Below are 55,007 nucleotides of genomic sequence, written 5' to 3'. Positions count from 1 at the left end.
GTGTTGGCCGCCACGCCACCCGCCCCCGGCGCCAAGACAAGCGCCGCGCCTGTGGACCTGAAGGAAGCCGTCGCCGAAATCGGCCGCCACAGCTTCAACGCCAACCCCGAGGGCGGCGAACTCGGCTCCAACGGCTGGGCCTTCGGGCGCAACGCCACGCCGGACGGCCGTGGCCTGCTGCTGGGCAACCCGCACTTTCCGTGGACCGGCACCAACCGTTTCTGGGAGATGCACCTCACCATCCCCGGCAAGCTCGACGTCATGGGCGCCACCGGCGGCCTGAGCCCGGTGGTGTCCATCGGCTTCAACAAGGACGTGGCCTGGACGCACACCGTGTCGACCGGCAAGCGCTTCACACTGTACGAGCTGAAGCTCGACCCCAATGACCCAACCGTCTACCTGGTCGACGGCCAGCCGAAGAAGATGGTTGCGCGCACCGTGGCACTGCCCGCCGCGGCAACGGGCAGCGGCACACCGCCGGTGCAGCACACCTTCTATTCGACCGACTGGGGCCCCGTGATCTCGCTGCCGCGCGCCGGCCTGGGCTGGACCGCGCAGAAGGCCTACGCCATCCGCGACGCCAACACGCTCAACGTGCGCTCGGCCGAGAGCTGGATGAAGATGGCGTTGGCCCGCAACGTGGCCGAACTGCGCGCCGCCATGGGCAACCAGGGCATGCCGTGGATCAACACCATCGCGGCCGACCGCGACGGCAACGCGATGTACGCCGACCTGTCGGTGGTGCCCGACGTGTCGGCCGACATGCTGAAGAGCTGCGCGCCCTCGCCCGCCGCCGCCGCGCTGCTCAACGCGGCCGGGCTGCCGGTGCTCGACGGCTCGCGCAGCGCCTGCGCGTGGAACCGCGACAGCGCGGCTGCCGCGCCCGGCATCATCGCGCCGGCGCGCATGCCGGTGCTCATCACGCCGGACTACGTGCAGAACAGCAACGACAGCTTCTGGCTCAGCAACCCCGACACCGCGCCTATGGCCGGCGTGTCGCCGTTGGTGGGCCCGGTCGGCGTGCCGCAGCGGCTGCGCACGCGCAGCGCGATCATGGAAATCCGCGGCCGGCTCGCGGGTGGCGACGGCCTGCCCGGCAACCGCATGGGCGCGGCCGAACTGCGCAGCGTGATCTTCCGCGACAGGAACCTCGCGGGCATGCTGGTGATGGACGACCTGCAGGCCGCCTGCAGCGCCGCCGGCAACACGCTCACCACCGACCAGGCGCTGGGCTGCCGCGTGCTGACCGCCTGGGACCGCACCAGCAACGCCGATTCGAAGGGCGCACCGCTGTTCCGCGAGTTCTGGCGCAAGACGAAGGATGTGCCGAAGGTCTGGCGCGTGCCGTTCGACCCCGCGCAGCCGGTGACCACGCCGGCCGGGCTCGACATGGCCACGCCGGCCACGCGCGAGGCCGTGTTCAAGGCGCTGGGCGACGCGGTCGGCATCCTGCGCACCGCCGGCTTCGCGGCCGACGTGCCGCTGGGCGTGCCGCAGTCGCGCCTGGTGCGCGGCCAGAAGATCGCGCTGCACGGCGGCGACGAATTCGAGGGCGTGCTCAACAAGCTGGAGTCGCAGGGCCAGTCGCTGATCGACCCGAAGGGCTACAACGTCAACTACGGCAGCAGCTACATGCAGGTCGTGACCTTCGACGCCAACGGCCCGGTCGCTCAAGGCCTGCTGACCTACGGCCAGAGCAGCGACCTGGCTTCTCCGCGCGCCTACGACCAGTTGCCGCTGTTCGCGGCCAAGCAGTGGCACCCGTTGCCGTTCCACCCCGCCGACGTGCGGGCACAGCGCGAAGGCACGCCGGTGCAGCTCGCGTACTGACACGAACTCATCCATGTCACAGCAGACCGCCTCTCCCCACACCGCCCACACCGCCCCGAGCGGGCTCGACGAACTGATCCGCATCGCCGGGGCGCAGCCGCTGTCGCCGGCTTGCGATCACTTCTACTTCCTGCGCCACGGGCAGACGGGCCGCAATGCGCTGCGCATCTTCCAGGCCGTGGACGAGCCCCTGAGCGAGCTCGGCCTGCAGCAGGCCGCACGTGCCGCCGGGCTGCTGGCAGGCGAGCCGATCAGCACCGTCGTGTGCAGCGATGCGCGGCGCGCGCACGACACCGCGTACACCGTGGCCACGACGCTGAAGCTCGTGCCGGCCGCACAGGCCGCGCTGCGCGAGCGCAACTTCGGCGCGCTGATCGGCACCTCGTCCGCCAACATCGACTGGGCCTGCGAGCCCGAGGGCGGCGAAACGCTCACGCAGTTCGTCGCACGCACGCGCGACGCGCTCGACACGGCCCTGCGGCTGCCCGCCCCGGTGCTGGTGGTGGCGCACGGCGGCACGCTCTACGCTCTGGCCGCCCTGCTGGGCGTACCCGTCGACGTCGGCCTGCTCGGCAATGCGCAGCCCTTGCGTTTCGAGCGCCGCGGCCCCACATGGGCCGTGACGCCGCTGCTGCGGCAAGCCGACGGCGACGCAGCCCTGGCCTAGCCGCCCCCGCTCCTCGGGCCTTGTTGCCGTCCACTCAACGAACCGCCACACACCATGGAATTCAAGGACTACTACAGCGCACTGGGCATCGATCGCACCGCGTCCGAAGACGAGGTGCGCAAGGCCTATCGCAAGCTCGCCCGCAAGTACCACCCCGACGTCAGCACCGAGCCCGACGCCGAGAAGCGGATGCGCGACATCAACGAGGCCAAGGACGTGCTTGGCGACAAGGAAAAGCGCGCCGCCTACGACGCGCTGGCCGACCGCGTCGCGCGCGGAGGCCACCCCGAGGGCGACTTCCAGCCGCCGCCGGGCTGGGACGAAGGCTTCGAGTTTCATCGCGGCCCGCGCCAGGGCCCGGCCGACCATGCCGACTTCAGCGAGTTCTTCTCGTCGCTGTTCGGCGAGGCCGAACGACGCGGCGCCACGCGGCAGAACTTTCGCGCGCGCGGCGAAGACCACCATGCAGCCATCGAGATCAGGCTCGAAGACGCGCTCAACGGCGCCGAGCGCGAGATCACGCTGCGCGCGCAGACCGTCGATGCGCAGGGCCACCCGCAGTGGGAGAACCGCACGCTCAGCGTGAAGATCCCGCCGGGCGTGCACCCGGGCCAGTTCATCCGCCTCGCGGGGCAAGGCATGCCCGGCCACGGCGGCGAGCCACCCGGCGACCTGTACCTCGAAGTGCGCATCGCGCCGCACAAGCTGTATCGCGTGGAAGAGCGCGACCTGTACATGACGCTGCCCATCACGCCTACCGAGGCCGCGCTGGGTGCACAGGTGCAGGTGCCAACACCCACCGGCGGCGTGGTCGAGGTGACCGTGCCGCGCAACGCGCGCAACGGCCTGAAGCTGCGGCTCAAGGGCCGGGGCTTCGCAGGCAAGACGCCCGGCGACCTGTACCTGCTGCTCGACATCGCGCTGCCGCCCGCCGACAGCGACGATGCGCGCAAAGCCTACGAACAGCTGGCGCAAGCCACGGCATCGTTCCACCCACGCCAGCATCTGGGAGTCTGAGCATGGTGAATTTCACTGTCACAACCGCCACTGCCGTCAGCGCCTCGCAGCCGCTCGCGGCGAGTGAACTGGCGCACGCCGTTGGCGCCGACACCGCCTGGGTCGTGCAACTGGTCGAGGTCGGCATCCTGCGGATCGAAACGACCGAGACCCAGCCCGAGCGCTGGCAGTTCTCCAGCGCCGACCTGCAGCACGCGCTCGAAGCGCGCCGGCTGGAGCGCGACTTCGGCGTGGGCCTTGATGCTGCCGCGCTGATCCTCGACCTGCAGCACGAGGTGCGCCGGCTCAAGGCAGTGCTGCAGGCGCGCGGCCTGCGCTGAGCTACTGCATCTGCTGCAGGTTGCCGATGCGCACCAGCATCTCGGTGAACATCTGCAGGTCGGCGTCGAGGTCGGGCACTTCCTTGTATTCCTTGGCGTTGTGCCCCGTGTACTTCTTGCCGGGCATGCCGGGGCCGAAGCTGATCGCGTTGGGCATCTGCTTGGCCGTGGTGGCGCCGGCCGCGGATACCGCCTTGGCCTCGAGGCCGGTGGTGTCGCCATAGATGTTGAGCAGTGTCGTCAGCCACTGGCCAGAAGGGTCGCGCGCCATCCAGTTGCCCTGGTCGTACTTGATCTCGACCGCTGCCTTGTTCGCGGCGGCCCAGTCGTTGATCTTCGCGGTGACTTGCGTCTTGAGTTCTTCGGGCGTGCGGCCGCGCGGCATGCGTGTGTTGACCGCCACCACCAGCCGGCCGTCGGCACCGGTGCGGATCAGGTTGGGAGAAAAGGTCAGCGGGCCCATGAAGTCGTCCCTGTAGCCCAGACCGATCTTCTCGCCGAGGTAGCCGGTGCCGTAGAGCGCGTCCACGTACTTCACCGCCTTCAGGAACTGGTTGTCGGCCAGGGTCACGCCGGACTCCAGCAGGAACAGGCCCAGCCGCGGCAGCGGATTCACGCCGTTCTGGGGCTCAGAGCCATGGGCCGACGTGCCCGTGACCTTGATGGCGATGCTGTCCCCCTCACGCGTGATGGCAATCGCAAACTTGCCGCCCTGCGGTTCGTACTTCTGCAGGAAGACCGGCTTCGCGGCTTCGAGTTTTGCGAGCACTGCCGCAAGGTCGCCGCCCTTGAGCGTGGCGGTGGCGGTCTGAGAAATCGCGTTGACCGCGGCGGCGGCGCCCATGTCGGTGATCGCAGTGACTGAGGCATCGGTTTTCTCCGCGGGGAAGAACACGCTCAGCGAGCCCGCGCCCTTCTCGGCCACGACCGCGGGGTAGCCGCTGTCGAGCACGATGTTGTAGGCCGGCAGCTGCACCTTGCCGCGGTAGTACTCCATGGCGTCGCCACCGGTTTCCTCGGTGGTCTCGATCATCAGGCGCATGGTGCGCTGGATCGGCAGGCCGCTTTCCTTCACCGTCTTCATTGCGTAGAGCACAGCAGCGATGGAACCCTTGTCGTCGATGGTGCCGCGGCCGTAGAGGCGGTCGCCCACGCGAACCATGGTGAATGGATCGAGCCGCGTGCCGTCGTCGAGCACCCACTCGGACAACACCGCGGGCACCACGTCGGAATGCGTGAGGATGCCGAACTCTTCAGTGCCCCTGCCCTTGAGGCTGACTTCGAAGATGCGGTTGTCGACGTTGCGGTACGCAAGCCCGAAGTCGCGCGCCATCTTCTCGACCAGCTTGCCGAAGTCGATGATCGTCGGGTTCTCGTGCGGCGGAATCTGCACATTGCGCGCTGTCGGCAACGCCACCATGGCACCGAGGCTCGCGATCACGGCCTTCTGGTTGTGCAGGCGGTTGTACAGGCCGAGCAGACGCGCGATGTTGGTGAGGTCGTCACCGGCCAGCGGAGCCTTCTTGCGATAGGCGGCCACAGCGGGCTTCAGCTCGGGGTTGGCCTTCTCTGCCTGGGCCAGGAAAGCATTGAAGCTGGGCGCAGGCTTGCCGCCTTGCCAGGCCGCGGCCAACTGATCGAGCGCGGGTTTCTTGAGCGTCTCTGCGAAGGCCGGTGCGGTGAGGCCAACTGCCATCAAGCCCATGGTGAGGGCCGGCAATAAGAAGCGAAATTGCTGCATGAACGTGACTCCCTGTTCACAAAAATGGAAGCCTTCGACGATACCCGAGCCAGGCGTTGCAACATGCCTCTGCGCACTACGAAGAAACGTTGCGGAATCAGCCCGGCAATACGGAGATGGTTCTCCAGGTGCTCAGCACGATAAGCGCGACCATCACCAGCGTTGCGATCGCCAGCCACTTGCTGCGCTGTCCCTTGACGATCTGCCAGGCGCCGTTGGCAATGCACAGGAAGCCGAACAGGATGACAACGCCGAAAAGGCCGAGGACCGTCCTCCCCTGCATCGCAGTCCCCGTGAAGCGCGCGCCTTGCGCATCGGCCACTCCGGGACTCAGCATGCTCGGCACCAACGCGTAAGCAATCGCGCCCATTCCCGCGGCAAGGAGAACCCCGAGCACCACCAGCACCCAGCCCAGTCGGCGGACCTGGCTTGCCGATCGCATGCGTGCGCCGCATTGCGGGCATCGGTCGACCGCTTCGCTAGTCACGAAGCCGCAGCGAAGCGCATAGCAACTGCTCTGTTCAGCCATGGATAAGCCCCTCGGTCATGCGATGCGTCCCGCTACTGCATCTGCTGCAGGTTGCCGATGCGCACCAGCATCTCGGTGAACATCTGCATGTCGGCGTCGAGATCGGGCACTTCCTTGTACTCCTTGGCGTTGTGCGCCGTGTATTTCTTGCCGGGCATCGCGGGGCCGAAGTTGATGGCGTTGGGCATCAGCTTCGCGGTGGTGCTGCCGGCTGTCGGCACAGGTTTGGCTTCGAGACCGGTGGTGTCGCCGTAGATGTTCAGGAGGGTCGAGAGCCACGCGCCCTTGGGGTCGCGCGCCATCCAGTTGCCCTGGTCGTAGGCGACCTCGAGCTTCACGTTGTTCGCGCTCGCCCACGCGTCGATCTTCGACGTGACTTGCGCCTTGAGTTCGTCGGGCGTGCGCCCGCGCGGCATGCGCGCATTGACGATGACTTCGAGCCTGCCATCGTTGCCCATGCGCACGAGGTTGGGCGAGAAGGTCAGCGGGCCCATGAAGTCGTCGGCATAGCCCAGGCCCATCTTCTCGCCGAGATAGCCGGTGCCGTAGAGCGCGTCGATGTACTTCACGGCCTTCAGGTAGTGGTTGGCGGCCAATGGCACGCCGGACTCCTGCAGGAACAGCGCGAGGCGGGGCAACGGGTTCACGCCTTCCTCGGGCCGCGAGCCGTGGGCCGAAACGCCCGTTACTTTCAACTCGATGCTGTCGGCGCCGCGCGCAATGTCGATGGCGAACTTGCCGCCCTGCCCTTCGTACTTCTGCAGGAAGGCAGGCTTCGCTGCTTCGAGCTTGGCGAGCACGGCAGCAAGGTCGCCGCCCTTGAGCGTGGCCATCGCCGTCTGCGAAATCGCGTTGGCCGATGCGGCACCGCTCATGGCCGTGATCGCGGTCGACGCGCCATCCACCTGCTCTGCCGGGAACAGCACCTTCAGCGCTCCCGAACCCTTCTCTGCCACCACGGCCGGGTACTTGCTGTCGAGCACGATGTTGTAGGCCGGCAGTTGCGTCTTGGTGCGGTAGTACTGCATCGCGTCGCCACCGGTTTCCTCGGTGGTCTCGATCATCAGGCGGATGCTGCGCTCGATGGGCAGGCCACTTTCCTTCACCGTCTTCATCGCGTAGAGCACTGCCGCGATCGAGCCCTTGTCGTCGATGGTGCCGCGGCCGTAGAGGAAGTCGCCCACGCGGGTCATCTTGAAGGGGTCGAGCCGCGTACCGTCGTCGAGCACCCATTCGGACAGCACCGCGGGCACCACGTCGGAATGCGTGAGGATGCCGAACTCTTCGGTGCCCTTGCCCTTCAGGCTGATTTCGAAGATGCGGTTGTCGACGTTGCGGTAGGCAAGCCCGAAATCGTTCGCCATCTTCTGCACGAGCTGTCCGAATTCGATGATCGGCGCGCTTTCGTGGGGCGGCACCTGCACGTTGCGCACCGTCGGAATCGCCACCATGGTGCCGATGCTCGCGATCACGGCCTGCTGGTTCTTCATGCGGTTGTAGAGGCCGAGCAGGCGCGCGATGTTGACGAGGTCGTCGCCGGCCAGCGAGGTCCTCTTTCTGCGGTAGGCATTCACGCTGCCCTGCAATGCGGGCTGGTTCCTTGCGGCCTGCGCAAGGAAGGCATTGAAGTCGGCGGCCGGCTTGCCGGCCAGCCACGCGATGGCGAGCTGGTCGAGCTCGGGCTTCTTGATCGTTTCGGCGTGCGCCTGCGCACCAAGGGCGAGCGCGACGCCCAACGAAAGCGCAGACAATGAAAATCGAAAATGCTGCATCAGGTCTCCCCCTCATTCTGAAAACATCCCCGACGATAGCCGAGCAAAGAAACGAACAATGAGCAACAGCACCGACAAGATCCGCTGCGCCTGGGCCCAGACCGACCCGCTGCTGGCCGCCTATCACGACGCCGAATGGGGCGTGCCCGAGCACGACAGCCGCGCGCTGTGGGAAAAGCTCATGCTCGACGGCTTCCAGGCCGGCCTCTCGTGGCTCACCATCCTGCGCAAGCGCGATGCGTTCCGCAAGGCCTTCAAGGGCTTCGTGCCGGAGAAGATCGTCAAATTCACCGAGGCCGATGTCGAGCGGCTGATGCAAGACGCCGGCATCGTGCGCTCGCGCTCGAAGATCGAGGCCACCATCGGCAATGCGCGCGCCTACCTCGCGATGCAGGCGGCGGGCGAAGATTTCTCCGAATTCATCTGGGGCATGGCGGGCGGCAAGCCCATCGTCAACCGCACCGGCAGCGTTCCGGTGAAGACGCCGCTGTCGGAAGAGATCTCGGCGGCTCTCAAGAAGCGCGGCTTCAAGTTCGTGGGCCCCGTCATCGTCTATGCGTGGATGCAGGCGACAGGCATCGTGGACGACCACGCGCACGACTGCCACCGGCACGGTGCCAAACACAAACCCAAGCCGCAATGAAAAAACCGGACGCTGCTTTCGCAGGTCCGGTTTTTTTGTTGACGTGTGACTGAAGCGGCTTGCGCCGCCTTCAATTACAGGCCGGCTTGACGCGTGAAGGTCAGGCCCTTCGCTTGCGAGGGGATCACGCTGCCAGCGAAGGTTTCGGGACGCAGGTTCTGACCCGGTGCGTGTGCAGCGGCAACAGCCTCGCTGCGAACGGTGGCGCGGTCGACCGAAGCGGCCAGGGCGGGCGTTGCGGTCGATGCAGCGCCTTCGTTGTCGCCATAAGCGTTGCCGGCACGGGCAGCTGCCACGGCTTGGGGCGCCACTTCGGCGCGGCTGTAGCCGGAGGTCAGGGGCTGAACGCCTTCGTAGGTTTCTGCATGGGCGCCAGCAGCGGCGAGCAGGGACAGAGCGGCGGCGGCGAGGATGTTCGAGGTCTTCATTTCAATTCCTTCTTCATTGGGCTTTTGGGTGTCCCAAGTGTGCACCGCGATTCCTAGGGTAAACCCCCTCTCAATCGAATCGCAGTGTTCATGAAATTGAAACAATGACGAGGAACTTTCTGACGAGGCTAACTCAAGTGCCCTTTTCGCCCTCAGAAACGCGGAGAGTTTGCGTACTTTTCCTCTAACCCGTCAAGCGACCGGTGTCCCGCGGCATGGTAGATGCACGTTGCATGCCAGCCCCGCGCCCTGCCAGTTCTCAGTCTTCCTTGGTGCCTGTGGCCTTCACGGCGCCACCGATAGGCTCGAAGCCCAGCGAGACTGACCTGTCCGCGAGCTTTGCACAATTCGCAACTCAAGAAAGATCGTGCCCATAATGAAGGCCTGATTGAGCAAATGATTGCGAACGGGCCTTGCTGTATTTGCGAATCTTGCGAATAACCGGATCGAACGATGAAGAAGACTTTCATGGGCGTGCGGCTGCGCAGCCTGCGCGAAGAGCGCGGCCTGAGCCAGCTCGCGCTCGCGCAGCAGCTGGGCCTGTCGCCCAGCTACCTGAACCAGATCGAGCAGAACCAGCGGCCGCTCACGGTGCCGGTGCTGCTGCGCCTGCATGCCACGCTGGGCGTCGATATCCAGGCCTTCTCCGAAGACGAAGAAGCCCGCCTTATCGCCAGCCTGCGCGAAGCGCTGGCCGACAACCCCGGCGGCGATGCAGTCGCGCTGGCCGAGTTGCGCGAAGTCGCCACCCAGATGCCTGCCGTGGGCCGCGCGCTGGTTGCGCTGCACCAGCGCCATCGCGATGCGATGGAACGGCTCGAAGCACTGGCCGGCGAGCTCGGTGACGGCCGCGGCGATCTCGCGCGACTGCCGCAGGCGCGGCCCATGCCCTTCGAGGAAGTGCGCGACTTCTTCTTTGCGCATCAGAACCACATCGCACCGCTCGATGAAGCCGCCGAAGCCCTCGCCGCGCAATGGCGCCTGCGAGAAGGCAACCCCGGCGACCGCCTCGCGCGCCAGTTGCTCGATGCGCATGGCGTGCGGGTGGTGCCCGCCGAAGACGGCGAGGCCGGCGCGCAGCGGCGCTACGACCCGGCCTCGCGCGTGCTGCGGCTCTCGCCCTACCTGGAGCCCGGGCAGCATGCATTCCAGCTCGCCACGCAGCTCGCCTTCTTCGAGGTGGGCGACATGCTCGACGAACTGGTTGCCGCCGCGCCGCTATCGAGCGACACGGCCCGCTCGCTGGCACGCATCGGCCTGGCCAACTACTTCGCCGCCGCACTGCTGCTGCCCTACGGCGAGTTCCTCGAAACTGCCGAGCAGCTGCGCTACGACATCGACCAGCTGGCGCGCCGCTTCGGCGTGGGCTTCGAGACCATCTGCCACCGCCTGAGCTCGCTGCAGCGGCCCGAGGCGCGCGGCGTGCCCTTCTTCCTGATCCGCGTCGATCGCGCGGGCAACATCTCGAAGCGGCAATCGGCCACGCACTTTCACTTCTCGAAGACTGGCGGCACCTGCCCGCTGTGGAATGTGTACGAGGCCTTCGCTCAGCCCGGCCGCGTGCTCACGCAGCTCGCTCGCATGCCCGACGGGCGCGCCTACCTCTGGATTGCGCGCACCGTGTCGCACGGCTACCGTGGCTATGGCTCGCCCAACAAGACCTTCTCGATCGGGCTGGGCTGCGACATCAGCCACGCCACGCGGCTGGTCTATTCAAAGGGCATGGATCTGCGCGACCCCGACGTGCCCACGCCCATCGGCGCGGGCTGCAAGGTGTGCGAACGCGAGGCCTGCCCGCAGCGCGCGTTTCCGTTCGTGGGCCGCCCGCTCGACGTGGACGAGAACCAGAGCCGCTTCATGCCCTATGCGGCAGCACCGTCCGGCAACAACGCGATCGTCAGGAGCGCGGCCAGGCGCGCACCAGTGTCCGCAGCGCGACCCCGCCGCTCCCCTTGACCTCGGCACGGTACGTGCCCACCAGCGCCTCGCGCTCGGCCGCGGCCTGCGGGTCGTTGCGCCATGCCAGCAAGACGGCCACGTCGGCATCGGGCAGCGCGGCGAGCAATGCCTGCGTTACCTGCTTTTCGAACTCACGCGCCACGATCATCAGGTTGCGCGGGCGCGTCGACGTCACGCCGCGCGACCACAGCGTGTCGAGTGCCATGTCGAGCGTGCGGTCCGACAGCGAGCTGAGTTGCCCGCCGTTGCCGCGCGCCAGTTGCTTGACCACTGCGCTCATCAGCAGTTGGCTCGAGAAGTCGATCTCGCGAACATCGGCCACGGCCATGCGTTCGAGCAGTTCGGTGCGCGCGGGATCGGCCGGCTTGGCGCGCTCGCGGTTGAAGAACTCGGCCCTGCCGGCCTCGCTCATGGCCGCGTAGTCGGTACGCAGCTTCACGAAGCGGGCCACGGCGGCCCGCAATTCAGGGCTGGGCGCCGCACCGCCGTTGCCCGCCGATGCCACTTCCTGCTGGATGGCGGACACCGAGGCGGCAGTGTTGAATGCGCGCGTGGCGGCCGTGTCCAGCGCCTTGAGCGCCTTGTCGGCGATGGCAAGGTCATCGGGGTCCAGCAGTTCCTTCGCACCGCGCGCGACGGCACCGGGCGCATAAGACGCCTGATAGCGCGCCTGCACACCTTCGAACTGCAGGAGTGCTTCCGCACGGCTCTGCGCCCAGCTCATCAATGGGGCCAGAAACAGCAAAAGCAACAGGGAGAAACGGAACGGGGAAAGACGGTTCGTAGAAAGCATGGTGCCATTATTGGCACACCTGCTCGTCCTCCACGTCGCGCGCCATCTTGCGAAGTAACGCGAAAGTTCAGGCTCGTCGCCATGGAAGTCGAAACGCGTCCGTTCGCAGCCAGGCAACTGGATGTGACTGGCCACGAGGCATATGATTCAACCGAGATATTTCGCAAATTCGATTGAATAATTTTCATGCTCCAGTCGATCCTCGAAATACGTCATCTGCGCACGCTCATCGCGCTTCGCGACACCGGCAGCCTGGTGCGCGCGGCGCAACTGCTCAACCTCACGCAATCGGCGTTGTCGCACCAGATCAAGCTGCTCGAAGACCGTTACGACGCGCAGTTGTTCGAGCGCAAGTCGGTGCCGCCGCAGTTCAGCACCACCGGCCTGCGTCTGCTGCAGCTGGCCGACACCGCGCTGCCGCTCATCGAGGAAGCAGAGCGCGACGTGGCGCGACTCGCGCTGGGGCGCAGCGGCCAGCTGCGCATCGTGGTCGAATGCCACGCCTGCTTCGACTGGCTCATGCCGGCAATGGATGCGTTCCGCCAGCGCTGGCCCGAGATCGAGCTCGACATCGTCTCCGGCCTTCACTCCAACCCGATCGCGCTGGTGACGCAGAACCGCGCCGAAGTGGCGATCGTATCCAGGGAAGGCCCCGACGAAGCGGTGGACTACCACGCGCTGTTCCGCTTCGAAATCATGGCCCTGCTGGCCAACGACCATCCGCTGACGGCCAAGGCCTACCTCACCGCGCGCCACTTCACCGACCAGACGCTCATCACCTACCCCGTGCCCGATGAAGTGATCGACATCGTGCGGCAGGTGCTGGCGCCTGCGGGCGCGGAGCCTGCGCACCGGCGCACGACCGAGCTCACGGTGGCAATGCTGCAGCTGGTGGCCAGCGGGCGTGGCGTGGCAACGCTGCCGCTGTGGGCGGTGCAGAACTACCTGGACCGCGGCTACGTCACAGCCCGGCGCGTAGGCAGCAAGGGGCTGACGGGGCGGCTCTACATGGCGTGCACACCGGGCACGTCGGAGCAGCCGTGGCTGGCGGACTTCGTGCGCGTCACGCGGGAAAACTGCTTCAAGAGCCTGTCGGGAATCGAGCTGCTCTGAGCTCTTTTCTTCTCTTCAGAACCGCGTGCCTACCGACAACCGCACCATGTCCTGCACGGTGAAGTTCACCTTCGGGTCGTAGGCCGCGCGAACGAACCAGCGCGGCCAGTCGTAGGTGACCGTCAGGCCCGCGCGGCGGATGAACCGGCCATCGACAGTGCCCTGCTTGGCCAGCAGGTCGACGGTCAGGCGTTGCCGCTCGGGCAGCGGCACGCGGTAGACCAGGTGCACGTCTTGCTGGTCGGGGTTCAGCCGGTTGTCGCCGATCAGCGAGAGCGACAGCGCCGTGCCGTCCGTCCACTTGTAGCCGCCATACACCGTGTACGAATCGTTGGGGTCGAAGTTCAGGTTCGCGTAGTTGCGCAGGTTGGTGCGGCCCAGCCCCGTGCCAACGAACCAGCTGTCGCCGGTCTCCACCGCCAGGCTGCCGCCCACGAACCCGCCCGAGGCGGCCTGCAGCGACGGCAGCACCCGCACCGACCCCAGCGTGAAGGTGTGGTCCCATCCCACGCGCGGCTGCGCGAAGTCGAGCACCGGCGAACGGAACCAGCCGATCCAGACATTGCCGTCGCCGTAGGTGTAGCGCAGGTTCATGTCCAGCCCTGGCCCTGCGGGCAGGCCGCCGCCTGAAACCCGGTAGGCGCCCACGGTGAGCTTGAACGGCAGCTCGGCCTGCGTGTCGTCGTCGGCCCATGCGGCCGGCGCGAGGCACAGCAGGACTGCGGCGGCGGCGAATCTTCGATGGCGTACCGATGTGCTCAAAACATGCTCGCGCCGATGTTGATGAGCAACGCGAGCACGGTCGTGTTGAAGAGGTAGGCCAGGATGCAATGCACCGAGCCGATGCGCCGCAGAGGCTTGGACACGAAGGACACGTCCGCCGTCTGCCCCGAAGTGCCGATCACCGCAGAGAAGTAGAAGAAGTCGCCATAGGTCGGCGGTTCGTCATCCGGAAACTGAAGGCCGGGTTTCCGCCCCTGGCCAGCGCCGGCGTAGTAGTCGTGCGCGTAGTGCAGCGTGAACATGATCTGCGTGAAGGCCCACGACGACATCACCGTGAGTCCGGCCAACGCAATGTGCGCGATCTTCTCCAGGCCGTGCATGTCCTTCACCACCGCGAGTTCGCCGCCGATGGCCGCCAGGCTCGCAATGGCAGACACCACCACCAGCACGAGGATGACGATCTGCCCATCGTCCTGCATCTGCGCGCGGTAGCGCATGTGCTGCTGCGACGAGCGGGTCATCATGACTGCGGCGAGCAGCACGTACAGGCAGGCCCCCGTGTTCCACGCGATCAACAAGCGCGTGACCAGGTGGGCTTCGACAGCCGAGGGTATGAGCACGCCGGTTGCAATGGCGATGGCCGTGGCAATGAAGAGTCGCGGCCGGGCGGCCATCTGGCGAAAGAATCGGTGTCGCTGGAGTTTCATCAAGGCTTGGGCACAGCACGCCGCCGGGGTGGCGGCGCTACGGCCTGACCTGCGACTGTCGACGATGCTCTCTTGCGGCTACCTGACGAAGCACTTTTCTGGCGCACCGCGCCGAGCAGCCAGTCACGGAAAGCCGCGACTTTCGGCCGGTCGCGACTGCCCTCCGGACACGCGAGGTAGTACGCGAAGTCTTCGAGCCACGTCACTTTCGAGAGCTGGACGAGCCGGCCTTGCTCGATCTCGGGAGCCATCATGGCCGCGGGAAGCAGGGCCGCACCCTGCCCCGCGAGCACCGCCTGCAGCAACAGGCCGGCGTCGTCGAAAGAAGGCCCGCGCGCCGGGCCGGCGTCTTCTATGCCCTGCGCCTCGAACCACAGGCGCCAGCCCTTGCGATCGGCATCGTTCACGCGTGGCCACCGCAGCAGGTCGGCCGGCTTCTTCGGCTTGCCGTGCTCGGCGACCAGCGCGGGCGCGGCGACCGGCACCATCTCGACCGTGAGCACGCGCTGGCTGGCAAGCCCGGGGTACTGGCCCATGCCGTGGCGGATGGCGACGTCCACGCCGTCGCGCGAGAAATCGGCCAGCGCATTGCTGGTCAGCACCTGCAGGTCGATGTCGGGATGCGCGTCCTGGAAAGACTTGAGGCGCGGCACGAGCCACGCTGAAGCGAAGAACGGTGTGGCGCTCACGGTGAGCAGGCCGGTCTCCGCGGGAACGGCGATCTTTTGCGTGGCATCGCTGATCTGCCTGAAGGCATTGCGCACGGGCGGCAGATAGGCCTGACCCGCGTCGGTCAGGAAGACGCCGCGATTGACGCGGCGGAACAGCTGCACGCCGAGATGCAGCTCCAGCGTCTTGACGAGCTGGCTCACGGCGCCGGGCGTCACGCACAGTTCGTCCGCCGCGTTCTTCACCGAGAGATGGCGCGCCGTGGCTTCGAAGGCGCGGAGTGCGTTGAGTGGCGGGAGCTGGTGTTCCATTATTTAGAAAATCTGATTCGGTGATGGCAGAAATTCTGGTTTGCCATACAGATTGATAAGCGGGAATATTCGCACACCCGAAATCAATCCATTCAGATATTCTGATCTTTAAAGGCCTGCGCCCTTGAGCCACACGCCAACCTCATCGCAAGCCGGCGGCCTCTTCCACGGCTGGCTGGTGGTCGCAGGCGCCTTTGCCGTGACCTTTGTCGGCTTCGGCTGCGCCTACACCTTCAGCGCCTTTCTCGAATCGCTGCAAAAAGACTTCGGCGCCTCGCGCGGCTCGGTCTCGCTGGTGTTCTCGCTGGCGGGCTTTCTCTACTTCGGCCTCGGCGTGCTCAGCGGGCCGCTGGCCGACCGCTGGGGTTCGAAGCGACTGGCCGTCGCCGGCATGGTGCTGGTCGGGCTGGGGCTGGCGCTTGCAGGGCAGGCGCAGAGCCTGACGCAGATCTACCTCGCCTACGGGCTGGGCGTCGGCCTTGGGGTCGGCGCGTCGTACGTGCCGGTGCTGGGCGCGGTGCAGCGCTGGTTCGTCAGGCGGCGTGGCTTCGCCTCGGGGCTGGCAGTGAGCGGCATCGGCGTGGGCACACTGGTGATGCCGCCGCTGGCATCGCTCTTCATCGAAACGCTCGGCTGGCGGAACGCCTACCTGGCGCTAGGTGGGCTGGCTGTGGTGGTGGGCGTAGGCATGGCGCTGCTGATCGAAAACGACCCGCGCGACCGTGGGCTCGGCCCCGACGGCGATCCACCACAGCCCCAGGCTGCATCGGCCCAAGCCCAGGGCTTCACGGTGCGCGATGCCGTGCGTTCGCGGCGCTTCGCCGGCCTGTACGTGGCCTGCCTCATCAGCTCGTTCGGCCTGTTCGTGCCCTTCGTGCATCTGGTGCCCTACGCGCTGGACCATGGCGTGCCCAATGCGTACGCGGTACTGCTGCTGGGTGCTATCGGCGTCGGCAGCACGGCCGGGCGCTTCTTCCTGGGAGGGCTCGCTGACCGCATGGGGCGCGCGCAGACCATGCTGCTGATGTCGACCGGCATGGCGCTGTCGCTGCTCGTGTGGGCGGCCTCCAGCGGCTTCTGGGGGCTGACGGTGTTCGCGTTTTTCTACGGCGCGTTCTACGGTGGCTTTGTCGCGCTGCTGCCGGCACTGGTGATGGACTACTTCGGCGGGCGCAACATCGGCGCGATCATCGGCGTGCTCTACACCAGCGTGGCATTCGGAACGCTGATCGGCCCGGCCGCCGCGGGCTTTGCCTTCGACGTGAGCCACAGCTACCTGCTGCCGATTCTGTTCAGCGTGGGAGCCAACCTGGTGGCGGCCGGCATCATGTGGGCGATGTCGCGGATGGACGCTTCTGCAAAGCTGGCCAGCACAGCCTCGCCGCGGGGTACAGTCGGGCATGACCCAAGCACCGCCCGCCGCTCCTAGCCCGACTCCCGCAACGACTCCTGTCGTCGAAATCACGGAGAACCAGGCGATCATGCGCGCCTGGGTGCTTTTCGCTGTGCTGTTCGTGGTGGTGATCGGCCTGCTGTGGGTCGTGCAGTCCCGCTACGGCTGACCACCGCCAGCGTCCGGCTCAGGACGCCTTCTGCACCAGCTTCAGCACGCTAGAGAAATCGAGCGCGCCATGGCCCGCGAGGCTGTGTGCCGCATACAGGCTGCGCGCCAACCCACCAAGCGGCGTGGCCGCGCGCACAGCGGTCGCGTTTTCCTGCGCGAGCCCCAGGTCCTTGAGCATCAGGTCGGTGCCGAAGCCGCCGGCATAGTTCTTCGAGGCGGGCGAAGTTTCCATCACGCCCGGCATCGGGTTGTACTTTTCGAGCGCCCAGTTGCCGCCCGAGCTGCGACGCATGATCTCCGACAGCACCTTCGGGTCGAGCCCATTGGCCACGCCCAGCGCCAGCGCTTCGGACGTGCCGATCATCAGAATGCCGAGCAGCATGTTGTTGCAGATCTTCGCGGTCTGCCCTGCACCGGCCGCGCCGGCGTGGAAGATGTTGGCGCCCATCTTTTCGAGCACCGGGCGCGCGCGCTCCAGGTCTTGCGGCTCGCCGCCGACCATGAAGGTCAGCGTGCCGGCAATCGCGCCGCCGGTGCCGCCCGACACGGGCGCATCGATCATCGCGATGCCCTTGACGGCCGCCGCTTCGGCCACCTTGCGCGACGTGGCTGCGGCAATGGTGCTGCTGTCGATCACCAGCGTGCCGGCGCGAATGCTGTCGAGCAGGCCGGGCTTGCCGGCGCCGCCGAGGAACAGGCCTTCGACGTGCGCGCTGGCCGGCAGCATGCTGATGACCACCTCGGCGTCGACTACCGCTTCAGCTGCCGAAGCGGCAATGGGCAGGCCCTCGGCGCCGAACTTCTTGCAGGCCTCGGCCGAGAGGTCGAAGGCGCTGAGCGTGTGACCGGCCTTGAGCAGGTTCATGGCCATCGGGCCGCCCATGTTGCCCAGGCCGATGAATGCGATCTTCATTTGTCTTGTCTCCGTTGTTCTGTGCGGGAAATGATGAAACTCAGACCAGCGACGCCAGCTCGGCAGGCATCTCGCCGCGCGGGCGCAGGTGGTCTTCGATGAAGGCGGGCGTGATCTCTTCGAGCGTGGCCGGGTTCCAGCGCGGGTTGCGGTCCTTATCGACCAGCACGGCGCGGATGCCTTCAGCAAAATCCTTCTGCGCGCAGAAGCCCAGCGAGGCCCAGTACTCGAGGCGGAACACTTCGGCCAGCGACATGCGCAGCACACGCTGCCACAGCTCGAAGCTCAGCGCGGCCGAGCTCGGCGCGCCCTTGGCGAAGGTCTTGGCCGCTGTCTGCAGCCACGCGTCGTCGCTTTGCAGGTCGTGCAGGCGCTTCGCTATGTCGAGCAGGTCGTCGCCGGCCATCAGGGCGTTGATGGTGTCGTAGTGCTCGCGCACCTTCGAGGCCGGCATCTCGGCGCCCTCGCCCGCCTTGGCGAGGATGCGCGACAGCGTGGCGCGATCGGCCCTCTGCTCACCCGCCCACTGCGTGGCCGCGATGGCTTCGAGCACTTCGCCCTTGCGCTCCTGCGGCACCAGCACGTCGGCCAGCCCGCAGAAGATGGTGTCGGCGGCGTTGACATTGGCGGCCGTGAGCGCGAGAAACAGGCCCGTGCGGCCAGGAGTGCGGCGCAGGAACCAGCTGCCGCCCACGTCCGGGTACAGGCCGATGTTGATCTCAGGCATCGCGATGCGGCTTTGCAGCGTCATCACGCGGTGCGACGCACCGGCCAGCAGGCCCACACCGCCGCCCATCACGATGCCATGGCCCCAGCACAGGAAGGGCTTGGGAAAGGTGTGGATCAGGTAGTCGAGCTCGTACTCTTCGCGGAAGAAGTCTTCGGCATAGGTGTTGCGCGCGGGGCCGCAGTCGAGCAGCGTCTGGTAGAGCTGGCGCAGGTCGCCGCCGGCGCAGAAGGCCTTCTCGCCCGCGGCCTGCAGCAGCACGCCGACGATGCCGGCGTCGGCAGCCCACTCGCGCAGCTTGGGCGTGAGCAGGCGCACCATGTCCACGGACAGCGCGTTGAGCGAAGCCGGTGCGTTGAGCGTGGCCACGGCAAAGCGCTTGCCGCCGGCGGTCTTGATTTCGTCGAAGAGAACTACGGAGTCGGTCATTGTCTTGAGGGTTCTGGATGCGGGGCCTCAGCGGATATCGCTGTCCCCTTCCAGCAATTTTCGCGCAACGATCACGCGCATGATCTCGTTGGTGCCTTCGAGGATCTGGTGCACGCGCGCATCGCGAACCAGCCGCTCCAGCGGGAACTCGCTGAGGTAGCCATAGCCCCCGTGCAGCTGCAGCGCGTCGTTGCAGACGTTGAAGCCCGCGTCGGTCGCGAAGCGCTTGGCCATCGCGCAATAGGTGCTCGCGTCGGCATGGCCGGCGTCGAGCTTCGATGCCGCGAGCCGCACCATCTGCCGCGCGGCGACCAGCTCGGTCGCCATGTCGGCCAGCTTGAACTGCAGCGCCTGGAAGCTCGCGAGTGGCTTGCCGAACTGCTGGCGCTCGTGCAGGTAGCGGCGCGCTGCATCGAGCGCGCCCTGCGCCGCGCCCACCGAGCAGGTCGCGATGTTGATGCGCCCGCCGTCCAGCCCCTTCATGGCAATGCGAAAGCCCTCGCCTTCTTTGCCCAGCAGGTTCTGCGCGGGGACGCGCACGTTGTCGAAATTGATGGCGCGCGTGGGCTGGCTGTTCCAGCCCATCTTGTGCTCCTTCTTGCCGTAGCTGATGCCCGGCGCGTCGGCCGGCACCGCAAAGGCCGAGATACCGCTCGCGCCCGCGCCGCCCGTGCGCGCCATCAGCACCAGCACGTCGGTCGAGCCCGCGCCCGAGATGAAGGCTTTCCCGCCGTTGATGACGTATTCGGCGCCCTGCAGCTCGGCGCGCGTCTTGAGCGAGCCAGCATCCGAACCGGCGCCGGGCTCGGTCAGGCAGTACGAGGCGAGCTTGCGCCCGCTCGTCAGTTCTTCACCCCACTGCTGCGCCACCGCATCGGTCGCCCAGGTGCCGAGCATCCACGTCGCCATGTTGTGGATCGTGATGAAGGCCGTGGTCGAAGGGTCGACCGCAGCCATCTCCTCGAACACCAGTGCGGCGTCGAGTCGCGGCAAGGCGAGGCCACCGATTCGCTCGGGCGCGTAGAGGCCGCAGAAGCCCAGCTCGCCAGCCTTGGCGATCGCCTCCTTCGGGAAGATGGCTTCCGCGTCCCACTGCGCCGCGTGCGGCGCGAACTCGGCCTGTGCAAAGTCGCGCGCACTCTGTGCAAAGGCGCGCTGCTCTTCGGAAAGTTCGAAGTCCATCCGGCGGACTTCTTACTTGAGGCTGATCGTCGTGTTAACGCCGTGCGAGACGGTGCTGTCGTCGAACCAGCGCGCCGTTACCGTCTTGGTCTGCGTGTAGAACATGATGACCTGCTTGCCGTACGGGCCCAGGTCGCCCAGCTTCGACGCACGCGAGCCGGTGAACGAGAACATCGGAACCGGCACTGGAATCGGCACGTTGATGCCGACCTGGCCCACGTCGATGTCTTCCTGGAAGCGGCGCGCCGCGGCACCCGACTGCGTGAAGATCGCCGTGCCGTTGCCGTTCGGGTTGCTGTTGATCAGGTCGATGGCTTCGTCGATGTTCTCTGCATCGGCAATGCACAGCACCGGGCCGAAGATTTCCTGGTCATAGATCGTCATGCCGGGCTTCACGCCGGTGAAGATCGTCGGGCCGACGAAGTTGCCATTCTCGTAGCCGGGTACGGTGGGCTTGCGGCCGTCGAGCACGAGCTTCGCACCGTCAGCTTCGCCACGTTCGATAAGGCCGTTCACGCGGTCGTAAGCTGCGCACGAAACCAGTGGGCCCACGTCCACGCCCTTCTCGGTGCCGGCGCCGATCTTCAGCGTCTTCGCCTTCTCGATGAGCTCGGGCACCCAGTTGCGCGCCTCGCCCACCAGCACCGCGACCGACACGGCCATGCAGCGTTGACCGGCTGCACCGAAGCTCGCACCGGCGAGCGCGTTGAGCGTCTGCTCCTTGTTCGCGTCGGGCATCACGATGGCGTGGTTCTTCGCGCCCATCATGCATTGCGCGCGCTTGCCGGCCAGCGTGGCGCGGTTGTAGACGTGCGTGCCGACCTTGGTCGAGCCGACGAAGCTGATCGCCTTGATGTCCTTGTGATCGCAGATGCCGTTGACGATGGCTTCGCCGCCATGCACCACGTTCAGCACTCCGGGCGGAATGCCAGCTTCGAGCGCCAGCTCGCACAGGCGCATGGTGACCATCGGGTCTTGTTCGGAGGGCTTCAACACGAAGGTGTTGCCGGTGACGATGGCCATCGGGAACATCCACAGCGGGATCATGGCCGGGAAGTTGAACGGCGTGATGCCGGCGCACACGCCCAGCGGCTGCAGCAGCGTGTAGGTGTCGACGCCGTTGGCCACGTTGTTGGCCAGCTCGCCGAGCTGCAGGTTGCCGATGTTCGATGCGTGCTCGACCACCTCGAGGCCGCGGAACACATCGCCTTCAGCGTCGGGCAGCGTCTTGCCCTGCTCGGCCGTGAGGATCGCGGCAAGCTCGCCCATGTGCTCGCGAATGAGCTGCTGCAGCTTCAGGAAGATGCGGGCACGCGCGCCAATGGGCGTCTTGCGCCAGGTCTTGAAGGCTTCCTTGGCGGAAGCCACGGCGGCATCCAGCTCGGCTTGCGTCGCAAAGGGCACGCGGGCCAGCACCTGCTGCGTGGCCGGGTTGACGATGTCGCGCCATTCGGTGGTCTTCGATTCGACCAGCTTGCCGCCAATCAGCAGCTTGACGGTGGCGACCTGGGTCGAGGGCGTGGTGGTGGCGTCCATGGGGTTTGTCTCCTGTGAATCCTGTAGATCCTGTGAAAGCGGGTGCCGGTCAAGCCGGTTCAGTCACGCATCGTAGCTTTGCAGATTTGCCATGACAATAGACAAATATGCGCGACGGCTTTGCAAAAATGCAGAGCCTGAACAAGAGGCAAAAACCGGAGACACGAGGGCACATGGACTGGGACAACCTGCGGTACTTTCTGGAGCTGGCTCGCTCAGGCACGCTGATGAGCGCGGCACGCCGGCTCGAGGTCGACCACACCACCGTGGCGCGCCGCATCCAGGCGCTGGAAAAAGAAGTCGGCGCCCCGCTGTTCTCACGCGAATCGGGCGGCCACCGGCTTACCGAGGCGGGCCGGCGGCTGCAGCCGCAGGTCGAGGCGATGGAGAGCGCCTTCCGCACCGTGGAAAGCGCAGCGCCGGCTTCGCAGGAAGGCCTGTCGGGGCTGGTGCGCATCGGCGCGACCGAGGGCTTCGGCACGGTGGTGCTGGCGCCGCAATTGGCGCTGTTCGCGGTACAGCATCCGAAACTCACCATCGATCTGCTCGCGATGCCGCGCCTCGTGCATCTATCGCGGCGCGAGGCCGACATCGTCATCTCGCTCGAACGTCCGGCGCGTGGGCCCGTCGTCGTCACCAAGCTCACCGACTACACGCTGCGGCTCTACGCGTCGAAGAAGTACCTGGCCGCGCACAAGCCCATCAAGACACGCGAAGACCTGCGCGGCCACACCTTCATCAGCTACGTTGACGACCTGCTCTTCAGCAAGGAGCTGCAATACCTCGACGAACTGCACCGCCCCGACGCCTTCGCGCTGCGCAGCACCAGCGTGCTCGCGCAGCACAGCGCAGTGGTGGCGGGCGCGGGCATCGCGGTGCTGCCGGCCTTCATTGCGGAGAACGACAGCGCGCTGCGCCCCGTGCTGCCGGGGCAGGCGAACTTCACGCGCACGTTCTGGATGTCGATGCCGGCGGAAACCAAGCACCTCGGGCGCATGCAGACGGTGTGGAACTTCCTGCGCGAGACGGTGCAGGCGCGGCAGGCGTTGTTGCTTCTGGCCCCGCCCGGCGATGAGAATGGCGCGTCACAGCAGCAGCAACGCCCGGCCCGCCCACGCAGGCCAACCCCGTAGCCAGCCCCCAACACGGAGACCCACCCCATGCCACGCCACCGCCCCGCACGTCTTGAACACATCGCAGGCATCGGCGTCGACCGCATGGGCGCCATTGCCGATGACGCCGATGGCCCGCCTTTTCTTCGGCTCGAGAACCTAGACGTCGACATCCCGCCCGACCCCGAAGCCATCGCGCGCACCGTTCGTGCGGCCTCGGAAGACTCGGACAACAGCTATTTGCCCTTCGTCGGCCAGTCGCGGTTGCGCGACGTGGCGGCACGGCACGTGTCTGCGCTGTCTGGCGTGGCGTACAGCGGTGCGCGCAACTGCGTGATCTCGGCAGGCGGGCTCTCGGGCATCCTCAACGCGCTGCTCGCGACCGTCGAGGTGGGCGACGAGGTGCTGGTGACCGATCCGACCTACGCGGGGCTGCTCAACCGCATCCGGCTTGCAGGCGGTACGCCGAAATACGTGCCGTTCCAGTTCAACCCCGGCGGCGAATGGAAGCTCGATCGCGCCGCACTGCAAGCCGCCATCAGTCCCCGCGTTCGCGTGATGCTGCTGATGTCGCCTTCGATGCCCACCGGCAGCTGCTTCGACGCAGACGACTGGCGCGCCATCGCCGCCCTGTGCGTGCAGCACGACCTGACGCTGATCCTCGACAGCGCGATGGAACGCCTGCTGTTCGACGGCCGGCAAGTGATCCACCCGGCAGGATTGCCCGGCATGGCCGAGCGCACGATCACCGTCGGTTCATCGGCCAAGGAACTGCGCATGATCGGCTGGCGCGTCGGCTGGACCGTGGCGCCGGAAAGCTACATGCCCGATCTCGTGGCCGTATCGCTGGCCAATGTGGTGGTGCCGGTGGGCATCGCGCAGGATGCGGTGGCGACGGCGCTGGAGCAATCGGTGCACACGCTCGCGCCGTACGTGAGCGAGCTGGAGCGGCGGCGCGACACGGTGCTGGACGAACTCCGCGGCCTGCCCGTGGGTGTGCCGGGCGGCGGCTGGTCACTGCTGCTGCGCACGAGTGACTTCGGTATCGATGGGCAAACGCTGTCGCAGCGCCTGCTGTCGCATCGCGTCTGCGCCACGGCGATGCAAGGCTGGGGCGAGACGCATGGCGCGCAGTATCTGCGCTTTGTGTTTTCCAACGAGCCGGTGGAGCGGCTGCGTGGGTTGGGAGACAAGGTACGGGCTGCGCTGGGCGCCTAGGGCCACGCCGGCGGATGGCTGCCCGGCGGCATCGAAGGACGCGGCCACGCAGCGGGCGTTTGCGACAGCTGCGCGCTGTGGCGCAGCGCGGCCAGTTCGCCGAAGCCGGAGGCCGAGGTCTCCACGTACGGCTTGAGGTCGGGCTTTGCAATCGACAAGCCACCCGGCACACGACCGAGGCTGCGCAGCCAATGCCCCGTCTGCGCCAGTGACACCTGCACGTGCCAGCTACCGCCTTCCTGCTGCTGCCGCCAGAGCGCTGCGGCTGCACCGAATGCGATCAGGTAGCCGGTCGCTTCGTCGAGGATCTGCATTGGCAGCGGCTTCGGCTTGCCGTCGCCGGCGGCCTCGCCTTCGGCATGGTTGAAGCCCATTGCGGTCTGCACCAGCGAGTCGAAACCGCGGCGGTGAGCCCACGGACCCTGGGTGCCGTAGGCGGTCAACGAAACGCACACGATGCCCGGCCGCAACCGCGCCAGCTCCGCCGGCCCGAAGCCCAACGAGGCAACGCCGCCGGGCCGGTAACCCTGCACGAAGACATGCGCCTGCGTGGCGAGCTGCTGTAGCGCGGCACGGCCGTCGTCGGTGCGCAGATCCACATGCGTCGACAGCTTGCCGCGGCTGGTGTCGGCGATGGATTCGATGTTCGGCAGGTTCGGCGAATTGACGAGCATCACGTCGGCGCCATACGCCGCCAGCGCGCGTCCGCCGACCGGGCCCGCGAGGATGCGCGTCAGGTCGAGCACGCGCACGCCGGTGAGCGGCCTCTGGTCTTCGCGCAGCGGCGGTAGCGCGAGCGGCGGTGCATCGCCGATGCGCTCGATGGTGAAGAGCGGTTGCGCCGCAATGGCCTGGCCTTGCGGCGTGGCGTCCCATTCGTCGAAGCGGCGCAGCGCGGTTGCCACCAGCCCTTGCGCAGCGGCGGCATCCTCGAAATCGCGGGTGCGCCAGGTCGCCATCACCGTTTCGGCCTCGGCGCGCGTGGCGGTGGCCGGGTCCAGCTTCATCAGCCGCAGCGCCCCGTCGCGGTGGTGCGCGAAGTTCGCGTGAATGCGCACCCAGCCGTCGGCGCAACGGTACAGCCCCGAGAAGGTGTCCCACAGATCGGGCACGCGCCCGTCGAGGCTGAACCAGCCGGTGCAATCAAGCGCTGCATGCTGCATGTCGACGCCCACCTGCTGGCGCGCCGAACCTCGCAGGTGCCCCAGTTCGCAGGCCGCCAGCGCCGCTGCCGCGATGGTGCTCTGCGCCGCCGCGCCGACCGCAAAAGACGACGGCAACACCGGGTCGGCGCCTGTGAGTCGCGCAAACGGCAGGGCTTCCGCAGGCAGTCCGGCCTGCCGCCAGATGCCACCCAGAACTTCGTTCGCATTCATTCCTGTGTGCTCCAAAGCAAAAAGGCAGGGCCCGCTCTCGCGGCCCTGCCCTTGGTTGTCGTTGCGTTCGCTGCCTTGTTACTGGATCAGCTTGGCGCCGGTCTTGGACTGCAGCGTGTCGAAGCTGACGCCCGGCGCCAGCTCGACGACCTTCAGGCCCTCGGGTACCACGTCCATCACGGCCAGGTCAGTGATGATGCGGTCGACCACGCCCACGCCTGTCAGCGGCAGGGTGCACTTCTCGAGGATCTTCAGGTCCTCGGTGCCGTCCTTCTTCTTGGCCACGTGTTCCATCAGCACAATCACGCGCTTCACGCCAGCCACGAGGTCCATCGCGCCGCCCATGCCCTTGACCATCTTGCCTGGGATCATCCAGTTGGCGAGGTCGCCCTTGGTGCTGACCTGCATGGCGCCCAGGATCGACAGGTTGATCTTGCCGCCGCGGATCATCGCGAAGCTGTCATGGCTGCCGAAGATGGCCGAACCGGGCAGCGTGGTCACGGTCTGCTTGCCGGCGTTGATCAGGTCGGCGTCGACCTGGTCTTCGGTGGGAAACGGGCCGATGCCGAGCATGCCGTTCTCGCTCTGCAGCCACACTTCCTTGGTGCCGGTGTGGTTGGCCACCAGCGTCGGAATGCCGATGCCAAGGTTGACGTAGAAGCCGTCTTCGAGTTCTTGAGCGGCGCGGGCCGCCATCTGGTCTTGGGTCCAGGGCATCTCAGGCTCCTTCTTTCTTGTTGGCGGGCACGGTGGGCACCGGCACTTCGCTGGCGGCGGCGGCCTGGGCGATGGCAGTCTGGGCCTCGACCTTGGCAGCAGCGGCATCGACCGATGCGCTCACGGTGCGCTTCTCGATGCGCTTCTCGGGGTTGGCGTTGAGCACGATGCGGTGCACGTAGATGCCCGGCAGGTGAATGTCGTCGGGGGCCAGCTCGCCCACTTCGACGATCTTCTCGACCTCGACGATGCAGATCTTGCCGGCCATGGCGGCGGCCGGGTTGAAGTTGCGCGCCGTCAGGCGAAAGCGCAGGTTGCCCGACTTGTCGGCCACGTCAGCCTTGACCAGTGCCACGTCGGGCACCAGCGAGCGCTCCATCACGTAGGTTTCGCCGTCGAACTCGCGCAGTTCCTTGCCCTCGGCCACTTGCGTGCCCACGCCGGTCTTGGTGAAGAAGGCCGGAATGCCCGCTCCGCCGGCGCGCAGCTTCTCGGCCAGCGTGCCCTGAGGCGTGAATTCGAGCTCGAGTTCGCCGGCCAGGTACTGGCGCTCGAACTCCTTGTTTTCGCCCACGTAGGAGGCGACCATCTTCTTGATCTGCCGCGTTTCCAGCAGCTTGCCGAGGCCGAAGCCGTCAACGCCGGCGTTGTTCGAGATGACGGTGAGGTTCTGCACGCCGGAGTCCTTTAGCGCCTCGATCAGCGCTTCGGGAATGCCGCACAGGCCGAAGCCGCCGACCGCGAGCATCTGCCCGTCGGCCACGACCCCCTTGAGTGCCGCGTCTGCGGAGGGATAAATCTTGTTCACTCGGGCTCCTTGATGGATGAATGGAGAGTGGTGGGAAAGCCTTGAACGATACTACCTACTCGCATACGTAGTATTTCGTAATGGTGACCCCCGATGCCCGAGATCGATTACCGGCTGGCTTTTGAACATGCGCCCGTCGGCATGGTGGTTTCGAGCAACCGCACCATCGTGGCCTGCAACGTGCGCGTGTGCGAGATTTTTGGCGCAACGCCCTCCGCGCTGGTCGGGCATTCGTTCAGCATCCTGTACCCCAGCGTGGCCGAGTTCGAGCGCATCGGCAAGCGCATGGAGCCCTTTCTGAACGCCAGCGGGCACTACGCCGACAACCGCATGATGAGGCGCCTGGGCGGCCTGCACGGCGCCATCGCGGGCGAAACCTTCTGGTGCCACGTCACCGGCCATGCAATGAACCGCGCCGCCCCGCACGAGGCCGGCATCTGGACTTTCGAAGACCTGGGCTCGCGCCGCGCCGTGAAGGCCGAGCTGACGCCGCGCGAGCGCGAGGTGGCGGCGCAGGTGATGCGCGGGCTGACCTCCAAGGAGATCGGCAAAGCGCTGGGCATCAGCCACCGCACGGTGGAGCTGCATCGGGCACGGCTGATGCGCAAGTACGCGGCTGCGACTACTGCGGAACTGGTGCAGAAGCTGATCGCGGGTTAGGCCCGACGATTGCCAGGGCCTGCCGGAAGTTCCGGCCACAAGCCGCCGGATCGTTGCGAAAACGGAAACGCCGTGTCGTCGAAACGCCTGCTCCGTCGTGCGCAGCGAGGCCTATCGTTACAGCCATGCAGGGCAGGAAGCCCGCAACCACTCAGGAGTCTGAAATGTCCACACGTATCCATTCCGAAACAAGCCTCTTGCTGCAGACGCAGGTTTCGTTCGCTCGGGCCCACGCGCTCGCCGTGCAGAAGGTGCCCGTCGCACTGACACTCTCGGCAATCATCCTGTCGATCATCAACGTCAAGCTGTAGCCGCCTATCGTTCATGTCTGTGGCAGGCTTGGGGCTCGACTCCGGGCCGCCCGACATGACCATTCCATCCAGCCTCCTCCCCTTCTGGGAGCGATTCCAGACCGCCACCGGCGCCGACGGGTCCGCCCGCTTTTGCGAGGCCTTTCACTTCGACGACAACGAGGCCGGCGCCACCGAACTGGCAAAGCTCGTCCTGGACGGGCGCAAGCGCGGCACCGCGAGCCTCGAATGGTCCTTCGAATCGACCGACAGGTCGCAGCCCAAGCCCGGCGACCTGAGCGTGGTGACCGACTGGCATGGCAAGCCCCTGTGCGTGATCGAAACCCTCAGTGTGGTGGTCATGCCCTTCGACGAAGTCGGTGAAGACTTCGCGGCTGTCGAAGCCGAAGGCGACGGCTCGCTGCGCTACTGGCGCGAAGGCCACTGGCAGTACTTCAGCGGCGAATGCGAGCGCATCGGCAGGAAGCCCGACATGCGCATGCCGGTGCTATGCGAGACCTTCGAGGTCGTCTACCAGGGAGACTGAGGGCCCCCGCCCCCTTCAATCCGGCTTGATGTCCGCCGACTTGATCACCTTCGACCAGGTCGCCAGCTCCTGGTCAACAAACTTCGCGAGCGTCGGCGAATCCATGTAGGTCGCGAAGGCGCCCTGCTCGTCGACCTTCTTGCGGAAGGCTTCGCTCTCCACGATCTTCTTCAGCTCCGCACCGAGCCTGGCGACGACTTCAGGCGGTGTCTTCGCCGGCGCGAACACTGCGAACCACGACTCGACCTCGTAGCCCGGCAGGCCTGCCTCGGCCGAGGTCGGCACGTTGGGCATCGACGGATGGCGCTTGGTGCCCGTGTACGCCAACGCCTTGATGCGCCCGCCAGCGAAGTGGCCGATGACCGAGGGCGGTGTGGTGATGAACATGTCGACGTTGCCCGAGATCAGGTCGTTGATGGCCGGCCCCGAGCCCTTGTAGGGCACGTGCGTCATCGCCTGCCTCGACTGCCGCGACAGCAACTCGCCCGCGATGTGCTGGATCGAACCGTTGCCCGACGAGGCGTAGAACAGGCCGCCCTCCTTCTTCTTGCCGTATTCGATGAGCTCCTTCATCGAGTTCACCGGCAGCTTGCCGCTCACCGCGACGACGTGCGGCGCGCGCATCACCATCGCCACCGGCACGAAGTCCTTCGTCGGGCTCCACCTGATGTTCGGGTAGAGCGAGGGGTTGCCGACGTGGAAGCCCGAGTACTGCATCAGCAGCGTGTAGCCGTCCGGCGCGGCGCGCGCCACGAACTCGGTGCCGATGTTGCCGCTGGCGCCGGGCTTGTTGTCGATGACCACAGGCTGGCCCAGCGCGCGCTGCAGCGGATCGCCGACCAGGCGCGCCATGATGTCGGTGGAGCCGGCCGGCGCCGTGGGCACGATCATGGTGATCGGCTTCGAGGGCCATGTGTCGGCAGTTGCAGCCGAGGCAGCCAGCGCAAGGCCGACCGCGAGGAGGCGGTGGATAGGTTTCATGGTTTGTCTCCGGTGGTTTTGTATTTGGCTTGCTGTCTTCGGGGCCGCGCCGTCAGGGCGCCAGCTCCGATATCTCGATCAGGTTCAGGTCGGGGTCGCGCACATAGACCGAGCGGATACGCGAGGTGGCGCCCGTGCGCATCACCGGGCCCTCGAGAATCGGCACGCCCTTGTCCTTCAGCCGCGCGATGACTTCCTCGAGCGGCACGCTGGCAATGAAGCACAGGTCGAGCGACCCCGGCGTCGGCAGTTGCGCCTTGGGCTCGAACTCGTGGCCCTTGATATGCAGGTTGATCTTCTGGTTGCCGAAGCGAAAGGCCTTGCGGCCGGCACCGAAGTTTTCGAGCGTCATGCCCATCACCTCGACGTAGAAACGAGTGCAGGCTTCTTCGTGCGCAGTCGTCAGCACAAGGTGGTCCAGATGGTCGATCATGGGTGAAGCTCCTTCTGCCCGCGCTCCTTGGCGCGGGTAACGATGTCGTTGAAATCCGCGGGCGGCGCATGCCGCGTCAGCCGATGGCCCGCGCGCGAGACCTGGCTCGACAGCTCGTGCTGCACGAGCGACTCCAGTTCGGCTGCGGCGGCGATCAGGCCGCCCAGGTCCATGCCGGTGTAGTAGCCCATGCACTGCAGCATGTGCACCACGTCTTCCGTCGCCACATTGCCGGTCGCGCCCGGGGCATAGGGGCAACCGCCGATGCCGCCGAGCGACATGTCCAGCCTGCGGATGCCGGCCTCGACGGCGGCCACGGTGTTCGCGAGGCCCATGCCGCGGGTGTTGTGAAAGTGGGCGGTCCAATCCATCTGGGGATGAGCCGCGATGACGTTCTCGCAGAGCGCCTGCACTTGCGTGGGATAGGCCATGCCCGTCGTATCGCACAGCGTGATGCCCTGCACTTCCAGCGCAGCGAAGCGGTCGATCCAGCTTCGTACCGTCGCCAGCGGCACATCGCCTTCCATCGGGCAGCCGAACACGCAAGAGAGCGACACGTTCACCGGCACCCCTGCCTCCTTCGCCAATGCGACGACCCCAGCCAGCTGCGCGAACGACTGCTCGCGCGTCATGCGCAGGTTGGCAAGGTTGTGCGTCTCGCTCACCGACATGACGATGTTGAACTCGTCGATCCGGCTTTCAAGCGCACGCTCGGCGCCGCGCACGTTCGGCACCAGCGCGGTATAGACCACGCCAGGGCGGCGGGCGATGCGATGCATCACCTCCTCGCCGTCGCGCAATGCCGGAATCGCTTTTGCCGAAGTGAACGACGTGACTTCGATCTTGGCGTAGCCCAGCCCGCTGAGCCGGTCGATCAGCGCGACCTTATCGTCGGTAAGAATGAAGCGGCTCTCCATCTGAAAGCCGTCGCGGGTAGCCACTTCATTGATGAGCAGCCGCGTGCCGTTGCCAGTCTTCATACGGCAAGCTCGCTTTCCGTGCGGCGTGCTGGCCAACCGGCACTTTGCAGATCGCCGGTGTGCTCGCCAAGGCGCGGCGCAGGGTGCGCGATGCATCCCGGCGTGGCGCTGAGCTTGGGCACCACGCCGGGCACCTTCAGCGTGGCGCCGTCCGACGTGGGCGCCTCCACGATCATCTCGCGCGCCAGGTACTGCGGGTCGCTCGCGATGTCGGCCACGGTGTAGATGCGCCCGACCGGCACGCCAGCAGCGTCGAGTGCGGCCAGCACTTCGTCGCGGCTGCGCTGCAGCGTCCATGCCTCGATGGCAGCATCGATTTCCTCCACGCGCCGCACGCGTCCATCGTTGTGCACGAGCTCCGCGTCGTTCTCCAGATCCGCGCGACCGATGGCCCGCATCAGCCGGCGAAAGATGCTGTCGCCGTTGCCGGCCACCAGCACATAGTGCCCGTCGCTGCACCGGTAGGCATTGGTCGGCGCGATGCCGGGCAGCGCACTGCCGGCGCGCTCGCGCACCGCGCCGAAAGCGTCGTACTCGGGCAGCAGGCTTTCCATCACGTTGAACACCGACTCGTACAGCGCCACGTCAATGAACTGCCCCTCTCCACCATGGGCCGTTCGGTGATGCAGCGCGGTCAGCACGCCGATCACACCGTGCAGCGCCGCCAGCGTGTCGCCCAGCGACACACCCACGCGCACCGGCACCCGCCCCGGCTCGCCGCTCAGATAGCGCAGCCCGCCCATCGATTCGCCGAGCACACCAAAGCCGGGCTTGTCGCGATAGGGCCCGGTCTGCCCGTAGCCCGAGATGCGCAGCATGATCAGCCGCGGGTTCAGCGCGTGCAGCTGCTCCCACCCCAGGCCCCAGCCTTCGAGCGTGCCGGGCTTGAAGTTCTCGATCAGCACGTCGGCCTCGAGCGCCAGCGCACGCGCCGCCTCCTGGCCTTCGGCGCTGCGCAGGTCGAGACATACCGAGCGCTTGTTGCGCGACTGCACCTCCCACCATGCCGAAGTGCCATCGCGCAGCAGCCGCCACTTGCGCAGCGGGTCGCCGACACCGGCCGGCTCGACCTTGATCACGTCGGCGCCGAACTCCGCCAGCGTCTTTCCGGCGAAGGGGCCGGCAATGAGCTGGCCGAGCTCCAGCACCTTCAGGCCTTCGAGTGCATTCATGTCCGCGTCCGTCTCCTTGTTGGGTAGGGTCCGACTCTAGGAACAGATCGCGCTGGGCGGAATTGCTGTGATGGCAGCACCCCTTCGCAAAACGCGAAGAGGTGGCCCCGCCTCTCTAGAATCCGCCGATGCCCAGCCCGATCAACCCCGCCCGTGTCGACTTCGTGACGCTGCGCCTGTTCTGCGCGGTGGCGCAATCGGGCAGCATCACCAAGGGCGCGGAGGCGTGCCACCTCGCGCTGTCGGCGGCGAGCCGGCGACTCTCAGATTTCGAGGCAGCAACGGGGTCGAAGCTGCTCGAACGCAGCGCACAAGGCATCGCGCTCACACCCGCCGGGCATGTGGCGATGCAGCATGCGATGCGGCTGTTCCAGGGCTTCGAGCAGTTCAGCAACGAGATCAACGACTATTCAAGCGGCGTGCGCGGCCACGTCCGGCTGTGGGCCAACATGTCGGCGCTGACCGAGTTCCTGCCTACGACGCTCGCGACCTTTCTCGCGCAGCACCCCGACATCCGCGTGGAGGTCGAAGAGCAGTTGAGCGGCGACATCGTGCGAGCACTGGTCGACGGCCTGGCCGACGTCGGCGTGTTCGCGGAGAACACGCCCGCCTACGGGCTCGACGTCGCGCCCTTCCAGACCGACGAGCTCGTGGTGCTGTGCGCAAAGCAACATCCGCTGTCGCGCAGCCGAGTGAAGCAGGTCGACTTCAAGACCTGCCTCGCGCACGAATTCGTCGGCCTTAACCGCAGCAGTTCGCTGCTGGAACTCACGTCGCGTGCTGCTGAGCAGGCCGGCATTCCGATGCGCCTGCGCGTGCAGGTGCGCAGCTTCGATGCGATGTGCCACATGATCGCGGCGAACCTCGGCATCGGCGTGGTGCCGCTGGCCGCGTGCAAGGCGCAGGTTGCGGCGCTCGATCTGAAGGTCGTGCGGCTGAAGGACGCGTGGGCCACGCGGCGGTTGCTGATGGCGACGAAGACGGGGGCGGCACTTTCGCCGGCGGCGCAATTGCTGGCTCAACATCTTCTGCAACAAGCGGGGCCGTGACGATGCAAGAGTTTCTGCTGTTCTGCGCGGGCGCCTTCCTGCTTGCGATCAACGTGCACATCACGATGCGCATCGTGGCAAGCGAGGAGCCTCTGTGGCGCAAGGTCCTGATCCTGTGGATGGTCTGGCTGATCCCGTTCCTTGGCGCCTGGCTCGCCAGGATCGGCATGCCAAGACCATCCCATGCCTCACCCGCTCGCCCCGGCACAAAGTCCGACGGTTTCACGGCCGACGCGGCGCCGGAGAACATCGCGCTGGGAGACGGCCCCGCATTTCCGCTGCACGAGCACATGGGGCTCTACAACGGACTCCCCCTGCTCGACTGGCAGGCACTGAAGGAATGGGCCGGCTCGATGAACGATGCTGATCTCCAGCGCGCGGCCATCGAGCAGGGAAAGCGCGCTTGGCTTCTTCACTTGAGGGATGCGCTGGGCTCGCACTTCCGCCTGTACGAATCGAGCAATGCCTACGTTCTGTCGTCGCTGGAAGATGTCGTCGTCGCCGCAACAGCCGCCTATGTGACGTCCACGCGCAAGCGCATTCAACGCGTCCTGGCCGGCATCGCGCATTTCGGCGCCAGTGACAAGAGCATCCTGCTGGTCGTGGACGACGAAGAAACCTACTACGACTACGTCTCGAGCTACTACCCCGAAGGCGGCGAATTCGCGTTCAGCGGCGGCATGTTCGTCGACGCCGGTTGCGCGCACTTTCTGGCGAAGCGGGCCGACCTTGCAGCCATCGAGCCCGTCATCGCGCACGAGATGACCCACAGCGCGCTCTCGCACCTCAAGCTGCCGAGGTGGCTGGATGAAGGGCTGGCCGTCAACACCGAGCGCAAGCTGGCGGGCGCGGGCGCCATGCTCTACACGCCGCAGGAGCTACAGCGCAAGCATCTGAAGTTCTGGGACGAAGCGAAGATCCAGGAATTCTGGTCCGGCCAGTCGTTCTTCAGGACGGATGACGGCAACCTCCTGTCCTACGAACTTGCGCGCATCCTCGTCGAGCAGATGGGGCGAAACTGGGAGCTGTTCGCGAGCTTTGCGTCGAACGCAAAGCGCGATGACGGTGGTGCCGAAGCGGCCCGGAACATCTTCAGCGCGGACCTCGGCGCCTATGCCTGCGCCCTGCTCGAACGGGAGCCCGACCCGAGCTGGACGCCCAACCCGGCCGCTTGGGCCGAGCAGGAACCGGAAGCCAGCCCCGCCTGACAGGGCATGGGCTCAGGCGGCCGTCATCCGCTTCACAGCCCCGATCCATTTCTCGAACGCGTTCATCTGGTCGCCGACGAACTTGCGCGTCGTCTCGTCGGTGCAGTTGCCTTCGGCGTCGAACTTGCCGCCCGCGCCGCCGATGAAAATCTCGGGCTTCGCCAGCACCATCGCGTTCACGAACAGCAGCACGCGCCGCATGTCGTACTGAACGCGCGCGCCGCCAACGGGCCCCGGCGATGCCGAGAGGATGGCCACCGGCTTGTGCGCAAAGGGCTGGTCTTCGCCGCGGCTGAGCCAGTCGATCATGTTCTTGAACCCACCCGGAATCGAGAAGTTGTATTCGGGCGTGGCAATCACCACGCCGTCGGCGCGGCGGATGCGGTCGCGCAGCGTCTGCACCGATGCGGGGTAGCCCTTGGCGAACACATCCGCGTCGAACACCGGCACCTCGCGCCACTCGACGACCTCCATGGCCATCGGCTCGGGCATCAGCGAGCCTGCGAGGTTCAGGGCGGCCCGGTTGATGGAGCCTGTGCGAAGACTGCCGCAGAGGCCGACGATGTCGAGGGTGCTCATTCGGTTTCCTGTTCTTGTGCTGGAGTTGGTTGCCGGCAACTATGGCGTCGGCCAAGCCATCGGGAAAGCGATTTTCGTGGAAACCACATTTCCTTCAAACGGAAAAGTCCGGCACAACCAAAGACTGACTTGCCCCCCGATGCCGGAGCGGCCAGACTTTGCGCATGGCCTCTCTCCCGCATCCATGACCGCCGGCAGACGCGCACGGCGCCTGTCGGCCGTTCCTTCGACCTTGCGGATTCCCCTGGCCGCCCGGGCTTCGGGCGATGCGATGTTTCCGCAAGTGGCCGTGCGGGACGCGTACGCCGCGGGCATCCTGGAGCAGATCCGCGACGACGGCCACGCGTTGCCGGAAGACCGGGCGACCATCTACAGCATCCTCTCGCGCACCCGTCGCTTCCGCAGCCTGGCCCAGGACTTCCTCAAGCAGCATCCCGGCGGGCGCGTGGTGAACATGGGCTGCGGCCTTAGCCATTACTTCCAGTGGCTGGACGACGGCAAGTCCCACATGACCGACGCCGACCTGCCCGAGGTGCTCGAACTGCGCCGCGAGCTGATCCCCGAGACCAATGAACGCCACGACCTGCGCGAGCTCGACCTGACCGCGCCCGACTGGTGGGAACAGCTGGGCCTGCCGCGCAAGCGCAACGCTGCGCCGGTGTTCCTGTTCACCGAAGGCGTGCTGATGTACCTGAAGCCCGAACAGGTGCAGGCAGTGCTCGCCACCTTCGGCGAACGCGCGCCCGCAGGCTCGATGCTGGCCTTCGACGCCATGTGCTGGCTCGCGGTGGGGCGCGGAAGACAGCACCCCTCGGTGCGCACGACCGGTGCAGAGTTTCTCTGGGGAATCCGTCGCTCTACCGAGCTGACGCAGCCCCATCCGCGCCTGCAGCTGACCGCCACTTACCGCGTGCTGGAGGGCATCGGCCTACCCTACACGCTGTTCGCGCCGATGGTCATGCTGTTTCTCGGCGTGCCGCTGTATGCGCTCTATGCGCTGAAGGCGACGGACGTCGCCGATACATAAACGCACAATTTTGTGAAGTGCCGGCTTTGTCCGGCCCACGCTGCGCGGAATGGCTGACGCGGCGCGGCCCCGGGCCAGGTCAAGCTACCTGCTGTTCCCGGTCGCGGAGAATGTTCTATCGTCTTCGCCGCTTTTCTTTCTTCCCCCTCAAGATTCGCAACCCTCAAGAACCACATGCTTGATCGCCGATCCTTCCTTGCCGCCGGTAGTGCCGCTGCCGCACTCGCCGCCCTCGGACTGCCCAAAGAGGCACTGGCCGCCAACGGGCTGCAACTGAGCCAGCCCACGCCCTTTTCCTTCGACGCGTTGATCGCACAGGCGAAGTCGCTCGCCGCCAAGCCCTATGCGGCCGCGGCGCCGCTGGCGCCCGAGGTGCTCGACCGCATCGACTACGACGCGCACGGCAAGATCAAGTTCGACCCCGCCAACGCCCTCTTCCGCGACGGGCCCGGCGCCTTTCCCGTTACCTTCTTCCACCTCGGGCGCTTCTTCCAGACGCCGGTGCGCATGCACGTGCTCGAGAACACCGACGGCGACGCGTTTGCCCGCGAGCTGCTCTACAGCCCCGACTACTTCTCGATGCCGCCCGACAGCCCCGCACGCGCGCTGCCGCCGGGCGCGGGCTTCGCGGGCTTTCGTCTGCAGGAAAGCCGGCTGGGCGACCAGAGCAAGCTCGACTGGCAGAAGAACGACTGGGTCGCCTTTCTCGGCGCCTCGTACTTCCGCGCCATCGGCGAGCTCTACCAGTACGGCTTGTCGGCGCGCGGCATCGCGCTCGACGTGGCGGTGCCCGACAAGCCCGAGGAGTTTCCGAACTTCACGCGCTTCTACTTCGAGACGCCGGCCGCCAACAACACCACCTCGATGACGGTCTACGCGCTGCTCGAAGGGCCGAGCATCACGGGCGTGTTCAAGTTCATCATGCAGCGCGGCAAGGCCGTCATCATGGACATCGACGCGCGCATGTTCCTGCGCCGCGACGTGTCGCGCCTGGGCTTGGTGCCGCTCACGTCGATGTACTGGTACTCGGAAACCATCAAGCCCACCGCCATCGACTGGCGCCCCGAGGTGCACGACTCCGATGGCCTCGCGATCTGGAACGGCGCGGGCGAGCGCATCTGGCGCCCGCTCAACAACCCCACGCAGACGCGCGCCTCGGCCTTCGCCGACACCAGGCCGCGCGGCTTCGGCCTGCTGCAGCGCGATCGCGCCTTCGACCACTACCAGGACGGCGTGAACTACGAGAAGCGCCCGAGCCTGTGGATCGAGCCGCTGGGCGACTGGGGCGAAGGCTCGGTCCAGCTCATCGAGATTCCGACCGACGACGAGATCCACGACAACATCGTCGCCTTCTGGGTGCCCAAGGCAGACGCAAAGGCCGGAGCCAGCTACAGCCTGCAGTACCGGCTGCACTGGACCGACCAGGAGCCCTTTCCGTCGCCGCTCGCGCGCTGCGTGGCCACGCGCATCGGGCGCGGCGGACAGCCGGGCCAGCCCCGTCCGCAGGGCGTGCGCAAGTTCATGGTCGAGTTCATCGGACAGCCGCTGCAGGCCGTGCCCTTCGGCGTGAAGCCGGAGGTGATGCTGACGGCGGCGCGCGGCAAGTTCTCGTACGTGTTCGCGGAGGCCGTGCCCAACGGCGTGCCCGGCCACTGGCGTGCGCAGTTCGACTTCACGCCCGAAGGCAACGAGCCGATCGACATGCGCATGTACATGAAGAACGGCGACCAGACGTTGACCGAAACCTGGCTGTACCAGTACCAGCCGGGCTGAAACCGCAGGCGCTTCAGCGCTTGCCGGCCTTGTTGTAGGGCGCGAAGAGTTCCACAGCCCAGTCCACGAACACGCGCAGCTTGGCGCTCAGGTGCCGGTTGGTCGGGTACACCACGTGCAGGGGATACGGCTCGGGCGCCCAGCCCTGCAGCACCTCGACCAGCGCGCCGCTGGCCAGGTAGGGCGCGGCCATCAGATCGAAAGTCTGCGCCACGCCCATGCCGGTGAGCATCGCGCTCAGGTGCGCCGTGCTCTCGTTCACGCCTACCACGGTGTGGCCGTGGATTTCGATGCGCTCCTCGCCGCGCCCGTAGCGCAGCGGAATCGGCCGGTTGCTCAGCGACGAGAAGTAGCCCACCACGCGGTGCGTGCCGTCGCCGAGGTCCGCGGGCGTCTTCGGCACGCCGTGGCGCTCCAGGTAGGCCGGCGTGGCGCAGGTCACGAAGGGCAAGGTCGCGATGCGGCGCGCCACGAGCGACTGGTCGGTCAGCTCGCCGGCACGGATCACGCAGTCGACCGCATCGCCGATCAGGTTCACCGGCCGGTCGCTCACGCCGATCTCGAGTTCGATCTCGGGATAGCGCGCATGGAACGTCGGCAGTTGCGGAATCAGGATCATGTTGGCCAGCGAGGAGCCGACGTCCACCCGCAGGCGCCCGCGCGGATTGGCCTGCGCGTTGGTGAGGTCGGACTCGATGTCTTCCAGCTCGGCCAGCACGCGCGCGGTGCGCTCGTAGTAGGCCGCGCCCTCGGGCGTGACTGTCACGCGCCGCGTGGTGCGCTGCAGCAGCTTCACGCGCAGGTGCGTTTCGAGCTGCTGCACCATCTTCGTCACGGTGGGCTTGGGCATCTGCAGCGAGTCGGCAGCGCGCGTGAAGGTGCCGGCCTCGACCACGCGGGCAAATACGCGCATGGCGGTGATCTGGTCCATCGCCGGATTATTAGTGATCCGGAAACAAACAAATCCCGCGCGCCGTCTTGGTCCGCGTGGGGGTCGCGCCCAAACTTCCTTCCCTCGACAACGCTGCATTGCAGCAATCACCAAGGAAGAAGTCATGACCCTCAAGCTCAACGACAAAATCGCCCTCGTCACTGGCGGCACCAGCGGCATCGGCCTGGCCACCGCGCAACGCTTCGTGGCCGAAGGCGCGCACGTGTTCATCACCGGCCGCCGCAAGGCCGAACTCGATGCAGCCGTGAAGGCCATCGGGCGCAACGTGACCGGCGTGCTCGGCGACGTGTCGAAGCTCGAAGACCTCGACCGGCTCTACGCCACGATCAAGCAGGAGAAAGGCCGCCTCGACGTGCTGTTCGCCAACGCGGGCGGTGGCAGCCTGCTGCCGCTGGGGCAGATCACCGAGGAACACTTCGACAAGATCTTCGGCACCAATGTGCGCGGCCTGCTCTTCACGGTGCAGAAGGCGCTGCCGCTGATGCCCAAGGGCTCATCAATCGTGCTCAACGCATCGATCACCAGCATCAAGGGCAATCCGGCCTTCAGCGTCTACAGCGCGACCAAGGCGGCGGTGCGCAGCTTTGCGCGCAGCTGGACGGTGGACCTGAAGGACGCCGGCATTCGCGTGAACGCCGTGAGCCCCGGCGTGGTACCAACCCCCGCCTATGAACTGCTGGGCCTCACGGCGGAACAGGTGCAGGGCTTCATCGAGGGACAAGCCCAGAACATCCCGCTGGGCCGGGTCGGCACGCCCGACGAAATCGCCAAGGCCGTGGTGTTCCTGGCCTCCGACGACAGCAGCTTCGTCAACGGAATCGAACTCTTCGTCGACGGCGGCATGGCGCAGATCTGACGATCAGCGCTTGGTGACCGACACCAGCTCCACTTCGAAGTTCAGCGTGGCGTTCGGCGGAATCACGCCGCCGGCGCCGCGCGAGCCGTAGGCAATCGACGGCGGGCAGGTCAGCTTGGCCTTGCCGCCGGGCTTCATCTTCTGCACGCCTTCGGTCCAGCACGGGATCACGCCGTTGAGCGGGAACTCGGTGGGTTCGCCGCGCTTGTAGGAGCTGTCGAATTCCTTGCCCGTGTCGGGGAAGGTGCCGCGGTAGTGAACCTTGACCACGTCGGTGGCCGCGGGCGAAGCGCCGGTGCCTTCCTTGATCGACTGGTAGATCAGGCCGCTGGGCGTGGTCACGGGCGCAGACTGCGCGAACGCGGCGGGCATTGCAAAGACGGACACGAGAGCGGCACAGAAAAGAGACTTCACAAAACACCTCGAAGGTTGAGAGACCCCGATTATGGCCAGCGGCCCATATCGGCCCATGCCGGCCTCGTTGGAACGGCCCTTGCTTTGCTGAATGTGCACTGTCAACATTCACGCAGAGAGGAAGCCGCATGAACTCCACCGAAGCCAGCACTGGCGCAGCAGCGCCGGCCCATACCGGCACCGGCCATCTCAAGAAAGTGCTCGGCCCTGTCCAGCTCTGGGGCATTGCGGTGGGCCTTGTCATCTCGGGTGAGTACTTTGGTTGGAGCTACGGCTGGAACACGGCCGGCACGCTCGGCTTTCTGGTTGCCACGGTGCTGGTGGCCACGATGTACACCACCTTCATCTTCAGCTTCACCGAGCTCTCTACCGCCATTCCGCATGCGGGTGGTCCTTTTGCTTATGCACGGCGTGCCTTCGGGCCCAACGGCGGCTTCGTCGCGGGCTTTGCGACGCTGATCGAATTCGTGTTCGCACCACCGGCCATCGCGCTGGCCATCGGTGCGTACCTCAACGTGCAGTTTCCGGGCATCAACCCGAAGTGGTTTGCGCTCGGCGCGTACGTGATCTTCATTGCGCTCAACTGGGTCGGCGTGGGCATTGCTGCGGCCTTCGAGCTTTTCGTGACGGTGCTGGCCATCGTCGAGCTGCTGGTGTTCATGGGCGTGGTCACGCCGGGCTGGACCATGGCCAACTTCGTGGCCAACGGCTGGGCCGGCGGCAGCGTGCTCAACGGCGCGGCCATCTCGGGCATCTTCGCGTCCATACCGTTCGCGATCTGGTTCTTTCTTGCCATCGAGGGCGCGGCCATGGCAGCCGAAGAGGCGCGCGACCCGCATCGCACCATTCCCATTGCCTACACCACGGGCATCGTCACGCTGGTGGTGCTGGCCTTCGGCGTGATGATCTTCGCGGGCGGCGTGGGCGACTGGCGCAAGCTCGCAAACATCAACGACCCGTTGCCACAGGCCATGAAGGCGGTGGTGGGTGACAACAGCGGCTGGCTGCACATGCTGGTGTGGATTGGCCTGTTCGGTCTGATCGCTTCGTTCCACGGAATCATCATGGGCTACTCGCGCCAGATCTTCGCGCTGGCGCGCGCGGGCTACCTGCCGCGCTACTTCGCCGGCCTGAGCCCTCGCTTCGACACACCGCATCGCGCACTGCTGGCCGGCGGCGTGATCGGCGTGATTGCCATCTTCAGCGACGAGTGGGTGCAGTTCGGCGGCCAGACGCTCACCGCCAACATCGTGACCATGGCCGTGCTCGGCGCCATCGTGATGTACCTGATCTCGATGGCCGCGCTGTTCAAGCTGCGCCGCACCGAGCCGAACCTGCTGCGCACCTACCGCGCGCCCTTCTACCCCGTGTTCCCGGCCATCGCGCTCGGGCTCGGCGTGGTGTGCCTGGGCGCGATGGTGTGGTTCAACGGCATGCTCACGCTGCTGTTCATCGTGCTGATGGCTGCGGCGTACGGCTACTTCCTGCTGACCTCGGCGCAACGCAAGGCGGCCGCGCCCGACGAGATGCTGTCTTCTTCAACCACTTCCGCCTGACATCTGAAGAAAGATGCTGTATCGCACCACCATCGCCGACCAGGTCTTCGCCTTCGAAGACCTGCGGCAGGTCATGGCCTTCGCGAGCCCCGCGCGCTCGGGCGACTACCTCGCGGGCATTGGCGCGGCCACCGCGCAGCAGCGCATGGCCGCGCGCCATGTGCTGGCCGACACGCCGCTCAAGCAGTTCCTTACCGAAGCACTGATTCCGTACGAGAGCGACAACATCACGCGCCTCATCATCGACAGCCATGACGCGCAGGCCTTCGCGCCGGTGTCGCACCTCACGGTCGGCGACTTCCGCAACTGGCTGCTGTCCGAAGCGGCCACCACCGCCACGCTCACCGCATTGGCACCGGGCCTCACGCCCGAGATGGTGGCGGCCGTGTCCAAGATCATGCGCAACCAGGACCTGGTGTCGGTCGCGAAGAAGTGCAGCGTGGTCACGCGCTTTCGCGACACCATCGGCCTGCCCGGTCACCTGGCCGTGCGCTTGCAGCCCAACCACCCGACCGACGATCTGCGCGGCGTGGCCGCCTCCACGCTCGACGGCCTGCTCTACGGCGCGGGCGATGCGGTGATCGGCCTCAACCCGGCTTCGGACAGCATGCCAGTGCTTGGCCAGTTGCTGCGCATGCTCGACGAGGTGATCCAGCGCTTCGAGATTCCCACGCAAAGCTGCGTGCTCACGCACGTGACCAACACGCTCAAGCTCGCGGAGGCTGGCGCGCCGGTGGACCTGGTGTTCCAGTCGATCGCGGGCACCGAGAAGGCGAACCTCTCCTTCGGCGTGACGCCCGAGCTGCTCGACGAGGCCTATGCGGCAGCGCTCTCGCTCAAGCGCGGCACCATTGGCAACAACGTCATGTACTTCGAGACCGGCCAGGGCAGCGCGCTCTCAGCCAACGCCAACTTCGGCGTCGACCAGCAGACCTGCGAGGCGCGCGCCTATGCGCTGGCGCGGCGCTACAAGCCCTTTCTCATCAACACTGTCGTCGGCTTCATCGGGCCGGAGTATCTGTACGACGGCAAACAGATCATTCGCGCGGGGCTCGAAGATCACTTCTGCGGCAAGCTGCTGGGCCTGCCCATCGGCTGCGACATCTGCTACACCAACCACGCCGAGGCCGACCAGGACGACATGGACACGCTGCTCGTGCTGCTGGGCACGGCGGGCATCAACTTCATCATGGGCATTCCGGGCGCGGACGACGTGATGCTCAACTACCAGAGCACTTCTTTCCACGACGCGCTGTTCCTGCGCGAAACGCTGGGCCTGAAGCGCGCACCGGAGTTCGAGGCCTGGCTGCAGCGCATGCAGATCACCAATGCGGCCGGCCAGCTGGCGCCGCCCTCTTCCAACCGGCTGCTGGCCGACATGAGCGGGCTGTCCGCACTCGCGTCATGAGCGATTCACCGGTCACCCCCAACCCCTGGGCGCAATGGCGCTCGGCCACGCCGGCGCGGCTGGCACTGGGCCGCGCCGGCGCAGGCATGCCGACCGACGAGACACTGCGCTTCGGATGGGCGCATGCAATGGCGCGCGACGCGATCCATGCCGCGCTCGACGTCGATGCGCTCGAAGCCGCCTTGACCGCGCAGCGCTGGGAAGTGGCGCGCGCACGCAGCCGCGCCGCGGACCGCACCGAATACCTGCGCCGGCCCGACCTGGGCCGCCAGCTCGACGAGGACGCCGCCACGCGCCTGCTCGGCGACCGGCGCTACGGCTGCGATGTCTGCGTGGTGGTCGGCGACGGACTCTCCTCGCTCGCGGCGGCGCGTCATACGGTGCCGCTGCTCGCGGCATTGCGATCGCACCTGCCGCCCGACACGAGCTTTGCCCCCGTGGTCATCGCCACGCAGGCGCGTGTGGCGCTGGCCGACGAGGTGGGCGAACTGTTCGGTGCGGCGCTCTCGGTCATGCTGATCGGTGAGCGCCCGGGCCTCAGCTCGCCCGACAGCCTCGGCATCTACCTGACCCATTCGCCCAAGCGTGGCCGGCACGATGCCGAACGCAACTGCATCTCGAACGTGCGCCCCGAAGGCCTGCCCTACGAAGTGGCCGCGTTCAAGCTGGCATGGCTGATGCGAGAGTCCCTGCGCAGGGGACTGACCGGCATCGGGCTCAAGGACGAGAGCGATCTCGCGGTGCTCGAACAGCGCCAGGCGCCATCGCTCGCGCGCTGAGCACAACCCACAAGCGGCAACGCCAGAACTGTCACGAGCGCTTCGTACGCTCGTCATCGTCTTTTTTTGTCCAACGCATGCACTCAAACAGGAAAAAAGCAATGCAACGTCGCCTCCTCCTTCTCTCGCCAATTGCCGCCGCGATGGCTGCGGCCGGCTGTGCCAGCCTGTCGTCTTCCACGGGGCCGGCCCTTTCGCCCGGCCACTGGGACGCCTTCAACCGCGCGCAGATCGAGGGCTTGATCTCCAGCCTCGGCAAGGGCAGCCCGGGCTACAACGCCGCAAAGCCGCCGTACGTGGTGTTCGACTGGGACAACACCAGCGTCTTCCTCGACATCGAAGAAGCCTCGCTCATCTACCAGCTCGAGAACCTCGTCTTCGGCGCCACGCCCGCGCAGCTCGAAGTGGCGCTGCGCAAGAACATTCCGAAGAAAGACTTCCTGCCCGCGTACAACAACGCGGCCGGCCAGCCGGTGAACATCGACCGCGTGGTGCCCGACATCGTCGCGAGCTACACTTGGCTCTACCAGAACTACAAGGGCCTGAAGGGCGACCAGTCGCTGGCCGTGGTGGCATTGAGCCCGCATTACGGCGCATTCACCACCAAGGTGCGCTACCTCTACGAGGCCATCGGCGACACCTTCGACCACGACACGGCGTACCCATGGGTTACGTACCTCTTTGCCGGCATGACCGAGGCACAGGTGCGCAAGCTCACGGCCGACACGGTGGCGTGGCAGCTGAAGGAGCCGGTCGCCAAGGTCAAGTGGACTTCGCCCACGGCACTGCCGGGCCGCGCGGGCGTGGTCTCGGTGAGCTGGAAGAACGGCCTGCGCCTGCAGCCCGAAATGCAGGAGCTGTACGCCGCCTTCCGCAACGCGGGCTTCGACGTGTGGGTGTGCTCGGCGTCGTTCGTCGACGTGATCAAAGAGATCTCGTCGAACCCCGCCTTCGGCTACAACAACTCGCCCGAGCGCGTGCTCGCGATGGAGCTGGAGCGCGACGCCAACGGCGTGATCCAGCCCGAATTCCGCCGTGGCTACGACCAGACGCAAGGCCCGGGCAAGACGAAGAACATCCGGCGCTTCCTGGTCAGCAAGTACGGCTACGGCCCGAGCTTCGTGGCCGGCGACAGCGAAGGCGACCAGAACATGATGGCCGACTTCGCCGACACGAAGAAGGTGCTGATCGTCAACCGCCTGCGCGATCCGAAGACCGACATCGGCAAGTTCTCGGCCATGGCGGTGCAGAACTACGGCAAGGCCGACACGCGCTACCTGCTGCAGGGGCGCGACGACAACACGGGCTCGTGGGTGACCTCGCAATTGCACACGCCGCTGGGCGCAACGCAAGGCAAGGCGCTCAAGTAAAGGGAAAAAAGCGGTTGCGCGGTCTTCGGCGCGGCTTGCCTATGATGGCTCCATCAAGGCAACCCGCACAGGAGACAACATGGCCACAGACCGCTACCCCCTTGCCGAACTGAAAGACCTGCCCGAGGACATCCGCACCGCGATCCTCGCCGTGCAGGAAAAGGCCGGCTTCGTGCCGAACGTATTCCTCGGCCTCGCGCGCCGCCCCGCCGAGTGGCGCGCGTTCTTCGCGTACCACGACGCACTCATGCTCAAGGAAGAAGGCTCGCTCACCAAGGGCGACCGCGAGATGATCGTCACCACCACCAGCGCGGCCAATCAATGCCTGTACTGCGTGGTGGCGCACGGCGCGCTGCTGCGCATCTACGAGAAGAAGCCGCTGGTGGCCGACCAGGTGGCGGTGAACTACCGCAAGGCCGACATCACGCCGCGCCAGCGCGCGATGCTCGACTTTGCAATGAAGGTCTGCGACCGCTCGCACGAGATCGACGACAGCGACTTTCCGCCGCTGCACGCCCACGGCTTCGACGACGAGGACATCTGGGACATCGCGGCCATCACCGCCTTCTTCGGCCTGAGCAATCGCCTGGCCAGCTTCAGCGGCATGCAGCCTAACAACGAGTTCTTCCTCATGGGGCGGCTGCCCCGCGAGAGGAAATAGCCAGGCCCGCTCAGGCCTGTGCGCGGCAGGATGCGAGGGCGTCCAGCGTCGGCTTGTAGGTGGGCGTGGTCACGTCCATCACGCCGAGCACCGTGTGATAGAGGTTGTCGTGCGTAAGCGGCGCATCGAGCCCCGCCTCCATGCACGAGCGCGAGAGCTTGCGCCGCTCGCTCATGCCTTCGCTGAACCACGTGACCATGGGCACGTGCTTCTGCGCCTCGGGCGCGAAGCTGTATGGCACGCCGTGCAGGAACAGGCCGTATTCGCCGAGCGATTCGCCGTGGTCGCTCACGTAGAGCAGCGCCGGGTCGTACTGCTTCGATTGCGCCTTGAGCCAGTCGATGGTCTGGCCGAGGAAACGGTCGGTCTGCACGATCGAGTTGTCGTACACGTTCATCAGCTCGGCGTGGCCGCACTCGGCCAGCGCATTGGTCTTGCACTCGGGCTGGAAGCGCTTCACGTCGGGTGCCGAGCGCTTGTAGTAGGCCGGGCCGTGGCTGCCCATCTGGTGCATCACCAGCACGATGCCCTTGGCGCGGCGCTCGGCCGGCAGCGCGGCGATGCGCTCGTCCAGGCCCTTGAGCATCACGTCGTCGAGGCATTCGTCGCCGTCGCACAGTGCCTTCTTGGTGGCGGCATCGAGGCCGTCGAAGGCCGAGGCGTTCGGCACGCGGGTGCAGACGTCCTTGCAGCCGGCCTGGTTGTCGAGCCAGAACACGGCCAGCCCGGCGGCCTGCAGTACGTCGACCAGGTTCTCGTAGTCGTCCTTGCGCGATTCGTAGCCCTGCTTGCCCAGCGGCGAGAACATGCACGGAACCGAGGCCAGCGTGTTGGTGCCGCAGGAATGCACGTCGCGGTAGCTCAGCACGCCGCGCTTGGCCAGCTCGGGCGTGGTGTCGCGCGCATAGCCGTTGAGGGCGAAATGGTCGGCGCGCGCCGTCTCACCCACCACCACCACGAACAGCGGCGGCTTGGTCTGCGCCGCATAGCTCGCGCCCAGCGCCGTGCCGGCGGTGATCGGAATCAGCTTGCCGCTGCGCTTGAACAGCGGCTTGATGAGCAGCGACCCCGTGGAATAGAGGGTCGCAATGGGGTTCATCATGTAGCGCAGATGAACGTTGTTGCGCATCAGCGGCGCCAGCTCGCGGTTCATGGACACCGCCGCGCCGAGCGCCACGACCATCGACAGCAGCAGCAGCGCCACGTTGCGCCAGAGCTTCGACAGAATGCCCATCGGCATGATGCGCACCCGCCACAGCAGCCAGGCCGCGGGCAAAACCACCACCCCCACGTTGAAGGCCATGCGCCAACTCAGCAGGTCGCGCGCCTCGTTCGGGTCGGTCTGCAGCGCGTTGGCGATCATGGTCGGGTCCATCACCACGCGGTACTCGAGCATGTAGTGCTGCACCACCGCGGCCAGCACGACCACGGCGAGCCACAGCGGCTTCATCCAGCGCGACCAGGCGGTAAGCGACAGCATGGCCGCCGAGCCGCACAGCGTGAGCAGGCTCATGACCACGATGGTCGACATGTAGGTGCTCGGCGCGCCGCCGATGCGGGCCAGCTCGTTCCACAGCGGCCAGTTGGTGGTCAGGACGAGGTAGAGGCTGAGCCACAGGACAACCACGGCGGCCGAACGCGGCCGCTCCAGCCACAGGTTGAAGCGCGCCCAAGGGGCGCCAAAGGCCGGCAAGTGTTGCGTTTTGGACTCAGAAGTATCCACCCGCTGCAATGATGCGGGCGCGATTCGTGAAACAGACATGCGGCGAATGTAAAGAATCCGCCTGAAGGGAGCCTGAACTGACTATTCAGTCAATGTTCAGGCTGGCCCTGCGTACCCGCAGCGTCCTCAATCTCGAACGCCGTCGCGCGACGACGTATGCGCCGGAAGCAGCCAGGCTCAGCGGCCGGCTCACGCCACGCTCCACGACGATCGACACCAGCATGCCCAGCATTGCCGCCCCCACGATGTCGGAAGGGAAATGCAGGCCCAGGTACACCCGGCTCCACGCCACCACGGCAGCCACCAGCAGCGCCGCCAGCATGGGCCAGCGAGAAGGCAGGCACCAGAGCGCAAAGGCCGCGGCAAAGGTGCCGGCCGCATGCAGGCTCGGGAAGCTTGGCCGCACGCCCTGCGGCACCCACTGGATGCCCAGGCCATAGAACGCGGGCCGGGGAATCGGCGCCACCGTGCGGATCATTTGCACGATCAGCCATACGGCCAGCACGCTCATCAGCACCGTGAACAGCGCATAGCGCCAGCGCCGGCTGAACAGTGCGCAGACCCCGATGGCGAGCGTCAACAGAGCCGGCAGCAGGTCGGAGGAGAACTTGGCGAAGCTCAGGCTCCATGCCGGCACCGACATGCCCGCGTTGATCAGCCTGAACAGCGCGAAATCAAGATCCTGCATGTGCGGGCACCGCCGGCCTCAAAGCGCGCGAACCGAAGCGCGTTACCGCCACCTCGATGGCAAAGCCCACCACCCAGCAGACCCAGGCCGTCCAGAGGGTGTGGCTCATGTAGTGGGCGCCGCGCAACTGCTGCGACACGCCCAGCACGAGCCCTGCAACCATCGCCACCCCCAGCCAGATTGCTGCAGCGCGGGACGACACCCGGCGCAGCACGAAATAGCCGCCCACGTAGGCAAAGGCCGCCGAAGCATGGCCAGCCGGGAAGCACCCGCCGGGCCCGCCGTCGTCGACACCCCACGACCAGTGCGACACATAACGCGCCATGCCGCCGAACTCCTGCAGGTCCCAGGGGCAGCTGGTGTGGCTGGCATGCTTGAGCAGGCTCACGGCAATCACCGAGCCCAGCACGGTCAGGGCCAGCTGCACGCGGCCGCCGGTGCTCAGGCGGCGCAGCAGGCCGAAGGGCCAGCGGATCGCGGCGAACAGCGTGATCACGAGCACCCAACTGAGGTCGCGGGCGCCCTCATGCATGACGTGAACCATGAAGGGGCTGTCGCGCAGGGGAAACCCGATGTGGGAGCCCGCCATGCGCGCCAGCAGAAGATCTCCGCCCGTCGTGTCCCATGCCATCAGTGCAAACAGTGCGATGAGGGTCAGAACCCCCAGACGAAAATTGGGAAAGCGAGTCATGGACGAAGGCAGGACTGAAAAACAGTCGCGAGCCTACGTTTGCGGAATGAACCGAGCCTGAAGCAAGATGAACCGAACCTGACTGGCAGGGCCCGTGCAACTCGGTGACGCTAGACTGCAATTTTTCTTGGAAAGACATGCGTGCGCATATTGCTGGTCGAAGATGACAGTGCATTGGCAGATGCCGTCTGCAGCTACCTGTTGGCCAAGGCTTTCGTGGTCGACGTGGCGCCCAGCCTGGCCGACGCGCGCGGCGCCCTGCTCTCGGTGCAGTACGCGGCCGTGCTGCTCGACCTGCACCTGGGCGACGGCGACGGCCTCTCGCTGCTGCCCCAGGTGCGCGCCCTGCCCGAGCGCCCCATCGTCATCGTGCTGACGGCGCGCGACCAGGTAACCGACCGCATCCGCGGCCTGGACGCCGGCGCCGACGACTACCTCATCAAGCCCTACGACCCTGCCGAGTTGCTGGCGCGCCTGCGCGCGGTCGAACGGCGCCGCAGCTCCAGCAGCTCGCCGGTGCTGCACCTCGGCACGCTCGAGATCGACCTGGCGCACGACATGGTCCGCAAAGACGGCTCGCCAATCACGCTGACGCAGAAAGAATGGGCGCTGCTGCGCGTCATGGCCACGCGGCCCGAGCGCATCCACACGCGCGAGAACCTCGCCGATGCGCTGTACGGCTTCGGCGACGAGGCCGACAGCAACACGCTCGAGGTCTTCATCAGCCGCCTGCGACGCAAGCTCGGACGCAGCCACATCCAGACACTGCGCGGCCTCGGCTACCGGTTGTCGTTCTCCTCGGACGACGACGAATGAGCCCTACCAGCTTCATGGCCGGCCGCGACTCGCTTGCCGGCCGACTGACGCGCACGCTGATCCTCTGGGTCGGCGGCGTGTGGCTGCTGTGCGTGTTCGCCGTGGTCTGGTACGTGGACCGCGAGATCAACCATAACTTCGACAGCGAACTGATCGAGGTCTCGCACCGCATGTTCGCGATGGCGGTGCAGGAGCTCGAAAAGCTCCAGCACGCGGGCCACGAGACGCCGCGCGAACCGCTGATCGCGCCCAAGCAGCTGTTCTCGGAAGACGCAGTGATCTATCAGATCGTCGACCTGCACGAGCACGTGCTGCTGCGTTCGGCCGAGGCGCCCGCGGACACCTTCGACGTGCCGCTGGCCGCCGGCTTCGCGAACAACCCGACCTGGCGCATCTACACCGTGCGCCACCCGACACTGGGCCTGTTCTTCCAGGTGGCGGACCCGCTCGACGAACGCCGCCGCGCCCTCAACCGCACGCTCTTCGGTCTCATCATTCCGCTCGGTGCGGTGCTGCCGCTGCTCGCGCTGGTGCTGCGCAACGTGGCGCGCGCCGAGCTGCGAGTGCTGCAACAGCTGGCCGGCGAAATCGAGAAACGCAGCGGCGCCGACCTGAGCCCGATCGCACTTCCCGGAGGGCTGCCGAAGGAGCTGCGTACCGTCGGCGACCACGTCAACCGGCTGCTGGAGCGGCTGTCGCACTCGCTCGACGTGGAGCGCGCCCTGGCAGCCAATGCCGCGCACGAGCTGCGCACGCCGCTCGCCGCCGCCCGCCTGCGGTTGCAGACCGCGCTGGAGCACGACCTGCAGCGCAACGACGTGCAGGCCGCGCTCGATGCACTGCGCACCCTCAGCCACCGTACCGAAAAGCTGCTGCAGCTCTCACGCGCGGAATCGGGTGCCTCGCTCACGCGCACGCGGGTCGACCTGGTGCAGCTCGCCGGCACCGTGGCGCAGGAGTTCTGGCAAGACCCGCAAAACGCCGAGCGCCTCGTGCTCAGGGTGCCCGACAGCGTCGCGCCGCTGGCCCTGGGAGACGTCGATGCACTCGCGATCGCGCTGCGCAACCTGGTGGAGAACGCGCTGCGCTACAGCGACGGCCGCGTCATCGTCGAGGTGATGGCGACCTGCACCCTGGCCGTGCGCGACTCCGGCCACGGCGTTACACCTGCGCAGCTCGAAACCCTGCGCGAACGCCATGTGCGCCACAGCTCCGACCGCGCGGGCTATGGCCTGGGCATTTCGATCGTGAGCACCATCGTCGAGAAGCACGGCGCGAAGCTCGATCTCTCGTCGCCGCCCGTGGGCGCGGCGCACGGCTTCGAGGCTCGCATCGTGTTGCGGTCGGCCTGATCGTCGGCAGCCTTCAGCCTCGGCGAAGTCCGCTTACTCGCTCACCAGCGTGCGCAGCCAATCGGGCAGCGCCAGCGCCTTCTGCTTCGGAAAGTCGACCCAGATCGTGGTCGCGCCGCCGGCCGCGCAGATCACTTCGGGTTCTTCCTCGCGGGCCATGGTGCCCCAGCTCTCGAAGGTGGTGCGGCCAGGGTCGCTCACGTACATCTTGAGCAGCACGTTGCCCGGGTATTCGATCTGCCGGTAGAAATTGCAGAAGGCGTTGACGATCACCATGCCCTCGCCGCCCGGCTCGGGCTCGAAGCCGATGGAGCGCATCCAGTCGATGCGCGCGGTTTCGAGATAGCGGAAGTAGGTGCCGTTGTTCAGATGGCCCATTGCATCCATGTCGCCCCAACGTATGGGGATCGACATTTCGTACACGAGCTTTTTCTTTTCGGGAATTTCGATTCTCATCGGTGCGCCTTGATGGATGCGAGGATGCCCAGCACGAACAGCAGCGCCGCCGCCCACTCGGCGGCCTGCGGCCAGCGGCCGTCCCAGACGAAGGAATAGAAGAGCGCGAACAGCGTCTCGCTGACGATCAGCTGGCCGCACAGGCTGGCGGACAGGCGCTGGCTCGCGACGTTCCAGAGAATGGTCGCCAGCCACGACGAGCCGAAGCCGCTCGCCAGCGCGATCCACACGAACAGCATGCCGTCGGGCTGCGCCCGGAGCGTAGACACGTCGCTGCCCGCAACAGCCCACAGCAGCAAGGCGCCCAGGCCGGTCGCCACGCCGAGCCAGTTGGCCCAGTCGGTTGCGTTGAGCTCGGTGTGGCGCTGCAGCCAGGCGGCGTTGAGCAGGCCGTACACCGTCCAGCTTGCCATCGCGGCCAGCGCCAGTGCAATGCCCCAGCCGAAGCGGGCGCCACCACTGCCTGCGCCGTGCTGCGCGGACCACGCGCCGTAGATCATCAGCGCAATGCCCGCGCCCGTGAGCAGCAGTCCCGGCAGCAGCGCGCGCATGCGCAGGCCCGCGGGCCGGCCCAGCAGCATCATCCAGACGGGGATCGTGCCGATGATGAGGCTGGGCACTTCAGTGCCGGCCGCCGCGATGCCGAAGGCCAGCAGCAGGTAATAGCCGGTGAAGCCCAGCACGCTGAGCCCCAGCGCCGCGAGCGCTTGTCGCCCGTTCGGCCAGCGCACTGCAGCCGGCCGCGCGAACACGGCCAGCGCCGAGACAGCACCGAACACCGCGAAGCGCGAGGCCGTGATGTCGACCATGCCGAAGTGGCCCACCATGCGCGGCGCCACGAAGGTCAGGCCCCAGAGCGCACCCGCGGCCAGCCCGGCCGCAATGCCAACCCAAGCCCGCGGACTCAGAGCGCGAACCCGTCGTCGGCCGCGATGACGGCGCCGTTCACGAAATGGCTCTGGCCGCTGGCCAGCAGCACGATCAGGCCGTCCAGGTCCTCGGGCTTGCCCACGCGCTTGCGCGGCAGCATGTTGACCAGCTTGGCGCCGCCTTCGGTGCTCCAGTGCTCCTCGTTGAGCTCGGTCGTGATGTAGCCCGGGCACAGCGCATTCACGTTGATGCCGAAGCGGCCCCATTCGAGCGCCATGGCTTTGGTCATCTGCACCACCGCGATCTTGCTCATGCAGTAGGTGCCGATCTGCGGCATGACCTTGAGCGCGGCAGCCGACGCAATGTTGATGATGCGCCCGCCGATGTAGGTGCCCGGCGCCGTGCCCTTGGCGCGCGCCAGCATGCGCTTGCCCACTTCTTGCGCCACGAAGAAAGAGCCCTTCACGTTGGTGTCGAAGATGTAGTCGTAGTCGTCGGGCGTCACGTCCTGCAGGCGCTGCGTGGTGCTCACGCCCGAGTTGTTGACCAGGATGTCGATGGCGCCCACCTCGGTCTCGGCGCGTGCGACTGCCGCCTTGATGCTGCCGATATCGGTTACGTCGAGCTCGACCACGTGGGCGTCGCCGCCCTCGCCCTCGATGCGTGCGCGCAACTCCTTGAGCTTCTCGACGCGGCGGCTGGCCAGCACCACGGCGGCGCCCGCGCGGGCAAGGGTTTTCGCGAACTGGGCGCCGAGCCCGCTGGAAGCGCCGGTGACGAAGGCCACGCGGCCGGAAAGATCGATGCTGTAAGCCATGAACTGAATCCTGTGGAGTCGCGCAGGTGACGCCCAAGCGCCCCGCCCACGAGTGACACGGACCGCCCGTGGACGCCGCATAAAATGCCCCGCAACCCGGGAAGCCCCGCGCCTCGAAAAATCATTATCGACCCAACCCACATGACCCACGACGAAATCCTCGCCCAGTTCGGCCCTCGCGAAGCCATGGAATACGACGTGGTCGTGGTCGGTGGCGGCCCGGCCGGCCTCTCGACCGCGATCCGGCTCAAGCAGCTCGCCGCGCAGCACGAAAAAGAGATCTCGGTCGTGGTGCTCGAAAAGGGCTCGGAGCCCGGCGCGCACATCCTCTCGGGCGCCATCATGGACCCGCGCGCGCTCAACGAGTTGCTGCCCGACTGGAAAGAACTCGGCGCCCCGCTGAACCAGCCGGTGACAGACGACGCGATGGTGTTCCTGGGCGAGAAGTCGGGCCTGCGCACCCCCAACCTCTTCCTGCCGGCCTGCTTCCAGAACCACGGCAACTACATCATCAGCCTGGGCGCCTTCACCAAGTGGCTGGCGCAGCAGGCCGAGAATCTCGGCGTGGAGATCTTCCCGGGCTTCCCTGCCGCTGAAGTGCTCTACAACGAAGACGGCTCGGTGCGCGGCGTGGCCACCGGCAACATGGGTGTCGGCAAGGACGGCGAGCCGACAGAGAACTTCCAGCTCGGCATGGAGCTGCTGGGCAAGTACACGGTGTTCGCCGAAGGCGCGCGTGGCCACCTGGGCCGCCAGCTGATTGCAAAGTACAAGCTCGACGCAGGCAAAGACCCGCAGACCTACGGCCTGGGCGTGAAGGAAGTGTGGGAAATCGACCCCAAGCGCCACCAGCCCGGCTTCGTGCTGCACACCGCCGGCTGGCCGATGGACAACAACACCTATGGCGGCGCCTTCCTGTACCACATGGAGGACAACAAGGTCACCATGGGCTTCATCACGGGCCTGGACTACAGCAACCCCTACCTGAGCCCGTTCGAGGAAATGCAGCGCTGGAAGCTGCACCCCAACATCCGCTGGTACCTTGAAGGCGATGAGGCCAAGGGCATCAAGCCCGCCAAGCGCATCGGCTATGGCGCGCGCGCCATCACGGCCGGTGGCCTGATGTCGCTGCCCAAGACGGTGTTCCCGGGCGGCGCGCTGGTCGGCTGCGAGGCCGGCTACCTCAACGTGAGCCGCATCAAGGGCAGCCACGCCGCCATCAAGACCGGCATGCTGTGCGCCGAGGCCGCCTTCGACGCGGTCACGGCCGGCCGCCAGCACGACGAACTCACGGCCTACCCGGCCGCGTTCGAGAAGAGCTGGCTGTACGCCGAGTTGAACAAGGCGCGCAACTTCAAGGCCTGGTTCAAGAAGGGCCTGGGCATTGCAACTTTCATGAACGGCATCGAGCAATGGCTTCTCAAGGGCCACATCCCATGGACGCTGCACCGCAACAAGCCCGACCACCAGTACCTGAAGCCCGCGTCGGAGTGCAAGCCCATCGTTTATCCGAAGCCCGATGGCAAGCTCACTTTCGACCGGCTCTCCAGCGTGTTCATCAGCAACACCAATCATGAAGAGCAGCAGCCGGCCCACCTGACGCTGAAGGATGCGACGGTGCCGGTGAACATCAACCTCGCCAAGTTCGCGGGCCCCGAGAGCCGCTACTGCCCGGCTGGCGTGTACGAGTTCGTGGGCACCGAGGACGGCAAGCAGCGCCTGCAGATCAACGCGCAGAACTGCGTGCACTGCAAGACCTGCGACATCAAGGACCCGACGCAGAACATCGTGTGGGTCACGCCTGAAGGTGGTGGCGGGCCGAATTACGTGGGGATGTAAGGCGGCGCATCGCGCTTGTTTGAAAAGCCCTCTTCGGAGGGCTTTTTCGTTTTGGTCGCTTGCTTCCCGGCGTGTGCGTTCGGGGCGCGTGCGAAGGCCACCAGGTGCTCCCCTCCGCGAATGTCCCCCGGCCTTCGGCCTCCTCCTGATATTGTTTCTCCCGCTCCCGTAGCGCTGAAGGGAGCCCGTCCGGTAAACCCCGCTCTCCTCCTTGGGCTGTCCAGCCCGCAATAAAGACTGGGGAACCGCACGGATT

55 protein-coding genes (1 of these 55 running past the window's edge) are annotated in these 55,007 nt (G+C 66.5%); 27 read left to right on the top strand and 28 right to left on the bottom strand.

Features of this window, described 5'->3' with window-relative positions; translation table 11 throughout:
• The 4 genes in view from ACSFBF_RS00275 to ACSFBF_RS00260 are tightly spaced (at most 54 nt apart) and all read left to right on the top strand, a layout consistent with a single transcriptional unit that may run on beyond the window.
• Positions 1-1,830, top strand: the 3' portion of a protein-coding gene (locus tag ACSFBF_RS00275) for a penicillin acylase family protein (RefSeq protein ID WP_435464332.1). Its footprint begins 573 nt before the window's first position; only the last 1,830 of its 2,403 coding nucleotides appear in the window; its start codon lies off the left edge, out of view; the stop codon is at positions 1,828-1,830.
• Between the two features lie 13 nt (positions 1,831-1,843).
• The gene (locus ACSFBF_RS00270) at positions 1,844-2,497 is read left to right on the top strand and encodes a histidine phosphatase family protein (protein WP_435464330.1); all 654 of its coding nucleotides are present in this window, start codon (positions 1,844-1,846) and stop codon (positions 2,495-2,497) included.
• 54 nt (positions 2,498-2,551) lie between these two features.
• On the top strand, positions 2,552-3,514 hold the full coding sequence (locus ACSFBF_RS00265; RefSeq protein ID WP_435464329.1) for a DnaJ C-terminal domain-containing protein: 963 nt from the start codon (positions 2,552-2,554) through the stop codon (positions 3,512-3,514).
• Positions 3,515-3,516: 2 nt separating this feature from the next.
• Positions 3,517-3,834, top strand: a complete 318-nt coding sequence (locus ACSFBF_RS00260; RefSeq protein WP_093055675.1) for a chaperone modulator CbpM — start codon at positions 3,517-3,519, stop codon at positions 3,832-3,834.
• A gap of 1 nt (position 3,835) precedes the next feature.
• Here the strand turns inward: ACSFBF_RS00260 and ACSFBF_RS00255 are convergent, their stop codons facing one another.
• The 3 genes from ACSFBF_RS00255 to ACSFBF_RS00245 form a co-directional block, all read right to left on the bottom strand.
• Positions 3,836-5,575, bottom strand: a complete 1,740-nt coding sequence (locus ACSFBF_RS00255) for a dipeptidase (RefSeq protein ID WP_435464328.1) — start codon at positions 5,573-5,575, stop codon at positions 3,836-3,838.
• Between the two features lie 97 nt (positions 5,576-5,672).
• Positions 5,673-6,104, bottom strand: a complete 432-nt coding sequence (locus ACSFBF_RS00250; RefSeq protein WP_435464327.1) for a hypothetical protein — start codon at positions 6,102-6,104, stop codon at positions 5,673-5,675.
• 32 nt (positions 6,105-6,136) lie between these two features.
• On the bottom strand, positions 6,137-7,876 hold the full coding sequence (locus tag ACSFBF_RS00245; RefSeq protein WP_435464325.1) for a dipeptidase: 1,740 nt from the start codon (positions 7,874-7,876) through the stop codon (positions 6,137-6,139).
• A 58-nt stretch (positions 7,877-7,934) separates the two neighbouring features.
• Between ACSFBF_RS00245 and ACSFBF_RS00240 the strand changes: the two genes are divergently transcribed.
• The gene (locus tag ACSFBF_RS00240) at positions 7,935-8,519 is read left to right on the top strand and encodes a DNA-3-methyladenine glycosylase I (protein WP_435464323.1); all 585 of its coding nucleotides are present in this window, start codon (positions 7,935-7,937) and stop codon (positions 8,517-8,519) included.
• 74 nt (positions 8,520-8,593) lie between these two features.
• Here ACSFBF_RS00240 and ACSFBF_RS00235 read toward each other — a convergent pair whose 3' ends face one another.
• Positions 8,594-8,947 (bottom strand): alpha/beta hydrolase, encoded by a 354-nt coding sequence (locus tag ACSFBF_RS00235; RefSeq protein ID WP_093073331.1) that lies wholly within the window; start codon positions 8,945-8,947, stop codon positions 8,594-8,596.
• Positions 8,948-9,400: 453 nt separating this feature from the next.
• On the opposite strand from ACSFBF_RS00235, the gene ACSFBF_RS00230 reads away from it, so the two are divergent.
• A complete protein-coding gene (locus ACSFBF_RS00230; RefSeq protein ID WP_435464322.1) occupies positions 9,401-10,903 on the top strand; it encodes a short-chain fatty acyl-CoA regulator family protein in 1,503 nt (500 codons plus the stop codon).
• Here ACSFBF_RS00230 and ACSFBF_RS00225 read toward each other — a convergent pair.
• A complete protein-coding gene (locus ACSFBF_RS00225; RefSeq protein WP_435464320.1) occupies positions 10,845-11,699 on the bottom strand; it encodes a hypothetical protein in 855 nt (284 codons plus the stop codon). The genes ACSFBF_RS00230 and ACSFBF_RS00225 overlap by 59 nt on opposite strands.
• 186 nt (positions 11,700-11,885) lie before the next feature.
• Here ACSFBF_RS00225 and ACSFBF_RS00220 point away from each other — a divergent pair, with 186 nt between their 5' ends.
• A complete protein-coding gene (locus ACSFBF_RS00220; RefSeq protein WP_435464318.1) occupies positions 11,886-12,812 on the top strand; it encodes a LysR family transcriptional regulator in 927 nt (308 codons plus the stop codon).
• Between the two features lie 15 nt (positions 12,813-12,827).
• On the opposite strand, the gene ACSFBF_RS00215 is transcribed toward ACSFBF_RS00220, so the two are convergent.
• Genes ACSFBF_RS00215 through gcvA form a run of 3 tightly spaced genes read right to left on the bottom strand, consistent with a single transcriptional unit; the run spans position 12,828 to position 15,222 of the window.
• Entirely contained in the window at positions 12,828-13,574 is a 747-nt protein-coding gene (locus ACSFBF_RS00215) for a hypothetical protein (protein ID WP_435464317.1), read from the bottom strand.
• Positions 13,571-14,242 (bottom strand): DUF1345 domain-containing protein, encoded by a 672-nt coding sequence (locus tag ACSFBF_RS00210; RefSeq protein ID WP_435464315.1) that lies wholly within the window; start codon positions 14,240-14,242, stop codon positions 13,571-13,573. The genes ACSFBF_RS00215 and ACSFBF_RS00210 overlap by 4 nt, the downstream gene beginning before the upstream one ends.
• A complete protein-coding gene (gene gcvA, locus ACSFBF_RS00205; protein WP_435464313.1) occupies positions 14,242-15,222 on the bottom strand; it encodes a transcriptional regulator GcvA in 981 nt (326 codons plus the stop codon). Before gcvA ends, ACSFBF_RS00210 begins: the two co-directional genes overlap by 1 nt.
• 124 nt (positions 15,223-15,346) lie before the next feature.
• Here gcvA and ACSFBF_RS00200 point away from each other — a divergent pair, with 124 nt between their 5' ends.
• A complete protein-coding gene (locus tag ACSFBF_RS00200) occupies positions 15,347-16,651 on the top strand; it encodes an MFS transporter (RefSeq protein WP_435464312.1) in 1,305 nt (434 codons plus the stop codon).
• The gene (locus ACSFBF_RS00195) at positions 16,623-16,784 is read left to right on the top strand and encodes a hypothetical protein (protein ID WP_435464310.1); all 162 of its coding nucleotides are present in this window, start codon (positions 16,623-16,625) and stop codon (positions 16,782-16,784) included. The genes ACSFBF_RS00200 and ACSFBF_RS00195 overlap by 29 nt, the downstream gene beginning before the upstream one ends.
• A gap of 18 nt (positions 16,785-16,802) precedes the next feature.
• On the opposite strand, the gene mmsB is transcribed toward ACSFBF_RS00195, so the two are convergent.
• From mmsB to ACSFBF_RS00175, 4 genes are read right to left on the bottom strand one after another with little or no spacing between them, the layout of a single operon-like run.
• Positions 16,803-17,699, bottom strand: coding sequence for a 3-hydroxyisobutyrate dehydrogenase (gene mmsB / locus ACSFBF_RS00190; protein ID WP_435464308.1), 897 nt, complete (start codon positions 17,697-17,699; stop codon positions 16,803-16,805).
• Between the two features lie 40 nt (positions 17,700-17,739).
• On the bottom strand, positions 17,740-18,855 hold the full coding sequence (locus ACSFBF_RS00185; protein WP_435464307.1) for an enoyl-CoA hydratase/isomerase family protein: 1,116 nt from the start codon (positions 18,853-18,855) through the stop codon (positions 17,740-17,742).
• A gap of 27 nt (positions 18,856-18,882) precedes the next feature.
• On the bottom strand, positions 18,883-20,037 hold the full coding sequence (locus ACSFBF_RS00180) for an acyl-CoA dehydrogenase family protein (protein ID WP_435464305.1): 1,155 nt from the start codon (positions 20,035-20,037) through the stop codon (positions 18,883-18,885).
• 12 nt (positions 20,038-20,049) lie between these two features.
• A complete protein-coding gene (locus ACSFBF_RS00175; protein ID WP_435464303.1) occupies positions 20,050-21,573 on the bottom strand; it encodes a CoA-acylating methylmalonate-semialdehyde dehydrogenase in 1,524 nt (507 codons plus the stop codon).
• A 173-nt stretch (positions 21,574-21,746) separates the two neighbouring features.
• Between ACSFBF_RS00175 and ACSFBF_RS00170 the strand changes: the two genes are divergently transcribed.
• Positions 21,747-22,706 (top strand): LysR family transcriptional regulator, encoded by a 960-nt coding sequence (locus ACSFBF_RS00170; protein WP_093073312.1) that lies wholly within the window; start codon positions 21,747-21,749, stop codon positions 22,704-22,706.
• A gap of 27 nt (positions 22,707-22,733) precedes the next feature.
• Entirely contained in the window at positions 22,734-23,903 is a 1,170-nt protein-coding gene (locus ACSFBF_RS00165; RefSeq protein ID WP_435464301.1) for a pyridoxal phosphate-dependent aminotransferase, read from the top strand.
• Here ACSFBF_RS00165 and ACSFBF_RS00160 read toward each other — a convergent pair.
• From ACSFBF_RS00160 to ACSFBF_RS00150, 3 genes are all read right to left on the bottom strand, one after another.
• Complete coding sequence (locus ACSFBF_RS00160; RefSeq protein ID WP_435464300.1) at positions 23,900-25,279, bottom strand: CoA transferase; 1,380 nt, start codon at positions 25,277-25,279, stop codon at positions 23,900-23,902. The genes ACSFBF_RS00165 and ACSFBF_RS00160 overlap by 4 nt on opposite strands.
• Positions 25,280-25,357: 78 nt before the next feature.
• Positions 25,358-25,996 carry a 3-oxoacid CoA-transferase subunit B gene (locus tag ACSFBF_RS00155; protein ID WP_093055639.1) on the bottom strand — a complete coding sequence of 213 codons (639 nt, stop codon included), beginning with the start codon at positions 25,994-25,996 and terminating at the stop codon, positions 25,358-25,360.
• 1 nt (position 25,997) lies between these two features.
• Positions 25,998-26,804 carry a CoA transferase subunit A gene (locus ACSFBF_RS00150; protein ID WP_435464298.1) on the bottom strand — a complete coding sequence of 269 codons (807 nt, stop codon included), beginning with the start codon at positions 26,802-26,804 and terminating at the stop codon, positions 25,998-26,000.
• Between the two features lie 93 nt (positions 26,805-26,897).
• On the opposite strand from ACSFBF_RS00150, the gene ACSFBF_RS00145 reads away from it, so the two are divergent.
• The 3 genes from ACSFBF_RS00145 (at position 26,898) to ACSFBF_RS00135 (ending at position 28,301) form a co-directional block, all read left to right on the top strand.
• The gene (locus ACSFBF_RS00145) at positions 26,898-27,464 is read left to right on the top strand and encodes a LuxR C-terminal-related transcriptional regulator (protein ID WP_093055635.1); all 567 of its coding nucleotides are present in this window, start codon (positions 26,898-26,900) and stop codon (positions 27,462-27,464) included.
• Between the two features lie 164 nt (positions 27,465-27,628).
• Positions 27,629-27,775 (top strand): hypothetical protein, encoded by a 147-nt coding sequence (locus ACSFBF_RS00140; RefSeq protein ID WP_435464296.1) that lies wholly within the window; start codon positions 27,629-27,631, stop codon positions 27,773-27,775.
• Between the two features lie 55 nt (positions 27,776-27,830).
• Complete coding sequence (locus ACSFBF_RS00135; protein WP_435464295.1) at positions 27,831-28,301, top strand: ASCH domain-containing protein; 471 nt, start codon at positions 27,831-27,833, stop codon at positions 28,299-28,301.
• Positions 28,302-28,316: 15 nt separating this feature from the next.
• Here the strand turns inward: ACSFBF_RS00135 and ACSFBF_RS00130 are convergent, their stop codons facing one another.
• From ACSFBF_RS00130 to ACSFBF_RS00115, 4 genes are read right to left on the bottom strand one after another with little or no spacing between them, the layout of a single operon-like run.
• Positions 28,317-29,282, bottom strand: coding sequence for a Bug family tripartite tricarboxylate transporter substrate binding protein (locus tag ACSFBF_RS00130; RefSeq protein ID WP_435464294.1), 966 nt, complete (start codon positions 29,280-29,282; stop codon positions 28,317-28,319).
• 52 nt (positions 29,283-29,334) lie between these two features.
• Positions 29,335-29,715 carry a VOC family protein gene (locus ACSFBF_RS00125; protein ID WP_435464292.1) on the bottom strand — a complete coding sequence of 127 codons (381 nt, stop codon included), beginning with the start codon at positions 29,713-29,715 and terminating at the stop codon, positions 29,335-29,337.
• Complete coding sequence (locus tag ACSFBF_RS00120; protein WP_435464290.1) at positions 29,712-30,695, bottom strand: hydroxymethylglutaryl-CoA lyase; 984 nt, start codon at positions 30,693-30,695, stop codon at positions 29,712-29,714. The genes ACSFBF_RS00125 and ACSFBF_RS00120 overlap by 4 nt, the downstream gene beginning before the upstream one ends.
• Positions 30,692-31,867, bottom strand: a complete 1,176-nt coding sequence (locus ACSFBF_RS00115) for a CaiB/BaiF CoA transferase family protein (protein ID WP_435464288.1) — start codon at positions 31,865-31,867, stop codon at positions 30,692-30,694. Before ACSFBF_RS00115 ends, ACSFBF_RS00120 begins: the two co-directional genes overlap by 4 nt.
• 128 nt (positions 31,868-31,995) lie before the next feature.
• Between ACSFBF_RS00115 and ACSFBF_RS00110 the strand changes: the two genes are divergently transcribed.
• Positions 31,996-32,916, top strand: coding sequence for a LysR family transcriptional regulator (locus ACSFBF_RS00110; protein WP_435464286.1), 921 nt, complete (start codon positions 31,996-31,998; stop codon positions 32,914-32,916).
• Positions 32,913-34,124, top strand: coding sequence for a hypothetical protein (locus ACSFBF_RS00105; protein WP_435464284.1), 1,212 nt, complete (start codon positions 32,913-32,915; stop codon positions 34,122-34,124). The genes ACSFBF_RS00110 and ACSFBF_RS00105 overlap by 4 nt, the downstream gene beginning before the upstream one ends.
• A 12-nt stretch (positions 34,125-34,136) precedes the next feature.
• On the opposite strand, the gene ACSFBF_RS00100 is transcribed toward ACSFBF_RS00105, so the two are convergent.
• Positions 34,137-34,703, bottom strand: a complete 567-nt coding sequence (locus ACSFBF_RS00100; protein ID WP_435464282.1) for an NADPH-dependent FMN reductase — start codon at positions 34,701-34,703, stop codon at positions 34,137-34,139.
• A 184-nt stretch (positions 34,704-34,887) separates the two neighbouring features.
• Between ACSFBF_RS00100 and ACSFBF_RS00095 the strand changes: the two genes are divergently transcribed.
• Both ACSFBF_RS00095 and ACSFBF_RS00090 read left to right on the top strand, forming a co-directional pair.
• A complete protein-coding gene (locus tag ACSFBF_RS00095) occupies positions 34,888-35,730 on the top strand; it encodes a class I SAM-dependent methyltransferase (RefSeq protein WP_435464280.1) in 843 nt (280 codons plus the stop codon).
• A gap of 174 nt (positions 35,731-35,904) precedes the next feature.
• The gene (locus ACSFBF_RS00090; RefSeq protein WP_435464279.1) at positions 35,905-37,503 is read left to right on the top strand and encodes an OpgD/OpgG family glucan biosynthesis protein; all 1,599 of its coding nucleotides are present in this window, start codon (positions 35,905-35,907) and stop codon (positions 37,501-37,503) included.
• Positions 37,504-37,516: 13 nt separating this feature from the next.
• On the opposite strand, the gene ACSFBF_RS00085 is transcribed toward ACSFBF_RS00090, so the two are convergent.
• Positions 37,517-38,434 (bottom strand): LysR family transcriptional regulator, encoded by a 918-nt coding sequence (locus tag ACSFBF_RS00085; protein WP_435464277.1) that lies wholly within the window; start codon positions 38,432-38,434, stop codon positions 37,517-37,519.
• A 124-nt stretch (positions 38,435-38,558) separates the two neighbouring features.
• Here ACSFBF_RS00085 and ACSFBF_RS00080 point away from each other — a divergent pair, with 124 nt between their 5' ends.
• Positions 38,559-39,311, top strand: a complete 753-nt coding sequence (locus tag ACSFBF_RS00080; protein ID WP_435464275.1) for an SDR family NAD(P)-dependent oxidoreductase — start codon at positions 38,559-38,561, stop codon at positions 39,309-39,311.
• Positions 39,312-39,314: 3 nt separating this feature from the next.
• Here the strand turns inward: ACSFBF_RS00080 and ACSFBF_RS00075 are convergent, their stop codons facing one another.
• Positions 39,315-39,683: an FKBP-type peptidyl-prolyl cis-trans isomerase gene (locus ACSFBF_RS00075; RefSeq protein ID WP_176928807.1), complete on the bottom strand. Its 369-nt coding sequence runs from the start codon at positions 39,681-39,683 to the stop codon at positions 39,315-39,317.
• Between the two features lie 170 nt (positions 39,684-39,853).
• On the opposite strand from ACSFBF_RS00075, the gene eat reads away from it, so the two are divergent.
• The 5 genes from eat to ACSFBF_RS00050 all read left to right on the top strand — a co-directional run bounded on the left by eat (position 39,854) and on the right by ACSFBF_RS00050 (position 45,499).
• Positions 39,854-41,281: an ethanolamine permease gene (eat, locus tag ACSFBF_RS00070; protein WP_093055605.1), complete on the top strand. Its 1,428-nt coding sequence runs from the start codon at positions 39,854-39,856 to the stop codon at positions 41,279-41,281.
• Positions 41,282-41,294: 13 nt separating this feature from the next.
• A complete protein-coding gene (locus tag ACSFBF_RS00065) occupies positions 41,295-42,689 on the top strand; it encodes an ethanolamine ammonia-lyase subunit EutB (protein ID WP_435464274.1) in 1,395 nt (464 codons plus the stop codon).
• Positions 42,686-43,468: an ethanolamine ammonia-lyase subunit EutC gene (gene eutC / locus ACSFBF_RS00060; protein ID WP_093055602.1), complete on the top strand. Its 783-nt coding sequence runs from the start codon at positions 42,686-42,688 to the stop codon at positions 43,466-43,468. The genes ACSFBF_RS00065 and eutC overlap by 4 nt, the downstream gene beginning before the upstream one ends.
• 101 nt (positions 43,469-43,569) lie before the next feature.
• Entirely contained in the window at positions 43,570-44,838 is a 1,269-nt protein-coding gene (locus tag ACSFBF_RS00055) for an HAD family hydrolase (RefSeq protein WP_435464272.1), read from the top strand.
• Between the two features lie 79 nt (positions 44,839-44,917).
• Complete coding sequence (locus tag ACSFBF_RS00050) at positions 44,918-45,499, top strand: peroxidase-related enzyme (protein WP_435464271.1); 582 nt, start codon at positions 44,918-44,920, stop codon at positions 45,497-45,499.
• A gap of 10 nt (positions 45,500-45,509) precedes the next feature.
• Here ACSFBF_RS00050 and ACSFBF_RS00045 read toward each other — a convergent pair whose 3' ends face one another.
• Genes ACSFBF_RS00045 through ACSFBF_RS00035 form a run of 3 tightly spaced genes read right to left on the bottom strand, consistent with a single transcriptional unit; the run spans position 45,510 to position 48,601 of the window.
• Positions 45,510-47,261 (bottom strand): phosphoethanolamine transferase, encoded by a 1,752-nt coding sequence (locus tag ACSFBF_RS00045; RefSeq protein WP_435464270.1) that lies wholly within the window; start codon positions 47,259-47,261, stop codon positions 45,510-45,512.
• 46 nt (positions 47,262-47,307) lie between these two features.
• On the bottom strand, positions 47,308-47,910 hold the full coding sequence (locus tag ACSFBF_RS00040; protein WP_435464269.1) for a phosphatase PAP2 family protein: 603 nt from the start codon (positions 47,908-47,910) through the stop codon (positions 47,308-47,310).
• Positions 47,897-48,601 carry a phosphatase PAP2 family protein gene (locus ACSFBF_RS00035; RefSeq protein ID WP_435464268.1) on the bottom strand — a complete coding sequence of 235 codons (705 nt, stop codon included), beginning with the start codon at positions 48,599-48,601 and terminating at the stop codon, positions 47,897-47,899. Before ACSFBF_RS00035 ends, ACSFBF_RS00040 begins: the two co-directional genes overlap by 14 nt.
• A 141-nt stretch (positions 48,602-48,742) precedes the next feature.
• On the opposite strand from ACSFBF_RS00035, the gene ACSFBF_RS00030 reads away from it, so the two are divergent.
• Positions 48,743-49,417, top strand: coding sequence for a response regulator transcription factor (locus tag ACSFBF_RS00030; RefSeq protein ID WP_435464267.1), 675 nt, complete (start codon positions 48,743-48,745; stop codon positions 49,415-49,417).
• Entirely contained in the window at positions 49,414-50,769 is a 1,356-nt protein-coding gene (locus ACSFBF_RS00025; protein ID WP_435464265.1) for a sensor histidine kinase, read from the top strand. The genes ACSFBF_RS00030 and ACSFBF_RS00025 overlap by 4 nt, the downstream gene beginning before the upstream one ends.
• 33 nt (positions 50,770-50,802) lie before the next feature.
• Here the strand turns inward: ACSFBF_RS00025 and ACSFBF_RS00020 are convergent, their stop codons facing one another.
• From ACSFBF_RS00020 to ACSFBF_RS00010, 3 genes are all read right to left on the bottom strand, one after another.
• The gene (locus ACSFBF_RS00020; protein ID WP_435464264.1) at positions 50,803-51,225 is read right to left on the bottom strand and encodes an acyl-CoA thioesterase; all 423 of its coding nucleotides are present in this window, start codon (positions 51,223-51,225) and stop codon (positions 50,803-50,805) included.
• Positions 51,222-52,052, bottom strand: coding sequence for a DMT family transporter (locus ACSFBF_RS00015; protein WP_435465862.1), 831 nt, complete (start codon positions 52,050-52,052; stop codon positions 51,222-51,224). Before ACSFBF_RS00015 ends, ACSFBF_RS00020 begins: the two co-directional genes overlap by 4 nt.
• 77 nt (positions 52,053-52,129) lie before the next feature.
• The gene (locus tag ACSFBF_RS00010) at positions 52,130-52,912 is read right to left on the bottom strand and encodes an SDR family oxidoreductase (RefSeq protein ID WP_435464263.1); all 783 of its coding nucleotides are present in this window, start codon (positions 52,910-52,912) and stop codon (positions 52,130-52,132) included.
• A 141-nt stretch (positions 52,913-53,053) separates the two neighbouring features.
• Between ACSFBF_RS00010 and ACSFBF_RS00005 the strand changes: the two genes are divergently transcribed.
• The gene (locus ACSFBF_RS00005) at positions 53,054-54,751 is read left to right on the top strand and encodes an electron transfer flavoprotein-ubiquinone oxidoreductase (protein ID WP_435464261.1); all 1,698 of its coding nucleotides are present in this window, start codon (positions 53,054-53,056) and stop codon (positions 54,749-54,751) included.
• Positions 54,752-55,007 lie beyond the last annotated feature (256 nt).

The sequence above is a fragment of the Variovorax nivicola genome, assembly GCF_051216475.1.
Classification (GTDB): domain Bacteria; phylum Pseudomonadota; class Gammaproteobacteria; order Burkholderiales; family Burkholderiaceae_C; genus Variovorax.
Note: the sequence above shows the minus strand (reverse complement) of the source record. Positions and strands in the feature narration are given on the sequence as shown.

Coding starts and splice junctions, on each gene's coding strand:
- ACSFBF_RS00270 (WP_435464330.1), top strand. CDS start 1,844: ATGTCACAGCAGACCGCCTCTCCCCACACCGCCCACACCGCCCCGAGC.
- ACSFBF_RS00265 (WP_435464329.1), top strand. CDS start 2,552: ATGGAATTCAAGGACTACTACAGCGCACTGGGCATCGATCGCACCGCG.
- ACSFBF_RS00260 (WP_093055675.1), top strand. CDS start 3,517: ATGGTGAATTTCACTGTCACAACCGCCACTGCCGTCAGCGCCTCGCAG.
- ACSFBF_RS00255 (WP_435464328.1), bottom strand. CDS start 5,575: ATGCAGCAATTTCGCTTCTTATTGCCGGCCCTCACCATGGGCTTGATG.
- ACSFBF_RS00250 (WP_435464327.1), bottom strand. CDS start 6,104: ATGGCTGAACAGAGCAGTTGCTATGCGCTTCGCTGCGGCTTCGTGACT.
- ACSFBF_RS00245 (WP_435464325.1), bottom strand. CDS start 7,876: ATGCAGCATTTTCGATTTTCATTGTCTGCGCTTTCGTTGGGCGTCGCG.
- ACSFBF_RS00240 (WP_435464323.1), top strand. CDS start 7,935: ATGAGCAACAGCACCGACAAGATCCGCTGCGCCTGGGCCCAGACCGAC.
- ACSFBF_RS00235 (WP_093073331.1), bottom strand. CDS start 8,947: ATGAAGACCTCGAACATCCTCGCCGCCGCCGCTCTGTCCCTGCTCGCC.
- ACSFBF_RS00230 (WP_435464322.1), top strand. CDS start 9,401: ATGAAGAAGACTTTCATGGGCGTGCGGCTGCGCAGCCTGCGCGAAGAG.
- ACSFBF_RS00225 (WP_435464320.1), bottom strand. CDS start 11,699: ATGCTTTCTACGAACCGTCTTTCCCCGTTCCGTTTCTCCCTGTTGCTT.
- ACSFBF_RS00220 (WP_435464318.1), top strand. CDS start 11,886: ATGCTCCAGTCGATCCTCGAAATACGTCATCTGCGCACGCTCATCGCG.
- ACSFBF_RS00210 (WP_435464315.1), bottom strand. CDS start 14,242: ATGAAACTCCAGCGACACCGATTCTTTCGCCAGATGGCCGCCCGGCCG.
- gcvA (WP_435464313.1), bottom strand. CDS start 15,222: ATGGAACACCAGCTCCCGCCACTCAACGCACTCCGCGCCTTCGAAGCC.
- ACSFBF_RS00195 (WP_435464310.1), top strand. CDS start 16,623: ATGACCCAAGCACCGCCCGCCGCTCCTAGCCCGACTCCCGCAACGACT.
- mmsB (WP_435464308.1), bottom strand. CDS start 17,699: ATGAAGATCGCATTCATCGGCCTGGGCAACATGGGCGGCCCGATGGCC.
- ACSFBF_RS00185 (WP_435464307.1), bottom strand. CDS start 18,855: ATGACCGACTCCGTAGTTCTCTTCGACGAAATCAAGACCGCCGGCGGC.
- ACSFBF_RS00180 (WP_435464305.1), bottom strand. CDS start 20,037: ATGGACTTCGAACTTTCCGAAGAGCAGCGCGCCTTTGCACAGAGTGCG.
- ACSFBF_RS00175 (WP_435464303.1), bottom strand. CDS start 21,573: ATGGACGCCACCACCACGCCCTCGACCCAGGTCGCCACCGTCAAGCTG.
- ACSFBF_RS00170 (WP_093073312.1), top strand. CDS start 21,747: ATGGACTGGGACAACCTGCGGTACTTTCTGGAGCTGGCTCGCTCAGGC.
- ACSFBF_RS00165 (WP_435464301.1), top strand. CDS start 22,734: ATGCCACGCCACCGCCCCGCACGTCTTGAACACATCGCAGGCATCGGC.
- ACSFBF_RS00160 (WP_435464300.1), bottom strand. CDS start 25,279: ATGAATGCGAACGAAGTTCTGGGTGGCATCTGGCGGCAGGCCGGACTG.
- ACSFBF_RS00155 (WP_093055639.1), bottom strand. CDS start 25,996: ATGCCCTGGACCCAAGACCAGATGGCGGCCCGCGCCGCTCAAGAACTC.
- ACSFBF_RS00145 (WP_093055635.1), top strand. CDS start 26,898: ATGCCCGAGATCGATTACCGGCTGGCTTTTGAACATGCGCCCGTCGGC.
- ACSFBF_RS00140 (WP_435464296.1), top strand. CDS start 27,629: ATGTCCACACGTATCCATTCCGAAACAAGCCTCTTGCTGCAGACGCAG.
- ACSFBF_RS00135 (WP_435464295.1), top strand. CDS start 27,831: ATGACCATTCCATCCAGCCTCCTCCCCTTCTGGGAGCGATTCCAGACC.
- ACSFBF_RS00130 (WP_435464294.1), bottom strand. CDS start 29,282: ATGAAACCTATCCACCGCCTCCTCGCGGTCGGCCTTGCGCTGGCTGCC.
- ACSFBF_RS00125 (WP_435464292.1), bottom strand. CDS start 29,715: ATGATCGACCATCTGGACCACCTTGTGCTGACGACTGCGCACGAAGAA.
- ACSFBF_RS00120 (WP_435464290.1), bottom strand. CDS start 30,695: ATGAAGACTGGCAACGGCACGCGGCTGCTCATCAATGAAGTGGCTACC.
- ACSFBF_RS00115 (WP_435464288.1), bottom strand. CDS start 31,867: ATGAATGCACTCGAAGGCCTGAAGGTGCTGGAGCTCGGCCAGCTCATT.
- ACSFBF_RS00110 (WP_435464286.1), top strand. CDS start 31,996: ATGCCCAGCCCGATCAACCCCGCCCGTGTCGACTTCGTGACGCTGCGC.
- ACSFBF_RS00100 (WP_435464282.1), bottom strand. CDS start 34,703: ATGAGCACCCTCGACATCGTCGGCCTCTGCGGCAGTCTTCGCACAGGC.
- ACSFBF_RS00095 (WP_435464280.1), top strand. CDS start 34,888: ATGACCGCCGGCAGACGCGCACGGCGCCTGTCGGCCGTTCCTTCGACC.
- ACSFBF_RS00090 (WP_435464279.1), top strand. CDS start 35,905: ATGCTTGATCGCCGATCCTTCCTTGCCGCCGGTAGTGCCGCTGCCGCA.
- ACSFBF_RS00085 (WP_435464277.1), bottom strand. CDS start 38,434: ATGGACCAGATCACCGCCATGCGCGTATTTGCCCGCGTGGTCGAGGCC.
- ACSFBF_RS00080 (WP_435464275.1), top strand. CDS start 38,559: ATGACCCTCAAGCTCAACGACAAAATCGCCCTCGTCACTGGCGGCACC.
- ACSFBF_RS00075 (WP_176928807.1), bottom strand. CDS start 39,683: ATGCCCGCCGCGTTCGCGCAGTCTGCGCCCGTGACCACGCCCAGCGGC.
- eat (WP_093055605.1), top strand. CDS start 39,854: ATGAACTCCACCGAAGCCAGCACTGGCGCAGCAGCGCCGGCCCATACC.
- ACSFBF_RS00065 (WP_435464274.1), top strand. CDS start 41,295: ATGCTGTATCGCACCACCATCGCCGACCAGGTCTTCGCCTTCGAAGAC.
- eutC (WP_093055602.1), top strand. CDS start 42,686: ATGAGCGATTCACCGGTCACCCCCAACCCCTGGGCGCAATGGCGCTCG.
- ACSFBF_RS00055 (WP_435464272.1), top strand. CDS start 43,570: ATGCAACGTCGCCTCCTCCTTCTCTCGCCAATTGCCGCCGCGATGGCT.
- ACSFBF_RS00050 (WP_435464271.1), top strand. CDS start 44,918: ATGGCCACAGACCGCTACCCCCTTGCCGAACTGAAAGACCTGCCCGAG.
- ACSFBF_RS00045 (WP_435464270.1), bottom strand. CDS start 47,261: ATGTCTGTTTCACGAATCGCGCCCGCATCATTGCAGCGGGTGGATACT.
- ACSFBF_RS00040 (WP_435464269.1), bottom strand. CDS start 47,910: ATGCAGGATCTTGATTTCGCGCTGTTCAGGCTGATCAACGCGGGCATG.
- ACSFBF_RS00035 (WP_435464268.1), bottom strand. CDS start 48,601: ATGACTCGCTTTCCCAATTTTCGTCTGGGGGTTCTGACCCTCATCGCA.
- ACSFBF_RS00025 (WP_435464265.1), top strand. CDS start 49,414: ATGAGCCCTACCAGCTTCATGGCCGGCCGCGACTCGCTTGCCGGCCGA.
- ACSFBF_RS00020 (WP_435464264.1), bottom strand. CDS start 51,225: ATGAGAATCGAAATTCCCGAAAAGAAAAAGCTCGTGTACGAAATGTCG.
- ACSFBF_RS00015 (WP_435465862.1), bottom strand. CDS start 52,052: ATGGTGGGCCACTTCGGCATGGTCGACATCACGGCCTCGCGCTTCGCG.
- ACSFBF_RS00010 (WP_435464263.1), bottom strand. CDS start 52,912: ATGGCTTACAGCATCGATCTTTCCGGCCGCGTGGCCTTCGTCACCGGC.
- ACSFBF_RS00005 (WP_435464261.1), top strand. CDS start 53,054: ATGACCCACGACGAAATCCTCGCCCAGTTCGGCCCTCGCGAAGCCATG.